Here is a 45,167-nt window from a genome sequence, read left to right as displayed (position 1 = left end):
GTTCAGCGCCAGCTGCGACAGGCTGTCGCCCCGCGCCCGGGCCAGGTCGTGCAGGCCACGCAGGGTCTGCCGCCGCCGGGGCGTGATCTGCTCTGCCCGCAGGAAGGGGCTGGCGCCGGCGGCCCGGGAGTCGGGCGGGATCCCCTCCAGGTACCTGTCGCTCAGCTGGCCGCCGGCCAGGGGTGAATAGGCCATGGCGCCCATCCCCAGTTCGGCCAGGACCGGCAGGGTCTCGGTTTCCATTTCCCGTTCCAGCATCGAATAACGCACCTGGTCGACGAGGCAGGGCACGCCCAGCTCCGCCAGCAGGGCGACGGCTCGCCGCGCCTCGGCCGCCGGGTAGTTGGAAATGCCCACATGGAGCGTCTTGCCCTGGCGCACCATGTCGGCCAGGGCCTGCATGGTTTCCGCCAGGGGCGTGTCCGGATCCGGCCTGTGGTGGTAGAAGATGTCCAGGTACTCCAGCCCCAGCCGGCGCAGGCTCTGGTGCAGGCTGGCGAACAGGTACTTGCGGCCGCCGCCGTCGCCGTAGGGCCCGTCCCACATCGTGAAGCCGGCCTTGCTGGCGATGATCAGCTCGTCTCGCCAGGGGTGCAGGTCTTCCTTTAGCAGGGTGCCGAACCGCAGCTCGGCGGCGCCGGGGGGCGGACCGTAGTTGTTGGCCAGATCGAAGTGGGTGATGCCCAGGTCGAAGGCGCGGCGCACCATGGCCCGGCTCCGGGCGGGGTCGCCGTCAGCACCGAAGTTGTGCCAGAGCCCGAGGGCGATCTCCGGCAGGCGCAGGCCGCTGTGGCCGGTCCGGCGGAAGGGCAGCCGACCGTAGCGGTCGGGGGCGGGGGCATAGGGATCCATAATGCTCCTTATTGTTGTTGGCCAAATACGTAGATCGGCCAAAGGGACAACTCCCCCGACACGCTGTAAATACATCCCTGTACGCTCGCACATGCCATCCCTGGCATCTGACGGTCGGCGGAGTCGCTCCCTTTGTCATCCTATGAATACTTGTAATCGATTACACCAGCTCTTGCCCGCCATTGCATCCGTGCCGGCGCAAAAGGCGGCCCGATCTTAGCTTTCGGGAATGGAAGGCCGGTTTTGGCGAGTGCCGGCCGGGGAGGAATGGGGCACCATCGGTCTCCCAACCACGAACAAGGAGACTGAGATGTCCATTCGCGTCACCATCATCGGCGCCGGCAGCACCGTATTCATGCGCAACATAGTGCGTGATCTGCTGCACAAGCCGGCCCTCAAGCACATCGAGATCGCCCTCTACGACATCGACGCCCGCCGCCTGGCCGAGTCGGAGCGGGTGGTGCGCCAACTGGTGTCCGCCCTCGGGGCGCCGGCCCGGGTGCAGGCCTATGCCGACCGTCGCCAGGCCCTGGCCGGGGCCACGGCGGTGTTCACCCTGTTCCAGGTGGGCGGCTACCGGCCCTGCACCCTCACCGACTTCGAGGTGCCGCGCCGCTACGGCCTGCAGCAGACCATAGGCGACACCCTGGGGGTGGCCGGCATCATGCGCGGCCTGCGCACCATTCCGGTGCTGCTGTCCCTGGCCGAGGACATGCGCGAGCTGTGCCCCCGGGCGCTGCTGATGAACTACGTCAATCCCATGGGCATCCTCAGCCTGGCCATGCAGCGGCTGGCGCCGGACATCCGCTACGTGGGCCTGTGCCACTCGGTGCAGGGCACCGCCGAGCAGCTGGCCACCGATCTCGGGGTGCCGCCGGCGGACCTGGTGTACCGCTGCGCCGGCATCAACCACATGGCTTTCTACCACAGCTTCCAGCAGCGTCTGCCGGACGGCGCCCTGATCGATCTCTATCCCCGGCTGCGCGCTCTGGCCGAGCAGGGGCTGGTGCCGGACGACAACAGAGTGCGCTACGAGATCCTCAAGCGTTTCGGCTATTTCGTTACCGAGTCGAGCGAGCACTTCGCCGAGTACAGCCCCTGGTTTATCAAGCGGGATCGGCCGGATTTGCTCGAGCGCTTCAATGTGCCCCTGGACGAGTACCCCCGCCGCTGCGAGCGCCAGATCGCCGACTGGGCGGAGGAACTCAAGCGGATCGAGTCCGGCGAGGCCATGGCGCTCAAGGAAAGCCACGAGTACGCCGCCGGCATCGTCAACGCCCTGGTCACCCACGAGCCGGTGGTGATCTACGGCAACGTGCTCAACCGCGGCGCCATCGAGAACCTGCCGGCGGACTGCTGCGTGGAGGTGGCCTGCCTGGTAGACGGCAACGGCGTCCAGCCCCAGCGCTTTGGCCGTATCCAGCCCCAGCTGGCGGCGCTGATCCAGACCAACGTCAACGTGCAGATGCTGACGGTGGAAGCGGTGGTACACCAGGATCCCCAATACCTCTACCACGCCGCCTACCTGGACCCCCACACCGCCGCCGAGCTGGATCTGGAGCAGATCCACGGTCTGGTGGACGATCTGCGACGGGCCCACGGCGACTGGCTGCCCGAGTGGGCCCGGCTGGGCTGATGGCCTGAGCACCTGAACAAGGGGACGGCAGGCCGGCACCGCTGTCCCTGATCTTTAATCCCCAATCCCCGTTTTCTGCTCCTCGGCCCGGCTTTGCCGCCGGTATTGCCGCGGGGTCAGTCCGGTCAGGCGGCCGAAGGCATCGTAGAACCGGCTCTGGCCGGAAAAGCCGCAGCTCAGGGCGATGTCCTGCACCGGGCGGCGGCTTTCCGCCAGCAGCACCCGGGCGTGGTTGATCTGCAGGGTCAGCAGGTACTGCTTGATGCTGGCCCCCATCACCTGCCGGAACAGCTGCATGGCGTAGTTGGGATGCAGCCGGGCCGCCTGGGCCACCTGGGCGACCTTGAGCCCTTCCCGGTAATGGCACGACATAAAGGCGATCATCTGGTGCAGCTTGTTGGCCCGCTCCGGGCTCAGGGTGGGAAGGGGGACGGCGCCCTGCTCCGGCTGCAGGCTGTGCCAGCCGGTGAGGACCACCCGCCGGCACATGAGGGCGATCTCCTCCTGCAGCAGGGCGGCGAAGTGGGGCTGGCGGTGGCCGGCATCCTGCTGCCAGCGGCGGATGTCGCCTTCCCCGAACAGATGGGCCCGGTCCGAAACGATTACCTGGCCCTGCAGCAGCCGGGACTGCAGGGCCTCGTCCAGGGCAAAGCCCAGGAACAGCGGCAGCGGGATATTGAGGATGGCCATGCGTTCGCAGCCGCCCTGGTCCACCAGCCGGTGCGGGATCAGGCCCCAGAACAGGCCCACGTGGCCGGCGGGCAGGGTGATACGCCGCTCGCCGATGAGGTAGTGCACCGGCCCGTCCAGGGGAATGTTCACTTCCACCTGGCGGTGCCAGTGGTGGCCGGGCATTTTGCCCGGACGGCGGAACTCGATGCTGAGCGCCTCTTCCTCCATCGCCGCGGGCTCGGGATGCTGCACCATGGCGCTAGGCCGCTACCTCGAAGGCGGCGCGGATCAACCGGCGGGTGTATTCCTCCCGGGGTTGGGTCAGCACCTGCTCGGTGTCACCCACCTCCACCAGGTCCCCGTGGCGCATCACCATCACCCGGTGGCAGAGGGCGCGCACCACCCGCAGATCGTGACTGATAAAGAGGTACGACAGGTTGTGTTTCTGTTGCAGCTGGCGCAGCAGCTTGATGATCTGGTTCTGCACCGACAGATCCAGCGCCGAGGTGGGCTCGTCCAGCAGGATGAAGTCCGGCTCCATGGCGATGGCCTTGGCGATGGCGATGCGCTGGCGCTGGCCGCCGGAAAACTCGTGGGGGAAGCGCTCCAGGGCGAAGGGCGCCAGGCCCGACTCCTGCAGGGCGAGGATGGCCTTCTGCTCCCGATCCTTGGCGTCCTTGCCGATGCCGTTGATGAGCATGCCCTCCTGGATGATCTGGCGCACCGTCATGCGCGGGTTGAGGGAGGAGAAGGGATCCTGGAACACGATCTGCATCTTGCGCCGGAGCGGGCGCATGGCCTGCCTATCCTTGTCGTGGAGCGGTTGGCCGTCGTAGTGGATCTCGCCCTGGGAGTCGATCAGCCGCAGCAGGGCGTGGCCCAGGGTGGTCTTGCCCGAGCCGGACTCGCCCACCAAGCCCAGGGTTTCGCCCTGGCGCAGGCCCAGATCCAGGCCCTTGACCGCCTCGAAATACTGGGCCGGCTGGCGTCGCCAGAGGCTGGCGGCCTGGGTCTGGAAGCGCACCCGGATGTCCCGCCCGCGGAGGATCTCGGGGGCGGCGGCGGCCAGGGCCGGGGCCCGGCCCGAGGGTTCGGAGTTGAGCAGGTGGCGGCTGTAGGCATGTTGGGGCGCGGTGAACAGCGCTTCGGTGGCGTTGTTCTCCACCACCTGGCCGTGCTGCATCACGTACACCCAGTCGGCGTACTGGCGCACTATGGTGAGATCATGGGTGATCAGCATCACCCCGATGTTGTGTTTCTGCTGCAGGCGGCGCAGCAGGTTGAGGATCTCCGCCTGCACCGTCACGTCCAGGGCGGTGGTGGGCTCGTCGGCGATCAGCAGATCCGGGTTGTTGGCGATGGCCATGGCGATCATCACCCGCTGGCGTTGGCCGCCGGACATCTGGTGCGGATACTGATCGATGCGTTTTTCCGGCTCGGGCAACTGCATCTCGGTGAGCAGCTCCAGCACTCGCGCCCGCACCTGCTGCCTGCTCATGCCCCTGTTGTGCTCAAGCAGCATCTCACCGATCTGCTGGCCCACGGTGTAGAGCGGATTGAGGGAGGTCATCGGCTCCTGGAAGATCATGCCGATGCGCTTGCCGCGGATGGTGCGCATCCGCGCTTCGTCGAAGCCGGTGATGTCCTCGCCCAGCAGCTCGATGCGGCTGTCGGGGGAGACGATGGCGTTGCCGGGCAGCAGCTTCATGATGGTGCGCGCCGAAATCGACTTGCCCGAGCCCGATTCGCCCACCATGGCCACGGTCTGGCCCCGGTAGATCCTGAAGGACACGTTCCGCACCGCCTCTGCCAGGCCGTCCCGGGTCTTGAAGTCGACCCTGAGGCGCTCGGCCCTGACCAGCAATTCTGAATTCTTCATGGCAATCACCTGTTAACGGTTGGAATAGGGATCGACGGCGTCGCGCAGGCCGTCGCCGGCGGCGTTGAAGGCCAGCACCGCCACCAGGATGAACAGCACCGGGCTCAGCAGCCAGGGATAGGAGCCCAGCACCTGGTAGTCGCGGGCGGCGTTGAGCAGCAGGCCCAGGCTTATCATCGGCGGCTGGATACCGACCCCGAGGAAGCTCAAAAAGCTCTCGGTGAGGATAAAGGTCGGGATCATGGCGGTGGCTACCACGATGACGTGGGACAGCACGTTGGGCAGGATATGGTGCACTATGATACGGCCGTCGCTGGCACCCACGGCGATGGCCGACTTCACGTAGTCCATTTCCCTGAGCACCAGCGCCTTGCCGCGCACTTCCCGCGCCAGCTGGGCCCACTTCAGGCTGCCCAGCAGCAGCACGAACAGCACGAAGGTGGTCTGGGGCGACACCGTCTTCGGCAGTATGGCGATCACCGCCAGGTACAGCGGCAGCTCGGGAAAGGCCAGCATCAGCTCCACTAGCCGCTGGGTCCAGAGGTCGAAGCGGCCGCCGAAGTAGCCGGAGGCGATGCCCACCAGGCAGCCGACCACCACGCAGATGCTGGTGATCAGGCCGGCCATCAGCAGGGTCACGCCCATGCCGTGCAGGATGCGGCTGAAGTTATCCCGGCCGAGGCCATCGGTGCCGAGGAAATACACCGCGTAACCGGGCTCGGCCGCCACCAGATGGGTGCTGAAGTTTAGGCCGAACAGCCGGTAGTCCCAACCCTCAGCGAAGAAGCGCAGATAGATTTTCTGGCTGCTGTCCTTGACGTAGCTGGCCTCGAAGGTCTCGGGATCGAAGCTGATCTCGAAGGGGTGCACGAAGGGTCGCAGGGAGAAGCCGTCGTCACCGAAGAAGTGGATGCCCTGGGGCGGCAGGTAGATATCGTTGCTGTTGCGTGCCGCCGGATCCTGGGGCGAGAAGAAGGGGGCGAACAGCGCCAGCACCAGCAGCAGGGCGATAAAGCCGAGGGAGACCAGCGCCAGCCGGTTGCGTTTGAAGCGGCGCCAGACCAGGGCCAGGTAGCGTTCGTCGCGGCTGGCGGGGCGCCGGCGCGGATCCTGGGTGATGAGGTTCGAGGTCTGCATAGGGGTTTCCATGATTAAGGCTCCTTGGGCGTCAGGACAGCCGCACGCGCGGGTCGAGCAGGGCCAGCAGGATGTCGGCGATGATGTTGCCGATCACCAGGGTGGCGGCCAGCAGCAGCATGAAGGAGGCCACCACGAACACGTCCTGATCCTGCATGCCGCTCACGATCAGCGGGCCCACGGTGGGCAGGGCGAAGACGATGGCGATCTCCAGCTCGCCGGCGATCATGTAGGGTAGGGCCACGCCCTGGAACATCACCAGGGGGTGCAGGGCGTTGGGCACCACATGCTTGAACAGCACCCGGCGCGACGACAACCCCTTGGCGCGGGCGGTTTCCACGTACTGGGCCTGCATCACGTCCAGCATGTTGGAACGCATCACCCGCAGGTGGTGGGCCATGCCGCCGAAGATGGCCACCAGCAGCACCGGCCAGATGTGTTGCAGCAGGTTGCCGAACTTGGCCAGGCTCCAGGGGGCCATCACGTATTCGGGGGAGAAGAGGGCGGCCACGTGCACCGAGCCCAGGTGGAACACCAACAGGTAGAGCATCAGCAACGCCAGCACGAAACGCGGCGTGGTCATGCCGATAAAGGCGAACACCGTCACCAGGTTATCCACCCAGCCGTAGGGACGGGTGGCCACGAAAATGCCGAGCAGGGTGCCGAGCAGGGTGGCGCCCAGATGGCACATCAGGGCGATCAGCAGGGTCATCGGCAGGCGATCGTTGATCAGCTCGGCGATTGGCTTGTTGTAGACGTAGGAGTGGCCGAAGTCGCCCTTGGTGACGATATTGCCGATCCAGGTCAGGTACTGTACTGGCAGCGGCCGGTTCATACCCTGTTCTTCGCGGAAGCGGTCGGCCAGCTCCTGAGCCTCCCGCTCGCTCATGCCCGACATGCTGATGGCTTGGCTCTTGAGCCGATCGGCGTAGTCGCCGGGCGGCAGCTGGATCAGGAAGAAGGCGACCACGCTCAGCGCCAGCAGCAGGGGCACGGCGGCGAGCAGGCGCTTGAAGATAAAGCGTAACATAGCAAGATCCCTCGGTTGCTAGGTGGTTGGAGGCAGAGGTTGGCACGCCTGTCCGGGCCTGAGAGCAGGGCCCGGAGCAGTGGATAGTGTTGCCGGTATCCCGACTCAGTTCACAAACGGCAGCTTGCCGGGCATCAGTTCCTCCAGCCTGTCCTGGGGCGCAACCCAGACACGCTCGCGCATGATGGCGTCCTCGGCCCACTGGAAGCTGAGGATGGGGGTGCCGGGCGGCACGTTCTTAAGCCGCTTGCTCAGGATCAGTGCCCCGGGCATGGACACCAGGCCGACGTGGTAGAGGTTTTCGGTGAACACCCGGTTGTACTGGTTGAGGATCTCCAGCTGTTTGCCCAGATCCGGCTCGTTGGTGAACTGGTTGATAAGATTCACCAGCTCCCGCTCGAAGGGCAGCAGTTGCTGGGGTTTGTCGTCGGTGCCCTTGTGCCAGTAGGGGGTCTTGCTGTGCACCGGCGCCAGGGCCTCGGCCAGCTGGATCGGTTGGATGTATTCGCTGTCGTTGCGGCGGATGAAGAAGTCGAAGCTGCCGTTGCCGAGGGCGGCATCCACCTGGGCACCCTGCAGCGGCAGTGGTATCAGCTTGATGCCCACCTCCCGGAACATGCTGACCAGGCCTTCGGCCATGGCCTTCTCACCCGTACCGTCGGGGGTGACCATGGTGATCTCCAGATCCCGTCCCTGGGCCGGGCCCGAGGTGAAGTTGAGGATGCCGTTGTTATCGGTGTCCTCGAGGCCGAGGGCAGCCAGTAGCTCCTTGGCCAGGGCCGGGTTATAGCCGTAGAAGGCCACTGAGTCCTCGTCCACCACTCCTTCCGGGTAGAGGCCGCCGGCATAGGGCCGGCCGAAGGGGCCGCGCACCATGGACTGGGCCAGGGCGTCCCGGTCGATGGCGTGGCTGACGGCCTGGCGGAAGCCGAGCTCGCGGTTCAGCTGGCGAATAGCCCGCTCCCGGTCGTCGCTTACCCCCAGATCCTCGGACAGGTTGAGGAACAGCGACCATCCCAGGATGCGGGGGCTGAAGTCGAGCCGGGCCTTGGCGTCGGGCTGGCGGCTCTGGCGGATGGATTCCAGGTAGTTGCTGGGGTTTTCCATGTTGGCGTAGTCGGCGTTACCGGCCACGGTCTGCACCTCCCGGTCGGTCCAGGTGGACAGCTTGAAACGCAGTTCGTCCATGTAGGGCAGTTGCTGGCCCTGTTCGTCCACCTTCCAGTAGTAGGGGTTGCGGCGCAGCACCATCATCTGGTCCGGAGTGTAGGACACCGGCACCCAGGCGCCCATGGTCACCACCGGCAGGGTGGAAGGGGAGAGGGCGTTGGCGTAGCTGGCGTAGGTGGCCTGGTCGTTGTATCTGGGGTGCAGGGGCTTCAGCACATGGGCCGGACCCGGGCACATGCGGAAGAAGGCCATGCTGTACAGGTACTGGGTGGGGAAGGCGTCCTGGAAGGTCCAGCGCAGGGTGCTGTCGTCGATTTTCTCCAGGGTAGTGCCTTCGCCGTAGGTGCCGGGGCTAGCCCAGGCGCCGACCCGGGGATCCATGATGTTGTCTTCCCACAGGAAGAGCACGTCGTCGGCGCCGAAGGGCTGGCCGTCGGACCACTTGGCGCCTTCGATCAGGTGCATGGTCAACTGCTTGCCGTCTTCGGACCACTCCCAGCTCCTGGCCAGGTTGGGCAGCGGGGTCTGCTCTTCCTTGCGGATGGAGGTGAGGGGGCCGGTGCGGGTGAGGCATTCGGCCACTGTGTATTCGGTGCCGCCCCAGCCGGAATTCTTGCCCGCGGCATAGTTCCATCCTTCGGGGCGGCCGCCGGTGACCATGCGGAACACGCCGCCGTAGATGCCAACGCCGTCGGGCATGCCGCTTTCCAGGAATACCAGCGGCTCTCTGGGCAGGCGCTCGGCCACCGGCGGCAGCTTGCCCTGCTCGACCAGCTCGGTGACCCAGGTCGGCTCGCTGTAGGCGGGCAGGGCCTGGAAGCGGAACAGATCCGCCTGGGTAAGCTCCATGGGGTAGCCCTGGCCGGGCAGGGGCTGGGCTGCGGGCAGGGGGGAGATCTCGCCGACCGGCTCAGCCAGCAGCGCGGCCGGCGCCAGTCCCAGCAGGCTCGCCACGCAGGCGGACAACAGCGAAGTACGATAATGCGGTGTTTTCATCCTTTGGGTCCTTCTTTCCATGCAGAGTCAAGGCGTCCCGCCTTGGGCGGGACGCCGGGATCAGAGGGCGGTGAGCTTGATCACCATGGCGCTTTGCGGATCCAGCACCGGCATGGCCAGGCCAGCCTCGGCCAGCCAGTCGCCGCCGGCCACGCAGCCGCCGTCCACCCAGAGTGGCAGCTTCTTCATCACCCCGTAGTCGAAGCAGGCGGGGCGCTCCAGCAGCTCGACGCGGTAGCGCTTGTCGGCGGCCAGGCCGGGTAGGCGTAGGGCGCCGGACAGGGCGTAGCGGGGCAGGGTCAGTTGGCCGACGTAGAACACTGCCTCGCTCCGGTCCGGGCTGACCACGCCGTGGATCAACTGGGCCGGATCCGGGCTGTCGAGGCGCACCACCTCGCCGCCGTGCAGCAGTGGGCGCAGCTGCTTGTGCAGGGCGATATAGCGGGCGAAGCCCTGGCGCTCGGCCTCGCTTTCCTTCACCGGATCCAGCTCCACCCCCATGTGGCCGAACAGGGCGGTGAGGCCACGAAAGGCGATGCTCAGCTCGCGTCGGGTGCTGTGGCTGTGGTGGGTGCCGATATGGGTGCCCATTACCTCGGGCGGGAAGAAGTAGCTCATGCCGCGCTGGATCTGCTGGCGATCCAGAGCGTCGTTGTTGTCCGAGGGCCAGAAACGGTGGGCGCGCTTGAGGATCTCGTAGTCGATCCGGCCGCCGCCGGAGGCGCAGGATTCGAATTCCACCCGCGGATGGCGCCGCGCCAGCTCGTCCAGCAGCCGGTACACCGCCAGGGTCTGACCGTGCTGTGCCGGACGGCCCTCGTGGCCGGGTTGCACCAGCTCCCGATTCATGTCCCACTTGACGTAGTCGATGTGGTAGCGGCCGAGCAGTTCGTCGAAACGCGCCAGCAGGTAGCCAAACACCTCGGGGTTCTGTAGATCCAGCACGTACTGGAAGCGGCCTGCGGGCTGGTGGTAGCCGGGCAGGGCCAGCAACCAGTCCGGGTGGGCACGGTACAGATCCGAATCGGGGTTGACCATCTCCGGCTCGAACCAGATGCCGAACTCCATGCCCAGCGCCTTGACGTGGGCGATCACCGGCTCCAGGCCCTCGGAGTACTTGCGCTCGTCCAGGTACCAGTCGCCCAGGGCGGCGCGGTCGTGATCCCGGCCCCTGAACCAGCCGTCGTCGATGATGAAGCGCTCCACGCCCATTTCCGCCGCCCGGCTAGCCATCTCCATGATGTAGGCCGGCGAGTGATCGAAGTAGATACCTTCCCAGGTGTTGAGATGCACCGGCCGGAGCTTGGCCACCGGCCAGTTGAGGATATGGGCGCGCACGAAGCGGTGGAAGCGGCGGCTCATGGTGGTCAGGCCGGCATCGCTGTAGCTGGCGTAGAGCCAGGGGGTGGAGCAGGACTCGCCCTCGGCCAGGCGGATCTCGCCCGGGGCGTACAGGGCCTCGGCTTGCACGAAGCGGCGGCCGTCGCTCTTCACGTCGGCGCGCAGCCGGTGGTTGCCGCTCCAGGCCAGGTGGAAGCCCCACACCTCGCCCTGCTGTTCGCCGAAGCCCGGGGTGCCGAGCATAAAGCCGGGAAAGTATTCGTGGGAGGTGCGGCCGCGGCGATTTTCCTGCAGGTAGCCGCCGTGGACCAGGGGCACCCGGTGGCTCTGGAACTCCTTGCACCAGCGGCCGTGGAAGGCCTGCAACTCGCTCACCCGCTCGGGCAACTGCAGGGTCAGGGCCAGCCGGGCCAGCTCATAGTCGCCGGCCTTGAGGTTGGTGAGGGTATGGCGCAGGGCCAGCACTTCGCTGTCGGGATCCAGACCGATTTCCATCTCCAGACGCAGGCCGGCGATGGCGTCTTCGTAGATCAGCCGGGCTTGCTGTCCCTGGTGGGACACCGACACCGGCTCAAACACCGGCGACCAGTCCATGCCCTGGCGGTGGCCCTCGACGCCCGGGGCGCTGAACACCCCGCGACCGGCTTCCGGATTCAGCCCCAGGGGCACGTCCACGTCCAGCCGGCTGTTGGGTACGGCGCGGACCAGGGTATCGGCGGCGGCCTGGTCGAAATGGGCGAGTTTCCTGCCCCAGTAGAGCAGCTCTGCGGTCGGTCTGTGGCGCAGCTGCAGTTCGGTATGCTGGCCACACAGGCGGAGAATGGTGGTGGTCATCTGTTCAGGCTCCCTGGGATCGACCCTGGTCCGGATTAATGTAATCGGTTCCAATCGGTTTGGTTGCCTGAATGCCAATTTGACAGGCGGTATTGCCGAAGGTTGCCGATGTTTATTTGTAAACGTTTACACTAATGTAGAGAGCCCCCCGGAAAATGGAAACCCCGGGGTAATAAAAGTGTGAAACGGATCGGAAATTTTGTGTGGCCGGCGGCCTCAGTCCGCCCGGTGCCGGGCGCGGGCCTGGGCCCGGTAATGGGAGGGGGAGACACCGGTCTGGTGGCGGAACCAGTGGCTGAAGTTGAAGGCGTCCGGGTAGCCGACCCGCTGGGCGACCTGGCTTATCTGCCAGTTGCTGTGGGCCAGCAGCTCCCGCGCCCGCTGCAGCCGGAGCCGGGCCAGCCGGTGCATGGGGCTCTGGCCGTAAAGCTTGCGGCAGACCCGGTTGAGGTGGGGCACCGAGCAGTGCACCTCTTCCGCCAGGGCGGCCTGGCTCCATTTCTGGTGCAGCTGGGCTTCGAGCCTGGCGAACAACTGGCGCACCGCCATCTCCAGCCGGCTGAAGCCGCCCTGCTGCGACAGGATCTCGGTAAGCAGCTCGTGCACCAGGGTCAGCAGTGGCCGCCGGCGCGGGGTGCGGCTCTGATGGTAGAGGCTGTCCATCAGCGGCGCCAGGGCCCAGACCTGATCATGCTGGAACACGTCGCTGTCGTGCTCCCGCAGCCGGGCCCAGGTGCCGCTGTCGCGCAGCAGCAGCCAGGCCATGTGCCAGTCGTCGCCGTCCAGCTCGAACAGGAAGGGGCGGCCCGCCGGCAGCAGGGTGACGCTGCCGGGCGGTATCGCCAGTTGCCTGCCCGGCAGCGACAGCCGGCCCCGGCCGGCGGTGGTGAACAGCAGGGTGTGCAGATCCGGCGTCTTCTGGCCGACCTGGTACCGGCCCTGGAGTACGCTGACCCCGCCCAGGTGCAGATCGTAGTCCTGCATCTCCGGCACTTCCTCGGTGATCAGGAAGCGCTCCCGGCACTCGGGTCCCAGCACGAGCAGGTCCTGGAACTCATCATGATTCAAATTCACAGGTTGTTGATTCATATGTACATAGCCTGTTTTTCATGCGCCCACTAGAATATCCCCATAATAACTACTTCTCCAGCCTGTGCCCCGGCCATTTTCGGCCCCGGTAGCAGGCCGCTTGTTTCACTATCCATCTTTTTTCACATTACCGGAGCATTCCGGGGACAGCCGTTGCCGCCGTGGCGGGGCCGACCCGGCGGGGGGCATTATGGGTTATCGACAATTCTGGCGGCAGGTGATGAGTCTGGCGCTGCCGGTGGCGGTGCAGTCGGCGCTGGTGGCGGCGCTGGGCATGGCCGACGTGCTGATGGTCAGCCACCTGGGCAACGAGGCGGTGGCGGCGGTGGGGCTGTCGGCCAAGCTCAACTTCGTGTTGATCCTGGTGATGGCGGCCATCGGCACCGGCTGCTCCATCATGGTGGCCCAGTATTTCGGCGCCGGCCGGCGCGACAAGGTGCGCCAGACTCTGGCCTGCGCGCTGCTGCTGGGCACCCTGGTGATGCTGCCCTTTACCCTCTGGCTGCTGGGCTGGTCCGGGCCGCTGATCCGCCTGGGCAGCAGCGATCCCAACGTGGTCGAGCTGGGCACCCTATATCTCACCCTGATCGGCCTGACCCTGTTCACCACCCAGGGCATCATCGTCTACGAGTCGGCCATGCGTTCCATCGGTCGCGCCGACTGGCCGCTCAAGTACGCGGCGGTGGCCATACTGCTCAACATCGCCCTCAACTACTGGCTGATCAACGGCGGCCTGGGGCTGCCTGCCCTGGGGGTGACCGGGGCGGCCATCGCCACCGTGCTGGCGCGGCTGTTCCAGTTCGGCTGGATCCTCTGGGAGCAGCAGCAACGGCCGGAGCTGCGCCTGGAGGGCGCCACCTGGCGGGCGCTGCGCGGCACCCGGCTGCCGGGGAACTTCATTGCCCTGACCTGGCCGCTGGTGGCCAACTTTACCCTGTGGTCGGCGGGTTCGCTTGGCTATCACCTGATCGCCGGCCGCCTGGGCACGGTGCCGCTGGCGGTGATGAGCCTGCTGGCGCCGATAGAAGGCATGTACCACGCCTTTTTCTTCGGCCTGGTCAGCGCCTGCGGCATCATGATCGGCCAGCGCCTGGGACGGGATCAGTTTGCCGAGGCCCGCTGGCTGGCGCACCGCTTCCTGTGGATAGCGCCGCTGGGCTCCCTGCTGCTGGGACTCATGCTGCTGGCGGCCTCGCCGCTGCTGCTGGGCTGGATGCAGATGCCGGACGCCGACACCGCCTACCAGACCCAGCTGGCGATGGTGGTGATGTGCCTGGGGTTCTGGGTCAAGGTGTTCAACATGACCGCCATCCAGGGCATTCTGCGCTCCGGCGGCGACAGCCGTTTCTGCCTGGGCATGGACATGGTGGCCATGTGGGTCATCGGCCTGCCGCTGACCTGGCTGGCGGCCTTTTTCTGGGAGCTGCCCTTCGTGTGGGTGTACGCCATGGTGCTGAGCGAGGAGGTGGTCAAGGCGCTGGGAGTGTACTGGCGGATCCGCAAGGGCTACTGGCTGGCAAACCTGACCGAGCCGGAGGAACGGCCAACGGCGGTGGCCGAGCCCGCGGCCTAAAGCGCAACAGGCGGAAGAGGGGAGGCGAAAGCCTCCCCTTTTGTTTAGCAAGGGGTTAGCCTTTTGCCGGCTGCCGGGGGCGGTCCGGATACATTTGCAGCCTGGATCACAGAGTGGCTGAAACGATTTTGCAACCTTGCTCACAGAAATGATGCATTTGTGGTTTAGCTGATTGCTAAACCGTTTTAGCTTGCGCTAGTTTGTTCATCGAACCCGAACTTGTCCTCAAGTTCCCCGTCAGTGATGCAGCCCCGGCTGCCTTGTTACAAGGATGAACAATGCGCACTTTTTCCCGTACCCTGCTTGCTACCCTGCTCACCGGCCTGTCCGCCCAGGCCCTGGCCCAGCCGGTGGAAATCCGCGCCTGGCGCCACGACACCAACGAGCACGAGATCGCCGCCTCCCAGGCGGCCATCGCCCGCTTCAACGACAGCCAGAACGACTACCGGGTGGTGGTGGAGCTGATCCCCGAAGGCGCCTATACCGAAACCATCAACGCCGCGGCCCTGGCCGGGCGCCTGCCCTGCGTGCTGGACATGGACCAGCCAGTGGTGCCCAACTTCGCCTGGGCCGGCAACCTGGCGCCCCTGGAGGGGCTGCTGGATCAGGCCCTGCTGGACCAGATCGCGTCCACCGGCAAGGGCAGCTACCAGGGCAAGGTGTATTCGGTGGGCCAGTTCGACGTGGCCCTGTCGCTGTTCACCCGCCAGAGCACCCTCGACAAGCACGGCATCCGCAAGGCCACCCTGGAGCAGCCCTACAGCCGCGAGGAGTTCGACCAGATCCTGGCCAGGCTCAAGGCTTCGGGAGACTTCTTCTATCCCTTCGACATCAACACCAGCTGGAGCGGTGAATGGGCCTCCTACGGCTTCGCCCCCTTCCTGCAGAGCTTCGGTGGCGACCAGATCGACCGCGCCAGCTACCTGGCGTCCGAGGGCGAGCTCAACGGCGAGGCCGCCGAGGCCTGGGGCGAGTGGATGAGATCCCTGGTGACCAAGGGCTATATCGACCGCCGCGCCGCCGACGACAAGGGCTTCCTGCGCGGCCGGGTGGCCATCCATTACAACGGCTCCTGGGCGGTGGGCGAATACAGCGAACTGCTGGGAGACGATCTGGTGGTGATGCCGACCCTGGATCTGGGCCAGGGCCCGGTGATCGGCAGCGGCTCCTGGCACTGGGGCATCAGCAGCAACTGCCCGGACAAGGAAGGCGCCGCCCGTTTCGTCAGCTTCCTGCTGCAGCCCGAGGAGATCGCGGCCATGGCCGACGCCGTGAGCGCCATCCCCACCTCGGAGGAGGCGGCGGCCCTGACCGAACACTACCGGGAAGGAGGCAAGTGGCGCATGTTCTACGACTATTCCGAGCGCTTCGCCCGCATCCGTCCCGAGACCCCGGCCTACCCGGTGATCAGCAGCAGCTTCGAGAAGGCGGTCAACGACATCCTCGACGGACGGGACGTGCTGGATTCCCTGGACGCGGCGGTGGCGGTGATCGAGCGCAACATCCGCGACAACAACGGTTACGGTTTCCAGTAACCCCCATGGGCCCGCCCGGTGCGGGCCCCGGCTCCCGTTCACAGGACACGACATGATGCCCTCCCAAACCCTGCGGCAGCCGGCGGCGACGGCCGCCCGCCCCAAGGACACCCTGGCCCGGCGGCAGCGCTTTTACGGCTGGCTGCTGGGCAGCCCCGCCTTCTTCGGGCTGGCGCTCTTCATCCTGGTGCCCTTCGTGATGGCGATAGTGCTGTCGTTCACCAACCAGCGGCTGCTGTCGCCCAACGCCACCGAGATGGTGGGCCTGCGCAACTACGACCGGCTGCTGGCGGTGACCTGGCTGACCCAGGATGCCCGGCGCGACGAGGCGGGCGCTATTCTGCGGGCCGCCGACGGCGCGCCCGAGTTCGAGCGGCTGCGCACCCTGCTCCGCGCCAACCCGGACTACCGGGACTACAGCGAACTGGCGACCTTCACCTTCAACGAGTCGCGGCTGGTGCTGCTGGCCAAGGATCCGCTGTTCATCAAGTCCTTCGGCAACACCCTGAAGTTCGCCTTTATGGTGATCCCCCTGCAGTGCGGCGCCGCCCTGCTGCTGGCGCTCTTGGTCAACCTGGGGCTGAGGGGGACCAATTTCTTCCGCACCGCCTATTTCGCGCCCGTGGTGACCTCCATGGTGGTGGTGTCCATCGTCTGGACCTTCCTCTACCACAAGGACACCGGCCTGATTAACGAATTCCTGAAGACCCTGTCCTTCGGCCTGATCGGGGACATCGACTGGCTGGGCAGCCCGGCCTGGTCGATGCCGGCCATCGTCGTTATGTCGGCCTGGCAGGGGGCCGGCTACCAGATGCTGATCTTCCTCGCCGGCCTGCAGAATATCCCCGAGGATCTGTACGAGGCGGCCTCCCTCGACGGCGCCAACGGCTGGCAGAAGTTCTGGTACATCACCCTGCCGGGGCTGCGCAACACTACCATCTTCGTGGTGATCTCCACCACCATCGCCGCCTTCGGCCTGTTCACCCAGGTGGACGTGATGACCGCCGGCGGGCCCGCCGACTCCACCAGCACCGTGATGTACCACGCGGTGCGCAAGGGGTTCCGCGAGCAGGACATCGGCTACGGCGCCACCATCAGTGTGATCTACTTCCTGGTGATCCTGGCCATCGCCCTGGGCCAGAAATACTACTTCGACAAGCGGGAGAAATAAGCATGAGCGCCTCTTCGTTATCCATGGTCGATCCCAACTTCATCTACAAGCGGATCCTGACCTACGCCGTGCTGGTGCTGCTGGCCTATGTGTTCCTGTTTCCGCTGCTGTTCATGGTGATCTCCTCGTTCAAGCCCCAGCAGCAGATCTTCACCGATCTCTACTCGATCCGCGCCCTGCTGCCGGTGGGGGAGGTCTCCCTCGACAACTACCGGGCGGTGTTCCGCAAGAGCGCCATCGAGACCATGTTCCTCAATTCGGTGATCATCACCGGCACCACGGTGGTGCTGGGCCTGCTGGTCAACAGCCTGGCCGCCTTCGCCCTGAGCCGGCTGCGCTGGAAGGGGCAGCAGCTGATGCTGACCCTGGTGATAGCGCTGCTGATCATCCCCTTCGAGGCCATCTCGGTGCCGCTGCTGATGCTGGTGGCGCACCTGCCCTGGATCGGCTGGGAAAACGGCCAGTTCGTGCTGCACGGCTCCTGGCTCAACAGCCTGCAGGTGCAGATACTGCCGATGGTGGCCAATGCCTTCTCCATCTTCCTGTTCTACCAGTTCTTCCGGGACATCCCGAAAGACTTCGACGAGGCGGCGGCCATCGACGGCGCCAGCCCCTGGCAGATCTACTGGAAGGTGATAGTGCCCATGTCCTGGCCGGTGTTCGCCACCGTGGCCATACTGCAGTTCCTGCACATGTGGAACCAGTACCTCTGGCCCATCATGGTGGTGCAGGGCGAGGCCGCCCGGCCGCTGCAGCCGGGCATCCAGCAGTTCTTCGGCACCACCACCGAGTGGGGCGAAATCATGGCCTACGCCAGCATGGTGACGGTCCCGGTATTGATTGTGTTCCTGGCGTTCCAGAAGCGGTTCGTCCGCAGCATGGCCAGCGCCGGCGTTAAAGGATAAGGAGAATCGAGATGACCAAGCAGGACCCCTACCGTCCGCTGTTCCACTTCACCCCGCCTTTCGGCTGGATGAACGACCCCAATGGCCTGGTGTATCACAGGGGCGAATTCCACCTCTGCTACCAGTACTACCCCATGGACACCGTCTGGGGACCCATGCACTGGGGCCACGCGGTGAGCCGGGATCTGCTGAGCTGGGAGCACCTGCCCATCGCCCTGGCGCCGGACGCCGCGGGCATGTGTTTCTCCGGCACCGCCACCGCCGATGCCGCCAACCGCACCGGCCTGGTGGGGCCCGAAGGGGGGCTGCTGGCCTACTACACCATCGCCGCCGAGAAAAGCGAGGGCGACCGGGACTTTCCCCAGTCCCAGGGGCTGGCCTACAGCATCGACGGCGGCCGCCGCTGGCAGCGCTATGCCGGCAACCCGGTGCTGCCCAACCCGGGGCTGCAGGATTTTCGCGATCCCAAGGTGTTCTGGCACGAGCCCAGCCAGCACTGGATCATGGTGGTGACCCTGGGCCAGAAGGTGGGCATCTACCGTTCCGCGGACGGCCTGGACTGGCGCTTCTGCTCCGAGTTCGGCGAAGGGGAGGGCGCCCACGATCACCTGGCCTGGGAATGCCCGGATCTGTTCGAGATCCCGGTGGCGGGCAGTGACGAGAGCCGCTGGATCCTGATCGTCGGCATCCAGCGCCAGGCCTATGTACCCGGCTCCGGCACCCAGTATTTCGTGGGCCACTTCGACGGCGAGCGCTTCGTCAACGACAATACGGCCGACACCGTGCTGTGGCTGGACTACGGCCGCGACTATTACGCCAGCCAGACCTGGGCCGAGGTGCCGGCCGAGGACGGCCGCCGCCTGGTGCTGGGCTGGATGAGCTGCTGGCCCTACGCCAACCAGACCCCCACCGCGAACTGGCGCTCGGCCATGAGCCTGCCCCAGACCCTGACCCTGAAGGCCACCGACCAGGGGCTGCGCCTGCACCGGGCCTTCGTGGCCGAGCTGGAGGCCTTCGAGCGGCCGGAGCGGGTGCTGGCCTGCGGTGAGGTTGGCGCCGGCGAACTGCTGGCCGCCGACTGGCCCGAGGCGGCCCGGCTGCAGCTGGCGCTTGAGCTGGCGGAAGGCAGCGAGCTGCGCATCAGCCCCACCGGGGAGGCGGACTTTATCCTGTTCCGCCGGGACGGCCGCCTGGGCCTGCGCAGCCGGCGCCGGGGCCGGATCGGGGTGGCGGAATTCGACGAGCACTACCCCCACGACTACGAGCTGGATCTGGGCGCCCCGCGCCCGCTCAGCCTGGACCTGCTGCTGGATCGCTGCTCGGCGGAGCTGCTGCTGGACGACGGCCGCTACGGCATGACCCAACTGCTGTTCGGCGACAGCCCCCGCCGCTGCCGGCTGGCGGTGGAACGGGGCAGCCTGGTGCTGGAGCAGGGACACTGGCTCGGCCTGAGCCGAAGCGCATAAGCGGAGGACGCGAACAATGGCGGATTTAGTACTGAACAAGGTGATCAAGCGCTTCGGCGAGGTGCAGACTATCCACGGGGTGGATCTGGACATCCGCCACGGCGAGTTCGTGGTGTTTGTCGGCCCCTCGGGCTGCGGCAAGTCGACCCTGCTGCGCATGATCGCCGGGCTGGAGACGGTAAGCGGGGGCGACATCATTATCGACAACCAGAGAGTCAACGAGGTGTCGCCCTCGGAGCGGGGCATCGCCATGGTGTTCCAGTCCTACGCCCTCTACCCGCACATGACGGTGCGCGACAACATGAGCTTCGGCCTGCGCCTGGCGAAGAAGAGCAAGGCGGAAATAGAGCAGCGTGTGGGCGAGGCCGCCCGCATCCTCAAGCTGGAGCACCTGCTCGACCGGCTGCCCAAGCAGCTGTCCGGCGGCCAGCGCCAGCGGGTGGCCATCGGCCGCACCATAGTGCGCAACCCCAAGGTGTTTCTGTTCGACGAGCCCCTGTCCAACCTGGACGCCGAGCTGCGGGTGCAGATGCGGGTGGAGATCTCCAAGCTGCACGAGCAGCTCGGCAACACCATGGTCTACGTGACCCACGATCAGGTGGAGGCCATGACCATGGCCGACAAGATAGTGGTGCTGCGCGACGGCCGGGTGGAGCAGGTGGGAGCGCCGCTCGAGCTCTACCACAACCCGGTGAACCAGTTCGTGGCCGGCTTTATCGGCTCGCCGCGGATGAACTTCCTCAACGCCGAGGTGGTGGCGGCCGAGGGCCGGCAGGCCCGGCTGCGGCTGAGCGGCGGCGAGCGTTTCGAGCTGACCCTGGATCGGGAAGTGGCGGTGGGGGAGGTGCTGCTGCTGGGCATCCGGCCCGAGCACCTGCTGGTGGACGAGCCGGCGGACGTCAGCCTGACGCTGGCAGTGGAGGTGGTGGAAGCCCTGGGCGGCAGTACCTTCGCCTACAGCCGCTACGCCGGCGAGGACGAGGTGGTGGTGGTGACCGACGGCGGCCACCTGATCCGCCGGGGCAGCAGCATCCAGGCCGGCTTCCGGCTGGAGCACCTGCACCTGTTCGACACCAGCGAGGGCTGTTGCAGCCTGCTGCAGCAGCAGAAGGCACCGCGGGTGGCCAGGATACTGGCCGCTGCCTGAGCACATGCCTGGCCGGCACTGCCGTTGGCAGGTGTGCGCCTTGGGGCGCAGGCGGCCCGCCTGCCTTCGCGCCCGGCGCGAACCCTCGGGTTGGCCTGCCACCCCGCAGGGGTAGCAAGGCTCGAGGCAGCACAGGCATCGCGGGTCGGGTTGTGCCTTCGCCCACCCCGGTGTCGCCTTCATGCGGGCGGGCCGCCCGCGCCCCAGGAATCGGCGCCTTTGGCCGACTTATGCGGTGATGACAACGGCGTTGTCATCAAGCGAAACGGCGCCCTTGGGCGCCGTTTTGTCAGTGTTCCCGGGTCTTGCGGAACTGGATATCCGGGTAGCGTTCCTGGGTCAGGTTGAGGTTGACCATGGTGGGGGCGATGTAGGTGAGGTTGTCGCCGCCGTCGAGCGCCAGGTTGAGGGACACCTTGCGCTGGAACTCGTCCAGCTTCTTGGGATCCTTGCAGTACACCCAGCGGGCGGTGGACACGTTCACCGCCTCGTACAGGGCGTCCACGTTGTACTCGGACTTGAGCCGGGCCACCACCACGTCGAACTGCAGCACGCCCACGGCGCCCACGATCAGATCGTTGTTGTCGAGCGGGCGGAACACCTGCACCGCGCCTTCCTCGGAGAGCTGCACCAGGCCCTTGAGCAGTTGCTTCTGCTTGAGCGGGTCGCGCAGCCGGATGCGGCGGAACAACTCGGGGGCGAAGTTGGGGATGCCCGAGAACTTGAGATCCTCGCCCTGGGTGAAGGTGTCGCCGATCTGGATGGTGCCGTGGTTGTGCAGGCCGATGATGTCGCCGGCATAGGCTTCTTCCGCCCGCTCCCGGTCGCCGGCCATAAAGGTCACGGCGTCGGAGATGTTGACCAGCTTGCCGATGCGCACGTGCTTCATCTTCATGCCCTGGCTGTACTTGCCGGACACGATACGCATAAAGGCGATGCGATCCCGGTGCTTGGGATCCATGTTGGCCTGGATCTTGAACACGAAGCCGGAGAACTTCTCTTCCGAGGCCTTCACTTCCCGCTCGTGGGTCTGCCGCGGCATTGGCGCCGGCGCCCATTCGGTGAGGCCGTCGAGCATGTGGTCGACGCCGAAGTTGCCGAGCGCGGTGCCGAAGAACACCGGCGTCAGCTCGCCGGACAGGAACAGCTCCCGGTCGAACTCGTGGGAGGCGCCCATCACCAGTTCCAGCTCCTCGCGCAGCTGGGCGGCGAAGTCGTCGCCGATGGCCTGGTCCAGCTCGGGGTTGTCCAGGCCCTTGACGATGCGCACCTCCTGGATGGTGTGGCCCTGGCCGGACTGGTAGAGGATGGTCTCGTCCCGGTGCAGGTGGTAGACCCCCTTGAACAGCTTGCCGCTGCCGATGGGCCAGGTGACGGGGGCGCACATGATGTTGAGCTCGGTTTCCACCTCGTCCAGCAGCTCCATGGGATCGCGGATGTCCCGGTCCAGCTTGTTCATAAAGGTGACGATGGGGGTGTCGCGCAACCGGGTCACTTCCATCAGCTTGCGGGTACGGTCTTCCACGCCCTTGGCGGCGTCGATCACCATCAGGCAGGAGTCCACCGCGGTCAGGGTGCGGTAGGTGTCTTCCGAGAAGTCTTCGTGACCGGGGGTGTCGAGCAGGTTCACCAGGCGGTCGTTGTAGGGAAACTGCATCACCGAGGTGGTGACCGAAATGCCCCGCTCCTTTTCCATCTCCATCCAGTCGGACTTGGCGTGCTGGTTCGAGCCCCGGCCCTTGACGGTGCCGGCGGTCTGGATGGCGCGCCCGTGCAGCAGCACCTTTTCGGTGATGGTGGTCTTACCCGCGTCCGGGTGCGAGATGATGGCGAAAGTACGGCGCTTGGCCACTTCCTGCTGGAATGATGATGACATGGTCGGCGATCTTCTAGGTTGATGAGGGAGCTGGGGCAACAGACGAGGGCCTTGCTCACCGGCGACAGATAAACGGCCGCTATTGTCCCCGATCCGCGCCCGATCCTCAATCGGCAGATCGCGTCCGTCGCCGGGCTATTGCCCCGCCGCCTGCTCCACATAGCGCGCCAAGTCGGCGATCTGTTCGGGGCTGAGGCTGTCCTTGAAGGCCGGCATGATGCCCACGCCGTTGGTGACGGCTTGCACCACTTGCGCTTCGGTGGGCTTGAGCTCGTCGAGGCTGGGCCCTATCTGGCCTTCGGCCCCGGCGTCCTTCAGGCTATGGCAGAGGGCGCAGGAGGGCTGGGCCAGCTCCAGAAACACCCGTTTGCCGGCCTCGGGATCGCCCCCGGCCTGCGCCGGCAGGCAGAGGGCCAGGCCGAGAAGGCTTGCGGTCGGTCGCCACATGGCAGCTCCTTGATGTTGTGGTGGAAGGGGCAGGCGAGCGCCTGCCCGCCGGCCTCAGGCGACGGTGAGGGTCACGCCGTGATCCTTCCAGCCGTTATGGCCATAGCCCCGTTCGTTGTCGACCCGCTCTTCCGGCTGCACCTGGCCCTGGTCGTCCGTGGCCCGGCTGACCAGGCGGTATTCTCCCGGCGCCAGTTCGGTCGCCAGCACGAAGGGGCGCCAGGCGAAGCGGCCCAGATCCGGCCCGAGAAAGCGCGCCTCGGCCCAGCGGCTGCCGCCATCCACCGACACCTCGACCCCGGCCAGGCCGTGCACGCCGCCGAAGGCCACGCCGTAGATCAGGGTGCGGCCGGGACTGGCGGAGGCCAGCGGCGAGGTTACCCAGGACTTGACCGGCATCTCCCACATGGAGGGCTGATCCGGCGAACCCGATACCCCCACCTCCCGCACCCGGTAGCCGGTGGCCTGAATGGCGGCATCGGTCTGCCCGGCGGTAAAGGCGACCTGGCGGACGTACTTGACGTTGTTGACCCCGTAGTAGCCGGGGATCACCAGCCGTACCGGGCCGCCGTGGGCCAGGGACAGGGGCTCGTCGTTCATCTCCCACACCAGCATGGCCTGCTCCAGCGCCGCCAGCGGTACCGAGCGTTCCACCATGACCGTCTTGGGATCCAGGCCGGCGGGGATGGTCTCGCCGCCGGTGCCGGTGAGGTAGTTCATGCCCTCGGCTACGCCGCCCAGTTCGCGCACCACCTCGCGCAGCGGTACCCCGGTCCAGGCCACGCAGCCGGCGGCGCCCGTCGTCCAGGGCGTGCCGCTGGCACCGTGGGGAAAGAAGGCCCGGCCGTTGCCGGAACACTGCAGCACGCTGACCACCGTCTCCACGCCGATGCGTTTCAGCTCCGCCAGGGTGAGGGCCCTGGGATGGTTGACGCCGGCGATGTTCACCTCCCAGCCCTCGATATCCTGCATGATGCCGGCGTCGGGGGCGGGCAGGTTGTTGCGCACGAACAGCTGGTCGCTGGGGGTGAGCACCCCGCGGCCGATGGCGTCGCGCTTGGTTTCCAGGGTGTTGGCGCTGTGCACTATCAGGGCATCGGCGTTTTTCCAGCCGACATAGTCCGGCAGCGGCGATCCCTGGGCCCAGGCGCGGGGGGACAGGCCAACCAGGCCGGCGCCGGCCAGCAGACCGGCGCCACCCAGCAGCAGCTGGCGACGTTCGGGGTTGAGGGGGCCGGCGGCGCCGGATGGGGTCTCGGCTTGATGGTGGGGGAATTCGGACACGACCAATCTCCTTATGGTTACGCGTTGAGCAGCCGGTGATGGCTGAACGGACTCTATAAAGGTCTATGCCCTGGTTAAAAAAGTGTCAATCAACAAAAGCTTTATTAACAAAATCTGATGTGCTGGCGGGTTCAAGCCGGCGCCGCTTGCCGCTATGATCCGCCCTTTGTATCAAGAAACAGGCCTCGCCCCATGCCCCGCCCATACTGCCGCGGCTGCCGTTTGCCGCAGAATGCCTGCCTGTGCGCCGCCGTGCACCGCCAGCCCTGTCCCCTGCCGGTGGTGGTGCTGCAGCATCCTTCCGAGGCGAGGCATGCCAAGAGCACGGTGCCCTTGCTGCAACTGGGCCTGAGTGGACTCAGGATCGAGGTGGCGGAAACCATGGCGCCCCCACCGGGGAACTGGTGGTTGCTGTATCCCGGTGGGAACGCGGTTGATCTGGACGATGGCGGGCCGGGCCCGGACGTGCCGGTAGCGGGGCTGATCGTGCTGGACGGTACCTGGCGCAAGAGCCGCCGCCTGCTCCATCTCAATCCCTGGCTGCAGCATCTGCCGAGGCTCAGCTTCAGCCGGGCGCCGGCGGGCCGCTACACCATCCGCAAGGGACCGGGCGGCCAGGCGCTGTCCACCCTGGAAAGCCTGGCCCATGTGCTGGATCGCTTGTCGCCCGGTTTCGATCCCGCGCCCCTGCACCGGCTGCTGGAGGCCAGGGTGGCGCAGTTCCGGTCGTATCAAGCCTGCCGGGGAGACGAGCACTGAGCCTGTCCCGCCCTGTCCGGGTGGCATCATGTATACAGCTTATCGTACAGTACCTTGCTGCTACTGTTTCGGCTACGGTACTCAGCCCCCGAGCTGAAACCGCCGGCACCGTCAGGACACGAGAGCCGGTGAGGATTTGAAGATGATTTTTTATCTCTTTGATTTATATGTTTTTTAAGTCAATCTCCCCTCTGCTGGCCGGGATGGTACCGGCTTTGGCAAGAAATTTCTTGTTAAATAACATTGACAAACATCATATAATTGAAAAAAATCAAACCACAAATTGTCAACATTTTAAATTTTAAAGTGTATACAGTTTTACCAAGAAGGCAGCGCATGTGGTCTCAGCTCCCGCCCAAGCAGGCAGGGCATCTGTTTCGATGCGCTAGGGTCTAAGTAATAAATATGAAACAGAGAAGGTAATACCATGGAAGCGTATCTGCTGGAATTTGGTAACTTGTTGCTGAGATGGCTGCACGTCATTGCCGCCGTCGCCTGGATCGGTGAGTCCATCTACTTCGTGATGCTGGACAATGGCCTGAAGCCGCCCAAGTCGGAAGAATGCAAGAAGAAAGGCGTGTTCGGCGAGATGTGGGCCGTGCACGGCGGTGGTTTCTACCACAACCAGAAGTATGCCACCAGCCCCGAAAAGCTGCCGGACGACCTGCACTGGTCGTTCTGGAAGTCCTACACCACCTGGCTGTCGGGCTTTGCCCTGTTCGCCCTGCTGTACATGACCAAGCCGAGCTTCTACCTGGTCAACCCCAACTCCCCCTGGGAGTGGGCCGCCGGCATGACCGGCTGGCAGGCCAACGTCGTGGCCCTGGTGTTCCTGGCCTCGGGCTGGATAGTGTACAACGAGCTGTGCAAGCGCATCAGTCCCAACATGGAGCGCGATGGCGTGCTCAGTATCGCCGTGGCGGTGATGATGGTGGCGGTCGCCTACCTGAGCTCCCATATCTTCTCCGGTCGGGCCGCCTTCCTGATCACCGGCGCCGTCATGGCCACCGCCATGTCCGCCAACGTGTTCTTCTGGATCATTCCCGGCCAGCGCCGCATGGTGAAAGCCCTGCAGGCCGGTGAAACGCCCAACCCGATCGACGGCAAGCGCGGCAAGCAGCGTTCGGTGCACAACACCTATTTCACCCTGCCGGTGCTGCTGTTGATGCTGAGCAACCACTACTCCTTCACCTACAACCACCCGCAGGCCTGGGTGATCATGACGCTGTTCATCTTTGCCGGCGCCCTGATCCGTCAGTACTTCGTGCTGATGCACTCCGGCCAGCACAAGCCGGCCTATCCGGCGGTGGGGGTGCTGCTGATCCTGGCGGTGGTGTGGATTGCCGCGCCCGTCAGCCGGGCCCCGGCCGCGGTCTCTGCGCCGGTTTCCGGTGAAGTGGCCGAAGGCGCCGAAGTACAGGCTGCTCCCGAGGTCACCCTGGCCCAGGTACAGGGCATCATGGAAGCCCGCTGCGTGCAGTGCCACGCGGCCCAGCCGACCCAGCCCGGTTTCGCCTCCGCCCCCGCCGGCATGATGCTGGAGACCGAGCAGCAGACCCAGATCCTGGCCAACCAGGTCAAACAGGTGGTGGCCAGTGGCTACATGCCCCTGGGCAACATGACCCAGATGACCGACGAAGAGCGGGCCCTGATCGCGGCCTGGAGCGGCAACTAAGCCTCTCCCCGGTGATCACCCCCTGGCAAAGCCCGCGTCATGCGGGCTTTGCCATTTCCGGGGAAGTGGCTAAGCTGGGCCCATGCCTTCCTTCTCGCCGGATTTCATGCAACTGACCGACAGTCACTGCCATTTCGACTTTGCCGCCTTCGACGACGACCGGCCGGGCCACTGGCAACGGGCCAACGCGCTGGGGGTGCACCGCCTGGTGATCCCCGGGGTGGAAGAGGCCCAGTGGCCACGGCTGCCGGCCCTCTGCGCCGGGCTGGGGGGCGTGCATTACGCCCTGGGGCTGCATCCCTGGTGGGTGGCGCGAGCGTCCGCCGACTGGCAAGGGCGGCTGGTAACGGCCCTGGAGCAGGCCGATCACCGCTGTGTCGCCCTGGGTGAGATGGGGCTGGATGCGGCCATCCCACTGCCCCTGGCGGAGCAGGAAGCCGCATTGCTGTTCCAGCTAAGGCTGGCCCGGGAGCGGGCGCTGCCGGTGATACTGCACAGCCACAAGAGCCACGACACCCTGCTGAAATGGCTGCGCCGCCATCCCCCCAAGGGTGGGGTGGTGCACGGCTTTTCCGGCTCCCTACAACAGGCGCAGGCCTTCTGGGCGCTCGGCATTCACCTCGGGGTGGGCGGCACCATCACCTATCCGAGGGCCAGCAAGACCCGCCACACCCTGGCCGCCATGCCGGCGGACGCCCTGGTGCTGGAAACCGACGCCCCCGACATGCCCCTGTGCGGCTTTCAGGGCCAGCCCAACCACCCCGCCCGCCTGCCCCTGGTGCTGGCCGCGCTCGCCGAGCTGCGCGGCGAGGAGCCCGAGTCGCTGGCCGCACAACTGGAAGCCAATGTCGAACGGCTGTTCGGCTGGTCCTGAGCGCCCCAAGAAAAACGTTTTCGTTCTAAAAATCATAATTTTATTGCCTTTTTGCTCGAAAATTGCCGCCCTTTTCCTACTCTGTTGAGAGCGAACTCGTATAATCCCGCCCAACTGACAATGACTGTCGGGCCTTTGTTTTCCGCTGCTACTAAAGGATAGAACTATGACGTTGATCATGAGTCTGGTGGGGATGGCGACGCTTATCCTGATTGCCATACTGTTTTCGAGCAATCGCAGCGCCATCCGGCTGCGTACCGTGGGCGGCGCCTTCGCCATCCAGGCCGGCCTGGGCGCCTTCGTGCTCTACGTGCCCGTGGGCAAGGACATACTGCAGTCCATCTCCGCCGGCGTGTCCCAGGTGATTGCCTTCGCCAACGACGGCATGGGCTTCCTGTTTGGCGGCCTGGTGGGCGACGCCGCCTTCTCCAGCGGCCTCGGCTTTATCTTCGCCCTGCGGGTACTGCCGGTCATCATCTTCTTCTCCTCGCTGATCGCCGTGCTCTACTACCTGGGCATCATGCAGTGGGTGATCCGCATCCTGGGCGGCGCCCTGCAGAAGGTGCTGGGCACCTCGCGCACCGAGTCCATGTCCGCCACCGCCAACATCTTCGTGGGCCAGACCGAAGCCCCGCTGGTGGTGCGTCCCTTCATCTCCAAGATGACCGACTCTGAACTGTTCGCGGTAATGTGCGGCGGCCTGGCCTCGGTGGCCGGCTCGGTGCTGGCCGGCTACGCCTCCATGGGCGTACCCATGGAATACCTGATCGCCGCCTCCTTTATGGCGGCCCCCGGCGGCCTGCTGTTCGCCAAGCTGATCATGCCCGAGACCGAAACCCCCGAGGTGGACGAGTCCAGGGTCAACGCCGACATTCCGGAAGAGGAAAGGCCCGCCAATATCATCGACGCCGCCGCGGCCGGCGCCACCTCCGGCATGATGCTGGCCATGAACGTGGGCGCCATGCTGCTCGCCTTCATCGGCCTGATCGCGCTGATCAACGGCATGCTGGGCGGCGTCGGCGGCTGGGTCGGCATGGACAACCTGAGCCTGGAACTGCTGCTCGGCTGGCTGTTCTCGCCCCTGGCCTTCCTGCTGGGCGTGCCCTGGGAAGAAGCCACCATCGCCGGCTCCTTCATCGGCCAGAAGCTGGTGGTCAACGAATTCGTGGCCTACATCAACTTCGCCCCCTACCTCAGCAACGAACTGCTGGTGGAAGGCACCGGCCAGGTGATGTCCGACCATACCAAGGCCATCATCTCCTTCGCCCTGTGCGGCTTCGCCAACCTGTCCTCCGTCGCCATCCTGCTCGGCGGCCTGGGCGGCATGGCGCCGAACCGCCGTCACGACATCGCCCGCTTCGGCCTCAAGGCCGTGCTGGCCGGCACCCTGTCCAACCTGATGTCCGCCACCATCGCCGGTTTCTTCCTGGCCCTGGCGGCACTGTAAAAGGATTAGGCGAGCCCTTTCCCCGGTCTGTTGATGAGTCACCCGGCAGCCACTGCCGGTTGGCGGAGAGGCCAAAGGGAACGGCTCCGCCGACCCTCCGCGCCATGGACGGCGCGGCGGAGCCCCCATGGATGGGTTCACGGCGTGTCGGCGGAGTTGGCCCTTTGGCCGACTTGCTCGGCAGGTATCAGCAACAACCGGATATGTCGGCCGCCCCTATTTGCGGTTAAACGGATTTAAACTGTCTTCAAGGAACCAAGTCCGCTCGTTCACACCTAGTGAAGACTGGAGAAGCAAATGACAGACATACAAACCGCAGCCCGCCAGGCCCTGGGCCTGATGGATCTGACCACCCTCAACGACGACGACACCGACGCCAAAGTGATCGCCCTGTGCCAACAGGCGGTCACCCCGGCCGGCAACACCGCCGCCATCTGCATCTACCCGCGTTTCATTCCCGTGGCCCGCAAGACCCTGCGCGAACTGGGGGTGGAAGGCCAGGTGAAGATCGCCACCGTCACCAACTTCCCCCAGGGCAACGACGACATCGAGATCGCCGTGCGGGAAACCCGCGCCGCCGTCGCCTATGGCGCCGACGAAGTGGACGTGGTCTTCCCCTGGCGTGCCCTGCTGGCCGGCGATGAACAACGCGGCCTGGAACTGGTGCGCGCCTGCAAGGCCGCCTGCGGCGAGGTGCTGCTCAAGGTGATCATCGAAAGCGGCGAACTCAAGGCGCCGGCGCTTATCCGGCGCGCCTCCGAGCTGGCCATCGAGGGCGGCGCCGACTTTATCAAGACCTCCACCGGCAAGGTGGCGGTCAACGCCACCCTGGAGGCCGCCGACATCATGCTCAGGGTGATCCGCGACAGTGGCAAGGACATCGGCTTCAAGCCCGCCGGCGGCGTGCGCACCGCCGAGGAAGCGGCGGAATACCTGGCGCTGGCGGCCAGCATTATGGGGTCCAACTGGGTTGATCCTAGGCACTTCCGCTTCGGCGCCTCCAGCCTGCTGGCCAACCTGCTGCATACCTTGGGTGAAAGCGACAAGGGTGCCGCCGAAGGAGGCTACTGATGCTGCCCCAGGAAATCATCCGCCACAAACGCGACGGCCAGGCCCTCAGTGCCGAGGAGATCGCCTTCTTCGTCAAGGGCATCGCCGACGGCAGTATCAGTGAGGGCCAAATCGGCGCCTTCGCCATGGCGGTGTACTTCAACGACATGAACGACGACGAGCGCATCCAGCTGACCCTGGGTATCCGCGATTCCGGCGAGGTGCTGGACTGGTCCGGCGCGGGCCTGAACGGCCCGGTACTCGACAAGCATTCCACCGGCGGGGTGGGGGATTTGGTGTCCCTGGTGCTGGGGCCCTGGGTGGCCGCCTGCGGCGCCCATGTGCCCATGATCTCTGGCCGCGGCCTGGGTCACACCGGCGGCACCCTGGACAAGCTCGAGTCCATTCCCGGCTACAACATCATGCCTTCCAACGCCGACTTCCGCCGGCTGGTGCAGGAGGTGGGGGTGGCCATCATCGGCCAGACCGGCAGCCTGGCCACCGCCGACAAGCGGCTGTACGGGGTGCGGGACGTCACCGCCACCGTCGAGTCCATTCCGCTGATCGTCGCCTCCATCCTCGGCAAGAAGCTGGCCTGTGGCCTGGATGCCCTGGTGATGGACGTGAAGATGGGCTCGGGCGCCTTTATGGCGACCGCCTCGGCGTCGCGGGAACTGGCGGAAGCCATCGTCACCGTGGCCAACGGCGCCGGCACCCCCACCTCGGCCCTGCTCACCGACATGAGCCAGGTGCTGGCCAGCTGCGCCGGCAACGCGGTGGAAGTGGCCGAGGCCATCGCCATGCTGAAAGGCGAGATCCGCCAGGGCCGCCTCTATGAGGTGACCGAGGCGCTGGCGGTGGAAATGCTGCTGGCGGGCCGGCTGGCCGACACCGAAAGCGACGCCAGGGGCAAGCTCTACGGCGCGCTCAGCTCAGGCGCCGCCGCCGAACGCTTCGAGCGGATGGTGGCCGGGCTCGGCGGCCCGACCGACATCCTCACCGGCTTCGAGCGCCACCTGCCGACGGCGCCGGTGATCCGCCCGGTGCTGGCCGAGGCGGAGGGCTATATCATCGACATGGACACCCGCGACATCGGCATGGCGGGGGTGGGGCTGGGCGGCGGGCGCCGCCGGGCCGACGACGTCATCGACCACAGTGTCGGCCTGACCGCCATCGCCGGCATCGGCGACCGGGTCGAGGTCGGCACCGAGCTGGCCATCGTCCATGCCCGCAATGAAGACGACTATGCCGCCGCGGCCGAACAGGTCCGCCGCGCCATGGTGCTGGGCGAGCAACGGGAAGAGGCGCCCCGCAGCGTCTACGACGTGATCCGCCCCGAGGAGGTAGCATGAAACGCGCAATAGTACTGGTACTGGATTCCTTCGGCATCGGCGCCGCGCCCGATGCCGCCCGCTTCGGCGACGAAGGCGCCGACACCCTGGGCCACATCGCCGCCGTCTGTGCCCGGGGCGAGGCGGACAACGGCCGCCGGGGGCCGCTCCGGCTGCCCAACCTGGGCCGGCTCGGCCTGTTCCACGCCCATGCCGAGAGCACCGGCCGGGTGGCCGAGGGCGTCACCCTGCCCGCCGAGGTGACCGGCAGCTACGGCTATGCCCGGGAACTGTCCTCCGGCAAGGACACCCCCTCCGGCCACTGGGAGATCGCCGGGGTGCCGGTGCTGTTCGACTGGGGCTATTTCACCGACACCGAAAACAGCTTCCCCCAGGTGCTGATCGACGAGCTGGTGGAGAAGGCCAAATTGCCGGGCATTCTCGGCAACTGCCACGCCTCCGGCACCACCATCCTCGAGCAACTGGGCGAGGAGCATGTGCGCAGCGGCAAGCCCATCTGCTACACCTCGGCGGACTCGGTGTTCCAGATTGCCTGCCACGAAGACAGCTTCGGCCTGGAACGGCTCTATGAACTGTGCGAGATCGCCCGCGAGCTGCTGATGCCCTACAACATCGGCCGGGTTATCGCCCGCCCGTTCAAGGGGGAGAGCGCCGCCGACTTCGCGCGCACCGGCAACCGCCGCGACTACAGCATAGAACCGCCGGCCGCGACCGTGCTGCAGAAGCTGGTGGAGGAGAAAAACGGCGAGGTGGTGTCCATCGGCAAGATTGCCGACATCTACGCCCACTGCGGCATCACCCGCAAGGTCAAGGCCAACGGCCTGGACGAGCTGTTCGACGCCACCCTGGCGGAGGTGAAGCGGGCCGGCGACGATACCATCGTCATGACCAACTTCGTCGACTTCGACTCCAGCTACGGCCACCGCCGCAACGTGACCGGCTACGCCGCCGCCCTGGAGGCCTTCGATCGCCGTCTGCCCGAGCTGCTGGCCATCATGCAGCCGGATGATCTGCTGATCATGACCGCCGATCACGGCTGCGACCCGACCTGGACCGGCACCGATCACACCCGCGAGCATATCCCGGTGATCTGCCTGGGCGGCGGCCTCGCCGCCGGCTCCCTGGGCGGGCGCGAGACCTTTGCCGATATCGGCCAGTCCCTGGCGGCCTATTTCGGCCTGAGCCCGATGGATTACGGCAAGTCGTTTTTAGGGCCTGTTTGATATCTGGTGTACTCGGCCAAAGCGCACTGTTCCGCCGACACGCCGTGGGTCCTGATACTCGCTGTTTCGACCTGCTGCGAGCATTCACTGGATGCTCGGTCAGGCCGGAACCGCTCGTCACGGCGAGCAAGCTCGCCCCCTGGGGGCTCCGCCGCGCCATCCCTGGCGCGGAGGGTCGGCAGAACAGCACCCTTTGTCCTTCCCCGGAGCGTCGGTGTCGCTTGCCGACGTTACCCTCGGGCCGCGGCGGGGATTGAAAGAGGTAACAGCAGTGGCCGCGGTGCGGCAGCAATGATTTCAGTTTTGATGTAACCGACAAGATTAACGAGGAATATTATGGCTACTCCACATATCAACGCCGAACGCGGCGATTTCGCCGATACCGTGCTGATGCCCGGCGACCCGCTGCGCGCCCAGTACATCGCCGACACCTTCCTGTCCGACGTCAAGCTGGTGAACAAGGTGCGCAACATGCTCGGTTTCACCGGCAGCTACAAGGGCCGGCGGATTTCGGTGATGGGCCACGGCATGGGCATCCCCTCGGTATCCATCTACGCCAAGGAACTGATCACCGAGTTCGACGTGAACACCCTGATCCGCATCGGCTCCTGCGGTGCCGTGCGCGACGACGTCAACTTGCGCGACGTGGTGATCGGCCTCGGCGCCAGCACCGATTCCAAGGTCAACCGCATCCGCTTCAAGGATCACGACTTCGCCGCCATCGCCGACTTCGAGCTGGTGGCCAACGCGGTGGCGGCCGCCAGGGCCAAGGGCGTGCCGGTCAAGGTGGGCAACATCTTCTCGGCCGACTTGTTCTACTCGCCCCAGGCGGATCTGTTCCAGCTGATGAAGGACTACGGCATCCTCGGGGTGGAGATGGAAGCGGCGGGCCTGTACGGCGTGGCCGCCGAGTTCGGCGCCCGGGCCCTGACCATCTGCACCGTGTCCGACCACATACTGCGCCACGAGGCCCTGAGCGCCGACGAGCGCCAGACCAGCTTCAACGACATGATGGAAGTGGCGCTGGAGTCAGTATTGCTGGGCGACTCAGCCTGAACTTCCTTCGGGAGGCGGGCCTTCCGCCTCCTGCCGTTTGAACCGGCCGCGCCAGCGGCCGAATCCCAGTCCCAGCAGGATCCCGAGCAGCAGAGACAGGGGCAGCAGCCAGCCCAGGTGGCGTTGCAACTGGTGCCAGATGCCGCTTTGCAGGCTGGTCAGCAGCGAGGGTTCCAGGCTGAGGTGCAGAAAGCCCAACGGCCGCTCCTCGTGGTACAGCGGCCGGATATAGGCCAGGGTGTCGCCGTCGGCGGCACTGCTCGCCTCCGCCAACAGCCGGCCGCCGCCGTCATAGAGTTGCACCGACACCACCAGGCCGGCGCTGACCAGTTCATCCACCAGCTGTTGCTGGCTGTCCCCGTCTTCCGTGAGCAGGGCGCGTACCGCCTGGAGCTGGGCATAGTCCGCCAGCGGCTCGGCCAGGGAGCGTTGGGGCAGTTGCCGCCAGCGCTGGCCGAGCTCGGTCACTTGTGCCAGTTGCCAGCCGGCGCTCGCCAGCAGCAGCACGACCAGCAGCGGGATCAGGGACTTGGACATGAAAGGGCTCTTTTTACGCATAGCGGCCAATATTGTCCCTTGCCTGGCGAAAAAGCAATACGCTACCCTGAGCGCCGGTTTTTTGTGTTTTGTGAATTGAAGGAATCCCAAGTGGCACTGTTAATGGATGTATTACCCGAGCGGGTCCGCGACTGGACGCCGACGCTGGCCTCCGGCGCCCACCTCTGGCAGCAGGGGCGCCTGACGCCGGGACGGCTCGACAGCCACGGCGGGCATCTGGTCCTGCTGGCGGAGCAACTGGACAAGACCGCCCTGCACCACAGCCTGCAGATCCTGGACGAGGAAGGGGTCGAGGTGGAGCTGTCCGGGGTGAAGGCGGTGGCCGGCCGGGATCTGCTGAGCCTGCGCCTGTCGACCTGGTCGCCGCTGCTGAAGTCGCGCCTGCAGCAGGTGGCGGCACACTGGGATCTGGCCTGCGTACCGGCCCTGCCCAGGGCCGATCAGCCGGGGCTGGTGCTGATGGACATGGACTCCACCGCCATCCAGATCGAATGCATCGACGAGATCGCCCGCCTGGCCGGGGTGGGCGAGGAAGTGGCCGCCATCACCCGGGCCGCGATGGAAGGGGCGCTGCCGTTTTCCGAGAGCCTGCGTCGCCGGGTCAAGGCCCTGGCCGGCGCCGATGCCGCCATTATCGATGAGGTCATCGGCATGATGCCGCTGATGCCCGGGTTGACCGAGCTGATCGCCGGCCTCAAGCAGATGGGCTGGAAGGTGGCCATCGCCTCCGGCGGCTTCACCCCCTTCGCCTGCCACCTGCAGGAGCGCCTGGCGCTGGACGCCGTCTTCGCCAATACCCTGGAGATCCGCGACGGCAGGCTGACCGGCGAGGTGCTGGGCGCCATCGTCGACGCCGAGGCCAAGGCCAACATCCTGGTCAACCTGGCCCATGAGCACAATATTCCCATCAGCCAGACCGTGGCCGTCGGCGACGGGGCCAACGATCTGCTGATGCTGGCCCAGGCCGGCCTGGGCGTGGCGCTGCATGCCAAGCCCCTGGTGCAGGAAAAGGCGCCGGTCTGCCTCAACCGGCTGAGCCTGGAAGGGGTGCTGGGGCTGCTGCAGGCCCGTTGAGGCACTGCCGTCGGCGCACCAGCCCGGTGATGTCGAACACCTGGCACAGGGCGGCCAGCTCCGCCAGCTGCTGCTCCAGTTGCTGGGTCTTGTGCAGGGCGGCCTGGGTCAGGCTGTCCCGTTCGGGCACCGCATAGTCTACCTGGCGCAGTTGCAGCCGGTTGAGGATCAGCAAGGATACCCGCAGCTCCCCGGCATAGCGGGGCTCCAGCAGCAGGGCGCGCCGCTCGGCATCGGGATCGACCAGCAGCCAGTGCTTGTCGGGATCCTCTGCCGCGCTGGCGGTCCAGATTTCCATCGTCAGGTGGCTCCTTCCGTCCGGTCGCAGCAGGCTGGTGATCATCGACTGCAGCAACTGGCGGGAAACCAGCCGGCTGAAGTGGGCCTGCCGGTATTCGTTGGACAGGAAGGACATCAGCGCCTCCTGGGCCAGGCAGGCGATGGCGCCCTGCACATAGAAGCCACCGTCGTTGCGGCCCAGCATAAAGGTGGGCGAGGGCGGCTGTTGCAGGGCCTGGCGGTTGAGCCAGGTCAGCCAGGCCGGCTTGTGATGGGTGTCCGGCCGGGCGCGCAGCTTGTCCTGGTTCTGCTCGAGCAGGGCCGAAAAGAACTGGTAGCCCGGGTGCGCTTCGCTCGCCCCTTCGATATGCAGGTGCAATACCTTGCCGTCTCCGCTCTGGTTCACCACCCGGTAGGGCAGTTCCTTCAGCTTCCATTGCCGGCTGCGTTTGCCCAGCTCGGTGAGGCTGACGCCCACCAGGCAGGGCAGGTCGAGCCGCTCGGGCTGGGTCAGGGTGATCTTGAGGCCGCTGTTCGACAGATCCTCGGTCTGGCCCCGTATCGTCCTTCCTCCCAGGTTCAGTTCCACTTCGCTCTGGTACTTGAAGCGGGCTTCCTGCCGCTTGGAGGCCTGCAGCCCCAGGGGTGTAAGGGTGACCGGTCGGGGCCGGGCATTGCGGATAAAGGGTGCCAGCTGTTGGAGTTGGACTTCGCCCGAGACCGGGGAGGGCAGGGCCGGCATGGGCGTCAGCCAGAGATGCCATTTCAGGCGCTGCAGCCGGGCCAGACCCTGCTGATCCAGGGTGTCGAACGCCTGGTCGGCAAAAGTCAGGGGGCGGATGCTCAGGTAGTAGCTGTGCAGGGTGCCGGCCCTCAGTCCCTCGTTGACGAAGGCCGAATAGGCCTGTTGCTGCTCCAGCTCGTGCTGATCCGCCACGAAGTAATAGGGCTGGCTCTTGCCCTGGTGACGAAAGCTGTACAGCAGCAGCGGTTGCCGGGGCTGGCCACCCATTTTCAGTATCCGTTCGGGTGGCAGCAGGGTGCCCAGCAGATCGCCGGGGCTGGCCTGTTGCCACTGGGCCAGGGTCTTGTGGCCGTGGCGATTGGCCATCACTTCCTGCAGTTCCCCCGCTTCATCGAAGAACAACGACAGGCTGAGGCTGGTTTCGAGCAGGGCCTGGCCCCAGCACTGGGCCAGCGCCGTGGTGTAGAGATCTTCCGCGTCCAGGCCGTAACGGGGGCGGCTCTGATCGACAAACTGCTGCAGTGCCTGTTGCCAGCCGGCGTCGTCTTCGATGCGTTGCATCTTGAGCCGGCGGGGATCCTCGGGCTGCGGGGTCAGGCGATAGCGCTTGGGGGTGGCCAGGCAGCCGAGCCCCGGCTGATGGGCCAGCTCGGGAAAGGACACCGGCAGCTGTTCGGGGAGCGGCCTGGGCTCGGCCAGGTGCACCAGCAGGCCGCCCGCCGAGATATCCAGGCTGTTGGCCCTGAGCCTTTCTTCTCCCAGGTGCAGCAGTACCGGGGTGACGAAGCGCAGCCGGTTTTCCTTGCGGCGGGTGCCCATGGTGGGCAGGTACCAGGGCAGGGTGTTGAGCCGGGAGGGCTGCTTGCGCAGGGCGGCCAGTTCGGCGATCAGGGTTTCGTAAAGGCCGCGGGTGTAGTCGCCGTGGTAGTCGTCGAGCAGGCTGGTGAAGCGCGCTTCCAGCGATGCCGGCAGCATGTGGTCCAGGCCATGGTGGCGTACCAGCCGGCACTGATCCGGAAACAGGCTGCGCAGATCCAGCACCCGCAGGCAGGGACTGGTGAGCCGGCGGACTTCCGCCTGCAAGTGGAAGCGGGTGGCCTGGTCGGCCTCGGGCAGCAGGTGATCCACCAGTACGTCCAGATCCTGGTGGTAACTGAGGGGCACCAGCTTGTCGAGCAGGGACTTGTAGGGACTGAGATCCATCTTGGCTTCGGGTTGAGTGAGCAAAAGACTTGGGCCAGTATATCAGCTCGTTAACGAATGAGTGAGACAGCATGGCCAAGTCCAAAACCGCCTTCGTCTGCGGCGAATGCGGTGCCGAGTTTCCCCGCTGGCAGGGGCAGTGTTCCGAGTGCAAGGAGTGGAACACCATCAGCGAAATCCGGCTGGCGCCCGCTTCCGCGGCCAGCCGCAACAGTCGCTTTTCCGGTTATGCCGGGGCCCTGGACAACAAGGTACAGACCCTGGACGAGATCGCCCTGACCGAGATCCCCCGTATCCACAGCGGCTTTCAGGAGCTGGACCGGGTGCTGGGCGGTGGCCTGGTGCCCGGCTCGGCCATCCTGATCGGCGGCAATCCCGGCGCCGGCAAGAGCACCCTCTTGCTGCAGGTGATGTGCGGCCTGGCGGGCCGGATGAAGACCCTGTACGTGACCGGCGAGGAATCCCTGCAGCAGGTGGCGATGCGGGCCCAGCGGCTGAACCTGCCCCGGGACAAGCTGCGCATGCTGTCGGAAACCAGCGTCGAGCAGATCTGCCAGGTGGCCCGGGAGGAAAAGCCGGCGGTGATGGTGATCGACTCCATCCAGGTGATGCACGTGGCCGAGGTGCAGTCGGCGCCGGGCTCAGTGTCCCAGGTGCGGGAAGCGGCGGCCCAGCTGACCCGCTTCGCCAAGCAGCAGGGAGTGGTGATCCTGATGGTGGGCCACGTCACCAAGGACGGCACCCTGGCCGGGCCCAAGGTGCTGGAGCACTGCATCGACTGTTCGGTGATGCTCGACGGCGCCGCCGACAACCGCTTTCGCACCCTGCGCAGCCACAAGAACCGCTTCGGGGCGGTGAACGAGCTGGGGGTCTTCGCCATGACCGAGACCGGCATGAAGGAGGTGAACAACCCCTCCGCCATCTTCCTCAGCCGGGGCGAGGAGCAGACCACCGGCTCGGTGGTGATGGTGATCTGGGAAGGCACCCGGCCGCTGCTGGTGGAGCTGCAGGCGCTGGTGGATTACTCCCAGCTGGCCAACCCGCGACGGGTGACGGTGGGCCTGGAGCACAACCGGCTGGCGCTGCTGCTGGCGGTACTGCACCGTCACGGCGGCATGCAGATGGCGGATCAGGATGTGTTCGTCAACGTGGTGGGCGGGGTGCGGGTGGAGGACACCAGCGCCGACCTGGCCCTGCTGCTGTCGCTGGTGTCGAGCTTTCGTGACAAGGCGTTGCCCAAAGAGCTGGTGGTGTTCGGCGAGGTGGGGCTGTCGGGGGAGATCCGGCCGGTGCCCTCGGGCCAGGAGCGGCTGATGGAGGCGGCCAAGCACGGTTTTACCCGGGCCATAGTGCCCTGGGCCAACAGGCCCAAGCAGGCGCCGGCGGGCATGGAGGTGATCGCGGTGAAGAAGCTGGAAGAAGCGCTGGCGGCGCTCTAGTCCTCGTTTACCAGTTGGGCAAACTGGCGCTGGAGCAGCTCGTCGCTGCCCAGGTTCAGCTCCACCAGCCGGCGCAGATGGGCGGCGCTGTCGATGTCCAGGCGCCGGCACTCCAGCCCGATACAACTGCCGTGGTGGTGGCGCTGACGCCCCTGCATGACGATGCGCTGGCCGTGGCCATCCAGGTCGAGCAGCAGTTCGAATTCGTCGCCGTTTTTCCCGGCCCAGTCATCGGCCACCGCGAGCAGGGCGCCGTGCAGGGACAGATCCCGGACCAGTATGTGGTGCTGATGGCCGGTGGCGTCGAGCAGCCAGGCCTTGGCCCGGAAGCCGATACGGGAAAACAGTCTGCGCTCGGTCATGGTGACTCCTCGTCAGGCGGGTTGGCCGGTATCCAGATGGTCGACCAGGGCGATGGCGGAGACCAGCCTGTCCTCGAGTTCGAAGCGTTCTTCGAGCACTTCGCCCAGGTGGCCAAGATCCTGATCCAGCTCCAGCAGGGTGTCCTCGTCGGCCTGGCTGTACTTGTCGTGGAAGTTCAGCGCCTCGTCGGTATTCTGCTTGATGCGCGGATAAATCCGCTCGGCCAGCAGGCGGGCGTTGCCCTTGGCCGCTTCATAGGCCGCCACCACATAATCGTAGATTTCAAAATGGCCGGCGGAAACATAGTCGACCAGTTGTCCGCAAAATTCTTCCAGTTCCGCCTGGGAGGGCAGGGTCTTGTTGGTGGACAGGCGGATGTACTCCACCAGCAGGTGTTGGCGGGCATTGATAAAGGCGTCGAGGGCGTGATGCTTGCCGGCCAACTGCGCCTTGGTCTGTTCCATTTTCCTGAGCATGTTTCCCTCCGTGGGCTGCCTGGACAGGTGTTGATGAAGTATAAGTAAAGAAAAGATCCCCGGTGGTCAATAGCGGCAGCGGCAACTTGGGCGCTGGCTCCCCATTCTGTGGGCGGCGGAGCCGGCAGCCGGTTTTCCCGATTTCCCCGTCTGGTGGTACAATGCGGCCAATTTGCCACCTGATCCGGAACGACGGGATGAACACACTCAAGAATGATCGCTATTTACGTGCCCTTTTACGCCAGCCGGTAGACTACACCCCGGTATGGATGATGCGCCAGGCCGGCCGCTACCTGCCGGAATACAAGGCGACCCGGGCCCAGGCCGGTGATTTCATGGCCCTGTGCAAGAACGCCGAGCTGGCCTGCGAGGTGACCCTGCAGCCGCTGCGTCGTTTCCCGCTGGACGCCGCCATCCTGTTCTCCGACATCCTCACCATTCCCGACGCCATGGGCCTGGGCCTCTACTTCGAGGCGGGCGAAGGCCCCAAATTCGAGCGTCCGGTCGCCTGCCTGGCCGACGTGCAGAAGATAGGCGTGCCCGATCCGGAAGGGGAGCTGGGCTACGTGATGAACGCGGTGCGCACCATCCGCCGCGAGCTGAAGGGTGAAGTGCCGCTGATCGGCTTTTCCGGCAGCCCCTGGACCCTGGCCACCTACATGGTGGAGGGCGGCAGCTCCAAGGCCTTCACCAAGGTGAAGAAGATGATGTACGCCGAGCCCCAGGCCCTGCACCTGCTGCTCGACAAGCTGGCCGACAGCGTGACCTCTTACCTGAATGCCCAGGTGGCCGCAGGCGCCCAGTCGCTGATGATCTTCGATACCTGGGGCGGGGTGCTGACGCCGCGCGACTACAAGGACTTCTCGCTGCAGTACATGGCCAAGATCGTCGATGGCCTGGTGTGGGAAAGCGAGGGGCGACGGGTGCCGGTGACCCTGTTCACCAAGAATGGCGGCCAGTGGCTCGAGGCCATCGCCGCCACCGGTTGTGACGCCGTGGGCCTGGATTGGACCATCGATATCGCCGACGCCAAGCGCCGGGTGGGCGACAAGGTGGCGTTGCAGGGCAATATGGACCCCTCCATGCTCTACGCCCCCATTCCCCGCATCGAGCAGGAAGTCTCGACCATACTCGAAGGCTTCGGCCAGGGCTCGGGCCATGTGTTCAACCTGGGCCACGGCATCCACCTGGACGTGGAGCCGGAGCACGCCGGTGCCTTTGTCGAGGCGGTGCACCGCCTGTCACGGCCCTACCACCAGGGCTGAGTGGGCTGTCATTGAGCCGGAATCAAAAAAAGCGCCCTAGGGCGCTTTTTTTTTTTGCGGGTGATGGATGCCGTTAGCCGGCGAATTCCTTTTTGTACTGCTCCACCCTGCTCAGGAAGGTGCGACGCTCGGCACCGCTCAGGCCTTCGGCCATGGGCAGCTTGACCTGCATGGGATCCACCGGCCTGTTGTTGACGTGGAATTCGTAATGCAGGTGCGGGCCGGTGGAGCGGCCGGTGTTGCCGGACAGGGCGATGCGTTGGCCGCGCTTGACCGTATCCCCTTCCTTCACCAGGAAGCGGCTCAGGTGCAGGTAGCGGGTGGTGTACTGGCGACCGTGGCGGATCACCAGGTAGTTGCCGGCCAGCGGATGGCGGGTGGCCTTGACCACCACGCCGTCGCCGGGAGCGATGACGGGGGTGCCGATGGGCACGGCAAAGTCGGTGCCATGATGCGGCTGAACCCGGCCGGTGACCGGATGCTTGCGGGTCAGGTTGAAGTTGGAACTGATGCGGATGTTACGCTCCAGGGGGATGCGCACGAAGCCCCGCTCCAGGCTCTCGCCCTTGTCGTCGTAGAACTTGCCGTCCTCATGACGGAAGGCGTGATAGCTCTTGCCCTTGTTGGTGATCTGCACCGCCTGCAGCTCGGACTTGCCGGTGCTCTGGCCGTCGACGAACTCGCGCTGCACCACCACCTTGAAGCTGTCGCCCTGGCGCAGATCCCGGGCGAAGTTCAGCCGCCACTGGAACAGGTTGGCCACCCGCTGGATCTGGCTGGGCGACAGGCCTGCGTCCCGGGCGCTGAGATAGAAGCTGCCGTTGATGACACCGCCCAGGGTGCGGCTTTCCCAGTTGCTCTCCTCGGTCTGGAGCTGGCTACGGTAGTTGTCCCCGTTGCGCACGAAGAGGCGGCTGTGCATCAGATCCTGCTGGATCTTGAATTCCTGCAGCAGGTTGTCTTCATCGATCAGCAAAGAAAGGGTCTGGCCCGGCTTGAGTCCGTCCAGGGCCCTTTCTTTGTCGGCATCGAGCAGCTTGTACATGGTGGCGATGGGCAGTCCCAGGCCGTTGAAGATGGTGCTCAGGGTATCGCCCCGCTGCACCACGTATTCCTGCCACTCGGGTTCGCCGGCGGCGATGACATCCAGGGCGTCCACCGGCTCCAGCGGGCCGATTTCGTCGTTGGGCAGGGTATAGAATTCGGTGTTGTTGACCTGCTCCCGGGCTTCCTTGGGCAGGTTCAGGCTGGCGGGGATGCTGATCCTGATCGGCTGTTCCGCCAGCTCGTTGGGGGAGGGCATCATCACCGCCGTGGTCAGGGTCAGGCCGCTCAGGAAGATGATACCGTAGAGGTGCCGTTTGGGCAGTTGCGTCGGTATTCCCAGCAGTTTGGTTTGTATCGGGCGGAGAGGATTCATCCGGATTACCTGTGCCTGTTGGTTGCTAAACTGTGCATGCAAAAACCGCTTTATCTATCCAGGCATGGATCCAAAGATAATAAAGCGGTCGGCTTTTTATCACGAAATGGCCCGCTTAGGCGGGCCACCATGGTTAGTGTACCCCATGGTATGAAAGTTCCACAGTGTACCGAATTTTATTTCAAATTTTTATTATTCATTGAGTAAACATCCGGCCATGGCCGCGGCCATCTGTTGCATAAATGCGAAATAACCCCGGGGACCGGCCGCTATGTCGGTTGCCAGTGGATCCAGTATCCCTATCCGCGCCTGGGTATTGCGCACCACGGCTTCCACCACCGCGGGACGGAACTGGGGCTCGGCGAAGACGCACTCGGCCTGGGCCTCCCGCAGGGCCTGGTGGATGCGCGCCACTGTCTGGGCGCCGGGGGCCCGCTCCGGGTTGACGGTGAAATGGCCGAGGGCCGGCAACTGGTAGTGATCTTCCCAGTAGCCGTAGGCGTCGTGGAACACGAAGTAGCCCTTGCCCCGAGCCGGAGCCAGCCGTTCGGCCACGGCGCTGTCGGTTTTTGCCAATTCTGTCCGGAAGGTGGCCAGGTTGCGTTGATACAGATCAGCATTGGCCGGATCCAGCTGGCTCAGGCGGTCGGCCAGCAGGGTGGCGATGCGCTCCCCATGGTGGGGATCCAGCCAGATATGGGGATCCTTGTCGCCATGATCGTGTTCATGGTCGTCATCCTGCTCCTCGACACTGATTTTACCGGTATGATGCTCATCCTGGTGATCGTGCTCGTCATGATGCTCATGGTGCTCTCCGTCCTGCTCCTGGTGGTCGTGATCTTCATGGCCTTCGGGCTCGACCAGTGCCAGCAGCGCCAGGCTGTTGTCCTTGCCGGCCAGCAGCGGGGTCAGGAAGCCTTCCAGCTCGGGACCGACCCAGACCACCAGGTCGGCCTGGTTGAGGCGGCGCACGTCGGAAGGGCGCAGGGCGTAATCGTGGGGCGAGGTACCCGGGGCCAGCAGCAGCTCGGGCTCGTTCATGCCATCGGTGATGGCGCTGGCGATCAGTTGCAGCGGCTTGATGGTGGTCAGTACTTCCAGGGCGCGGACCTGGCTGCTGAACAGCAGGGGCAACGCCAGCAACAATAAGGCTCTCATGGCTCGGATCCCTATACCTCTAGTGATGGAGTTTGGCAAGCCGGCAATGTTATAATATTACAAATAGAGATGTAAAGGCGCTAAGCATGACCAAGCTGGTGGAACTGACGGACGTCGGATTGGAAGCCGACGGCAATATCATTCTCGAACGGATTTCATTGACCCTGCATCGCGGCGAGATCCTGACCATCGTCGGCCCCAACGGGGCCGGCAAGAGTTCGCTGGTCAAGCTGGTGCTGCGTTTGTGCGAGGCCAGCCGGGGTCAGCTGTGGCGCAAGCCGGGGCTGCGCATCGGCTATGTGCCCCAGAAGCTGCACCTGGATCCGGTATTGCCGCTGACGGTGGCCCGTTTTATGAGCCTGTCCCACGGGCGCCGGCTGTCGGTGGCCCAGGCGCTGGCCCGGGTGGGGGCCGAGCGGTTGGCGGAGCGGAGCATGCAGGCGCTGTCCGGCGGCGAAATGCAGCGCATCCTGCTGGCCCGGGCCCTGATGATGGAGCCGGAACTGCTGATCCTGGACGAGCCGGCCCAGGGCGTGGACGTGCACGGCCAGACCGAACTCTATGCCCTGATCAAGCAGCTCAGCGACCAGCTCCACTGCGGGGTGCTGATGGTGTCCCACGATCTGCACCTGGTGATGGCCAGCACCCACAGGGTCATCTGCCTGAACCAGCACATCTGCTGCCATGGGGAGCCGGAGCATGTGGCCCGCCATCCGGAGTTCGCCCGCCTGTTCGGCCGGCCCGAACTGACGCAACTGGCGGTGTATACCCACCATCACGCCTGCGACGACGAACATCACGGGGACGTCCGCCATGTGGGATAGTTTTCTGCTTTACGCCCTCCTGGCCGGGCTGGGCATTGCCGTGCTCGCCGGTCCCCTGGGCAGCTTCGTGGTGTGGCGGCGCATGGCCTATTTCGGCGATACCCTGGCCCATTCCTCCCTGCTGGGGGTGGCCATGGGCCTGCTGCTGCATATCGACCTGACCCTGGCGGTGCTGGTGGCCTGCGTGGTGCTGGGGGTACTGCTGGCGGCGTTGCAGCGGGCCAGTTGGCTGGCCACCGACACCCTGCTGGGCATCCTGGCCCATACCGCCCTGTCCCTCGGCCTGGTGTCCCTGGCCTTTATGGACAATGTGCGGGTCGATCTCATGGCCTACCTGTTCGGGGATCTGCTGGCGATCCAGCCGGTGGACCTGTACTGGATTTACGGCGGTGGCCTGGTGCTGCTGCTGATCCTGCGCCGGTACTGGGGCCAGTTGCTCTCCATTACCGTCAGCGAGGAGCTGGCGCGGGTGGAAGGGGTGCGGGTGGAGGCGCTCAAGCTGCTGCTGTTGCTGATGATCAGCGTGCTGATCGCGGTGGCGATGAAGTTCGTGGGGGCGCTGATCATCACCTCGCTGCTGATCATCCCCGCCGCCACCGCCCGTCGTTTCAGCCGGACCCCGGAGCAGATGGCGCTCTATGCCATGGGGCTCGGCATGCTGTCGGTGGTGGGGGGGCTGCAGCTGTCCGTCAGCCACGACACCCCCGCCGGCCCTTCCGTGGTGGTGGTGGCCGCCGGCCTGTTCCTGCTCTCCCAACTGATGCCGAAGCGGGGCTAGCCCCGCTCCAGCGCAAGGTGCACCCGCTCCCGCAGGGCCGGCAGTTCCTCCTGCTCTGCTCCTTATTCACATCTGCCGCTGCCGCCGAACAGCGCGGGCGACATCTTGG

At 65.6% G+C, this 45,167-nt stretch carries 37 protein-coding genes; 20 read left to right on the top strand and 17 right to left on the bottom strand.

Going from position 1 to position 45,167, the window contains the following annotated elements; translation table 11 throughout:
• A partial coding sequence (locus CGX12_RS06765; protein WP_094039133.1) for an aldo/keto reductase occupies positions 1 to 852 on the bottom strand: 852 nt, incomplete at its 3' end.
• Positions 853 to 1,162: 310 nt separating this feature from the next.
• On the opposite strand from CGX12_RS06765, the gene CGX12_RS06760 reads away from it, so the two are divergent.
• A complete protein-coding gene (locus CGX12_RS06760; protein WP_094039132.1) occupies positions 1,163 to 2,488 on the top strand; it encodes an alpha-glucosidase/alpha-galactosidase in 1,326 nt (441 codons plus the stop codon).
• Between the two features lie 54 nt (positions 2,489 to 2,542).
• On the opposite strand, the gene melR is transcribed toward CGX12_RS06760, so the two are convergent.
• From melR to CGX12_RS06725, 7 genes are all read right to left on the bottom strand, one after another.
• Positions 2,543 to 3,415, bottom strand: coding sequence for a transcriptional regulator MelR (gene melR / locus CGX12_RS06755; RefSeq protein WP_094039131.1), 873 nt, complete (start codon positions 3,413 to 3,415; stop codon positions 2,543 to 2,545).
• Between the two features lie 4 nt (positions 3,416 to 3,419).
• Complete coding sequence (locus CGX12_RS06750) at positions 3,420 to 5,039, bottom strand: ABC transporter ATP-binding protein (RefSeq protein WP_094039130.1); 1,620 nt, start codon at positions 5,037 to 5,039, stop codon at positions 3,420 to 3,422.
• Between the two features lie 12 nt (positions 5,040 to 5,051).
• Entirely contained in the window at positions 5,052 to 6,188 is a 1,137-nt protein-coding gene (locus CGX12_RS06745; RefSeq protein WP_254918228.1) for an ABC transporter permease, read from the bottom strand.
• Positions 6,189 to 6,207: 19 nt separating this feature from the next.
• Positions 6,208 to 7,206: an ABC transporter permease gene (locus CGX12_RS06740; RefSeq protein ID WP_094039128.1), complete on the bottom strand. Its 999-nt coding sequence runs from the start codon at positions 7,204 to 7,206 to the stop codon at positions 6,208 to 6,210.
• Between the two features lie 105 nt (positions 7,207 to 7,311).
• Complete coding sequence (locus CGX12_RS06735; protein ID WP_094039127.1) at positions 7,312 to 9,372, bottom strand: ABC transporter substrate-binding protein; 2,061 nt, start codon at positions 9,370 to 9,372, stop codon at positions 7,312 to 7,314.
• A 60-nt stretch (positions 9,373 to 9,432) separates the two neighbouring features.
• Entirely contained in the window at positions 9,433 to 11,547 is a 2,115-nt protein-coding gene (locus tag CGX12_RS06730) for an alpha-galactosidase (protein ID WP_094039126.1), read from the bottom strand.
• 216 nt (positions 11,548 to 11,763) lie between these two features.
• Positions 11,764 to 12,636, bottom strand: coding sequence for a helix-turn-helix transcriptional regulator (locus CGX12_RS06725; protein WP_094039125.1), 873 nt, complete (start codon positions 12,634 to 12,636; stop codon positions 11,764 to 11,766).
• A 190-nt stretch (positions 12,637 to 12,826) separates the two neighbouring features.
• Between CGX12_RS06725 and CGX12_RS06720 the strand changes: the two genes are divergently transcribed.
• The 6 genes from CGX12_RS06720 to CGX12_RS06695 all read left to right on the top strand — a co-directional run bounded on the left by CGX12_RS06720 (position 12,827) and on the right by CGX12_RS06695 (position 20,433).
• Positions 12,827 to 14,209 (top strand): MATE family efflux transporter, encoded by a 1,383-nt coding sequence (locus CGX12_RS06720; protein ID WP_094039124.1) that lies wholly within the window; start codon positions 12,827 to 12,829, stop codon positions 14,207 to 14,209.
• Between the two features lie 278 nt (positions 14,210 to 14,487).
• Positions 14,488 to 15,744 carry an ABC transporter substrate-binding protein gene (locus CGX12_RS06715; protein WP_094039123.1) on the top strand — a complete coding sequence of 419 codons (1,257 nt, stop codon included), beginning with the start codon at positions 14,488 to 14,490 and terminating at the stop codon, positions 15,742 to 15,744.
• A 52-nt stretch (positions 15,745 to 15,796) separates the two neighbouring features.
• Positions 15,797 to 16,915, top strand: a complete 1,119-nt coding sequence (locus CGX12_RS06710) for a carbohydrate ABC transporter permease (RefSeq protein ID WP_094039122.1) — start codon at positions 15,797 to 15,799, stop codon at positions 16,913 to 16,915.
• A gap of 2 nt (positions 16,916 to 16,917) precedes the next feature.
• The gene (locus CGX12_RS06705) at positions 16,918 to 17,820 is read left to right on the top strand and encodes a carbohydrate ABC transporter permease (RefSeq protein ID WP_094039121.1); all 903 of its coding nucleotides are present in this window, start codon (positions 16,918 to 16,920) and stop codon (positions 17,818 to 17,820) included.
• 11 nt (positions 17,821 to 17,831) lie between these two features.
• Positions 17,832 to 19,286, top strand: a complete 1,455-nt coding sequence (locus CGX12_RS06700) for a glycoside hydrolase family 32 protein (RefSeq protein ID WP_094039120.1) — start codon at positions 17,832 to 17,834, stop codon at positions 19,284 to 19,286.
• A gap of 16 nt (positions 19,287 to 19,302) precedes the next feature.
• Positions 19,303 to 20,433: an ABC transporter ATP-binding protein gene (locus tag CGX12_RS06695; protein ID WP_094039119.1), complete on the top strand. Its 1,131-nt coding sequence runs from the start codon at positions 19,303 to 19,305 to the stop codon at positions 20,431 to 20,433.
• Positions 20,434 to 20,722: 289 nt separating this feature from the next.
• Here the strand turns inward: CGX12_RS06695 and prfC are convergent, their stop codons facing one another.
• The 3 genes from prfC to sorT all read right to left on the bottom strand — a co-directional run bounded on the left by prfC (position 20,723) and on the right by sorT (position 24,040).
• Complete coding sequence (gene prfC, locus CGX12_RS06690) at positions 20,723 to 22,309, bottom strand: peptide chain release factor 3 (protein WP_094039118.1); 1,587 nt, start codon at positions 22,307 to 22,309, stop codon at positions 20,723 to 20,725.
• Positions 22,310 to 22,444: 135 nt separating this feature from the next.
• Positions 22,445 to 22,756 (bottom strand): SorU family sulfite dehydrogenase c-type cytochrome subunit, encoded by a 312-nt coding sequence (gene sorU / locus CGX12_RS06685; RefSeq protein ID WP_094039117.1) that lies wholly within the window; start codon positions 22,754 to 22,756, stop codon positions 22,445 to 22,447.
• Between the two features lie 54 nt (positions 22,757 to 22,810).
• On the bottom strand, positions 22,811 to 24,040 hold the full coding sequence (gene sorT / locus CGX12_RS06680; protein ID WP_217898136.1) for a SorT family sulfite dehydrogenase catalytic subunit: 1,230 nt from the start codon (positions 24,038 to 24,040) through the stop codon (positions 22,811 to 22,813).
• Between the two features lie 192 nt (positions 24,041 to 24,232).
• Here sorT and CGX12_RS06675 point away from each other — a divergent pair, with 192 nt between their 5' ends.
• The 8 genes from CGX12_RS06675 (at position 24,233) to deoD (ending at position 33,476) form a co-directional block, all read left to right on the top strand.
• A complete protein-coding gene (locus CGX12_RS06675; protein WP_094039115.1) occupies positions 24,233 to 24,799 on the top strand; it encodes a tRNA-uridine aminocarboxypropyltransferase in 567 nt (188 codons plus the stop codon).
• Positions 24,800 to 25,226: 427 nt separating this feature from the next.
• Positions 25,227 to 26,474 (top strand): urate hydroxylase PuuD, encoded by a 1,248-nt coding sequence (locus CGX12_RS06670; RefSeq protein ID WP_094039114.1) that lies wholly within the window; start codon positions 25,227 to 25,229, stop codon positions 26,472 to 26,474.
• A gap of 106 nt (positions 26,475 to 26,580) precedes the next feature.
• Positions 26,581 to 27,348, top strand: a complete 768-nt coding sequence (locus tag CGX12_RS06665; RefSeq protein ID WP_094039113.1) for a TatD family hydrolase — start codon at positions 26,581 to 26,583, stop codon at positions 27,346 to 27,348.
• Positions 27,349 to 27,514: 166 nt separating this feature from the next.
• Complete coding sequence (locus CGX12_RS06660) at positions 27,515 to 28,795, top strand: NupC/NupG family nucleoside CNT transporter (protein ID WP_094039112.1); 1,281 nt, start codon at positions 27,515 to 27,517, stop codon at positions 28,793 to 28,795.
• A gap of 297 nt (positions 28,796 to 29,092) precedes the next feature.
• Positions 29,093 to 29,866 (top strand): deoxyribose-phosphate aldolase, encoded by a 774-nt coding sequence (gene deoC / locus CGX12_RS06655; RefSeq protein ID WP_094039111.1) that lies wholly within the window; start codon positions 29,093 to 29,095, stop codon positions 29,864 to 29,866.
• The gene (gene deoA, locus CGX12_RS06650; protein WP_254918227.1) at positions 29,866 to 31,197 is read left to right on the top strand and encodes a thymidine phosphorylase; all 1,332 of its coding nucleotides are present in this window, start codon (positions 29,866 to 29,868) and stop codon (positions 31,195 to 31,197) included. Before deoC ends, deoA begins: the two co-directional genes overlap by 1 nt.
• Positions 31,194 to 32,420 carry a phosphopentomutase gene (locus CGX12_RS06645; RefSeq protein ID WP_094039109.1) on the top strand — a complete coding sequence of 409 codons (1,227 nt, stop codon included), beginning with the start codon at positions 31,194 to 31,196 and terminating at the stop codon, positions 32,418 to 32,420. Before deoA ends, CGX12_RS06645 begins: the two co-directional genes overlap by 4 nt.
• A 336-nt stretch (positions 32,421 to 32,756) precedes the next feature.
• Complete coding sequence (gene deoD, locus CGX12_RS06640) at positions 32,757 to 33,476, top strand: purine-nucleoside phosphorylase (protein WP_094039108.1); 720 nt, start codon at positions 32,757 to 32,759, stop codon at positions 33,474 to 33,476.
• Here deoD and CGX12_RS06635 read toward each other — a convergent pair.
• On the bottom strand, positions 33,468 to 34,013 hold the full coding sequence (locus tag CGX12_RS06635) for a hypothetical protein (RefSeq protein WP_094039107.1): 546 nt from the start codon (positions 34,011 to 34,013) through the stop codon (positions 33,468 to 33,470). The two genes, deoD and CGX12_RS06635, sit on opposite strands and share 9 nt — an antisense overlap.
• A gap of 117 nt (positions 34,014 to 34,130) precedes the next feature.
• On the opposite strand from CGX12_RS06635, the gene serB reads away from it, so the two are divergent.
• A complete protein-coding gene (gene serB, locus CGX12_RS06630; protein WP_094039134.1) occupies positions 34,131 to 35,108 on the top strand; it encodes a phosphoserine phosphatase SerB in 978 nt (325 codons plus the stop codon).
• On the opposite strand, the gene CGX12_RS06625 is transcribed toward serB, so the two are convergent.
• Positions 35,059 to 37,335, bottom strand: coding sequence for a PilZ domain-containing protein (locus CGX12_RS06625; protein WP_094039106.1), 2,277 nt, complete (start codon positions 37,333 to 37,335; stop codon positions 35,059 to 35,061). The genes serB and CGX12_RS06625 overlap by 50 nt on opposite strands.
• Positions 37,336 to 37,406: 71 nt before the next feature.
• Between CGX12_RS06625 and radA the strand changes: the two genes are divergently transcribed.
• On the top strand, positions 37,407 to 38,774 hold the full coding sequence (gene radA, locus CGX12_RS06620; RefSeq protein ID WP_094039105.1) for a DNA repair protein RadA: 1,368 nt from the start codon (positions 37,407 to 37,409) through the stop codon (positions 38,772 to 38,774).
• Here the strand turns inward: radA and CGX12_RS06615 are convergent.
• Positions 38,771 to 39,136, bottom strand: a complete 366-nt coding sequence (locus tag CGX12_RS06615; RefSeq protein ID WP_094039104.1) for a PilZ domain-containing protein — start codon at positions 39,134 to 39,136, stop codon at positions 38,771 to 38,773. The genes radA and CGX12_RS06615 overlap by 4 nt on opposite strands.
• 12 nt (positions 39,137 to 39,148) lie before the next feature.
• A complete protein-coding gene (rsd, locus tag CGX12_RS06610) occupies positions 39,149 to 39,613 on the bottom strand; it encodes a sigma D regulator (RefSeq protein ID WP_094039103.1) in 465 nt (154 codons plus the stop codon).
• Positions 39,614 to 39,810: 197 nt separating this feature from the next.
• On the opposite strand from rsd, the gene hemE reads away from it, so the two are divergent.
• A complete protein-coding gene (hemE, locus tag CGX12_RS06605) occupies positions 39,811 to 40,878 on the top strand; it encodes a uroporphyrinogen decarboxylase (protein ID WP_094039102.1) in 1,068 nt (355 codons plus the stop codon).
• 73 nt (positions 40,879 to 40,951) lie between these two features.
• Here hemE and mepM read toward each other — a convergent pair whose 3' ends face one another.
• Entirely contained in the window at positions 40,952 to 42,298 is a 1,347-nt protein-coding gene (mepM, locus tag CGX12_RS06600; protein WP_094039101.1) for a murein DD-endopeptidase MepM, read from the bottom strand.
• Positions 42,299 to 42,490: 192 nt separating this feature from the next.
• A complete protein-coding gene (znuA, locus tag CGX12_RS06595) occupies positions 42,491 to 43,456 on the bottom strand; it encodes a zinc ABC transporter substrate-binding protein ZnuA (protein ID WP_094039100.1) in 966 nt (321 codons plus the stop codon).
• An 86-nt stretch (positions 43,457 to 43,542) separates the two neighbouring features.
• On the opposite strand from znuA, the gene znuC reads away from it, so the two are divergent.
• Positions 43,543 to 44,280 (top strand): zinc ABC transporter ATP-binding protein ZnuC, encoded by a 738-nt coding sequence (znuC, locus tag CGX12_RS06590; protein ID WP_094039099.1) that lies wholly within the window; start codon positions 43,543 to 43,545, stop codon positions 44,278 to 44,280.
• The gene (gene znuB, locus CGX12_RS06585; RefSeq protein ID WP_094039098.1) at positions 44,270 to 45,058 is read left to right on the top strand and encodes a zinc ABC transporter permease subunit ZnuB; all 789 of its coding nucleotides are present in this window, start codon (positions 44,270 to 44,272) and stop codon (positions 45,056 to 45,058) included. The genes znuC and znuB overlap by 11 nt, the downstream gene beginning before the upstream one ends.
• Positions 45,059 to 45,167 lie beyond the last annotated feature (109 nt).

It is taken from the genome of Zobellella denitrificans (genome assembly GCF_002237365.1).
Lineage (GTDB): Bacteria > Pseudomonadota > Gammaproteobacteria > Enterobacterales > Aeromonadaceae > Oceanimonas > Oceanimonas denitrificans.
Note: the sequence above shows the minus strand (reverse complement) of the source record. Positions and strands in the feature narration are given on the sequence as shown.

Excerpts from the sequence above, each read along its gene's own strand:
- CGX12_RS06760 (WP_094039132.1), top strand. The coding sequence starts at position 1,163 with ATGTCCATTCGCGTCACCATCATCGGCGCCGGCAGCACCGTATTCATG.
- melR (WP_094039131.1), bottom strand. The coding sequence starts at position 3,415 with ATGGTGCAGCATCCCGAGCCCGCGGCGATGGAGGAAGAGGCGCTCAGC.
- CGX12_RS06750 (WP_094039130.1), bottom strand. The coding sequence starts at position 5,039 with ATGAAGAATTCAGAATTGCTGGTCAGGGCCGAGCGCCTCAGGGTCGAC.
- CGX12_RS06745 (WP_254918228.1), bottom strand. The coding sequence starts at position 6,188 with ATGGAAACCCCTATGCAGACCTCGAACCTCATCACCCAGGATCCGCGC.
- CGX12_RS06740 (WP_094039128.1), bottom strand. The coding sequence starts at position 7,206 with ATGTTACGCTTTATCTTCAAGCGCCTGCTCGCCGCCGTGCCCCTGCTG.
- CGX12_RS06735 (WP_094039127.1), bottom strand. The coding sequence starts at position 9,372 with ATGAAAACACCGCATTATCGTACTTCGCTGTTGTCCGCCTGCGTGGCG.
- CGX12_RS06730 (WP_094039126.1), bottom strand. The coding sequence starts at position 11,547 with ATGACCACCACCATTCTCCGCCTGTGTGGCCAGCATACCGAACTGCAG.
- CGX12_RS06725 (WP_094039125.1), bottom strand. The coding sequence starts at position 12,636 with ATGAATCAACAACCTGTGAATTTGAATCATGATGAGTTCCAGGACCTG.
- CGX12_RS06720 (WP_094039124.1), top strand. The coding sequence starts at position 12,827 with ATGGGTTATCGACAATTCTGGCGGCAGGTGATGAGTCTGGCGCTGCCG.
- CGX12_RS06715 (WP_094039123.1), top strand. The coding sequence starts at position 14,488 with ATGCGCACTTTTTCCCGTACCCTGCTTGCTACCCTGCTCACCGGCCTG.
- CGX12_RS06710 (WP_094039122.1), top strand. The coding sequence starts at position 15,797 with ATGATGCCCTCCCAAACCCTGCGGCAGCCGGCGGCGACGGCCGCCCGC.
- CGX12_RS06705 (WP_094039121.1), top strand. The coding sequence starts at position 16,918 with ATGAGCGCCTCTTCGTTATCCATGGTCGATCCCAACTTCATCTACAAG.
- CGX12_RS06700 (WP_094039120.1), top strand. The coding sequence starts at position 17,832 with ATGACCAAGCAGGACCCCTACCGTCCGCTGTTCCACTTCACCCCGCCT.
- CGX12_RS06695 (WP_094039119.1), top strand. The coding sequence starts at position 19,303 with ATGGCGGATTTAGTACTGAACAAGGTGATCAAGCGCTTCGGCGAGGTG.
- prfC (WP_094039118.1), bottom strand. The coding sequence starts at position 22,309 with ATGTCATCATCATTCCAGCAGGAAGTGGCCAAGCGCCGTACTTTCGCC.
- sorU (WP_094039117.1), bottom strand. The coding sequence starts at position 22,756 with ATGTGGCGACCGACCGCAAGCCTTCTCGGCCTGGCCCTCTGCCTGCCG.
- CGX12_RS06675 (WP_094039115.1), top strand. The coding sequence starts at position 24,233 with ATGCCCCGCCCATACTGCCGCGGCTGCCGTTTGCCGCAGAATGCCTGC.
- CGX12_RS06670 (WP_094039114.1), top strand. The coding sequence starts at position 25,227 with ATGGAAGCGTATCTGCTGGAATTTGGTAACTTGTTGCTGAGATGGCTG.
- CGX12_RS06665 (WP_094039113.1), top strand. The coding sequence starts at position 26,581 with ATGCAACTGACCGACAGTCACTGCCATTTCGACTTTGCCGCCTTCGAC.
- CGX12_RS06660 (WP_094039112.1), top strand. The coding sequence starts at position 27,515 with ATGACGTTGATCATGAGTCTGGTGGGGATGGCGACGCTTATCCTGATT.
- deoC (WP_094039111.1), top strand. The coding sequence starts at position 29,093 with ATGACAGACATACAAACCGCAGCCCGCCAGGCCCTGGGCCTGATGGAT.
- deoA (WP_254918227.1), top strand. The coding sequence starts at position 29,866 with ATGCTGCCCCAGGAAATCATCCGCCACAAACGCGACGGCCAGGCCCTC.
- CGX12_RS06645 (WP_094039109.1), top strand. The coding sequence starts at position 31,194 with ATGAAACGCGCAATAGTACTGGTACTGGATTCCTTCGGCATCGGCGCC.
- deoD (WP_094039108.1), top strand. The coding sequence starts at position 32,757 with ATGGCTACTCCACATATCAACGCCGAACGCGGCGATTTCGCCGATACC.
- CGX12_RS06635 (WP_094039107.1), bottom strand. The coding sequence starts at position 34,013 with ATGTCCAAGTCCCTGATCCCGCTGCTGGTCGTGCTGCTGCTGGCGAGC.
- CGX12_RS06625 (WP_094039106.1), bottom strand. The coding sequence starts at position 37,335 with ATGGATCTCAGTCCCTACAAGTCCCTGCTCGACAAGCTGGTGCCCCTC.
- radA (WP_094039105.1), top strand. The coding sequence starts at position 37,407 with ATGGCCAAGTCCAAAACCGCCTTCGTCTGCGGCGAATGCGGTGCCGAG.
- CGX12_RS06615 (WP_094039104.1), bottom strand. The coding sequence starts at position 39,136 with ATGACCGAGCGCAGACTGTTTTCCCGTATCGGCTTCCGGGCCAAGGCC.
- rsd (WP_094039103.1), bottom strand. The coding sequence starts at position 39,613 with ATGCTCAGGAAAATGGAACAGACCAAGGCGCAGTTGGCCGGCAAGCAT.
- hemE (WP_094039102.1), top strand. The coding sequence starts at position 39,811 with ATGAACACACTCAAGAATGATCGCTATTTACGTGCCCTTTTACGCCAG.
- mepM (WP_094039101.1), bottom strand. The coding sequence starts at position 42,298 with ATGAATCCTCTCCGCCCGATACAAACCAAACTGCTGGGAATACCGACG.
- znuA (WP_094039100.1), bottom strand. The coding sequence starts at position 43,456 with ATGAGAGCCTTATTGTTGCTGGCGTTGCCCCTGCTGTTCAGCAGCCAG.
- znuC (WP_094039099.1), top strand. The coding sequence starts at position 43,543 with ATGACCAAGCTGGTGGAACTGACGGACGTCGGATTGGAAGCCGACGGC.
- znuB (WP_094039098.1), top strand. The coding sequence starts at position 44,270 with ATGTGGGATAGTTTTCTGCTTTACGCCCTCCTGGCCGGGCTGGGCATT.